Annotated in this window: 58 protein-coding genes (1 of these 58 only partly in view); 4 read left to right on the top strand and 54 right to left on the bottom strand. The window is 70.7% G+C overall.

Annotated elements, in window-relative coordinates; translation table 11 throughout:
- The 9 genes from SGFS_RS00290 to SGFS_RS00250 form a co-directional block, all read right to left on the bottom strand.
- On the bottom strand, positions 1-1,032 hold the 5' portion of the coding sequence (locus tag SGFS_RS00290) for a TfuA-like protein (protein WP_286246660.1). It extends 207 nt beyond the left edge of the window; only the first 1,032 of its 1,239 coding nucleotides appear in the window; it begins with the start codon at positions 1,030-1,032; its stop codon lies beyond the left edge, outside the window.
- A gap of 320 nt (positions 1,033-1,352) precedes the next feature.
- Positions 1,353-1,772: a hypothetical protein gene (locus tag SGFS_RS00285; protein ID WP_286246657.1), complete on the bottom strand. Its 420-nt coding sequence runs from the start codon at positions 1,770-1,772 to the stop codon at positions 1,353-1,355.
- Positions 1,759-2,349, bottom strand: coding sequence for an ATP-binding protein (locus tag SGFS_RS00280; protein WP_286246655.1), 591 nt, complete (start codon positions 2,347-2,349; stop codon positions 1,759-1,761). The genes SGFS_RS00285 and SGFS_RS00280 overlap by 14 nt, the downstream gene beginning before the upstream one ends.
- Positions 2,350-2,366: 17 nt before the next feature.
- Positions 2,367-2,990, bottom strand: a complete 624-nt coding sequence (locus SGFS_RS00275; RefSeq protein WP_286246653.1) for a GntR family transcriptional regulator — start codon at positions 2,988-2,990, stop codon at positions 2,367-2,369.
- A gap of 81 nt (positions 2,991-3,071) precedes the next feature.
- On the bottom strand, positions 3,072-3,260 hold the full coding sequence (locus SGFS_RS00270) for a hypothetical protein (RefSeq protein WP_286246651.1): 189 nt from the start codon (positions 3,258-3,260) through the stop codon (positions 3,072-3,074).
- An 8-nt stretch (positions 3,261-3,268) separates the two neighbouring features.
- Entirely contained in the window at positions 3,269-4,162 is an 894-nt protein-coding gene (locus SGFS_RS00265; protein WP_286246650.1) for a hypothetical protein, read from the bottom strand.
- A gap of 63 nt (positions 4,163-4,225) precedes the next feature.
- Positions 4,226-5,016 (bottom strand): IS5 family transposase gene (locus tag SGFS_RS00260; protein WP_434028170.1). Its coding sequence is split into 2 segments (ribosomal slippage): positions 4,226-4,695 and positions 4,695-5,016, totalling 792 coding nucleotides; the frame shifts between segments, so codons are not numbered across the junction.
- Positions 5,017-5,133: 117 nt separating this feature from the next.
- A complete protein-coding gene (locus tag SGFS_RS00255) occupies positions 5,134-5,805 on the bottom strand; it encodes a hypothetical protein (RefSeq protein WP_286246648.1) in 672 nt (223 codons plus the stop codon).
- 79 nt (positions 5,806-5,884) lie between these two features.
- On the bottom strand, positions 5,885-6,514 hold the full coding sequence (locus SGFS_RS00250; protein WP_286246647.1) for a hypothetical protein: 630 nt from the start codon (positions 6,512-6,514) through the stop codon (positions 5,885-5,887).
- Positions 6,515-6,965: 451 nt separating this feature from the next.
- On the opposite strand from SGFS_RS00250, the gene SGFS_RS00245 reads away from it, so the two are divergent.
- Together SGFS_RS00245 and SGFS_RS00240 are read left to right on the top strand one after the other, a co-directional pair.
- Positions 6,966-7,946 carry a hypothetical protein gene (locus SGFS_RS00245; protein ID WP_286246646.1) on the top strand — a complete coding sequence of 327 codons (981 nt, stop codon included), beginning with the start codon at positions 6,966-6,968 and terminating at the stop codon, positions 7,944-7,946.
- Positions 7,943-8,512 carry an N-acetyltransferase gene (locus tag SGFS_RS00240; protein WP_286246644.1) on the top strand — a complete coding sequence of 190 codons (570 nt, stop codon included), beginning with the start codon at positions 7,943-7,945 and terminating at the stop codon, positions 8,510-8,512. The genes SGFS_RS00245 and SGFS_RS00240 overlap by 4 nt, the downstream gene beginning before the upstream one ends.
- Before the next feature lie 407 nt (positions 8,513-8,919).
- Here SGFS_RS00240 and SGFS_RS00235 read toward each other — a convergent pair whose 3' ends face one another.
- The 25 genes from SGFS_RS00235 to SGFS_RS00115 form a co-directional block, all read right to left on the bottom strand.
- Entirely contained in the window at positions 8,920-9,645 is a 726-nt protein-coding gene (locus SGFS_RS00235; protein WP_286259718.1) for a prepilin peptidase, read from the bottom strand.
- A 77-nt stretch (positions 9,646-9,722) separates the two neighbouring features.
- Entirely contained in the window at positions 9,723-11,339 is a 1,617-nt protein-coding gene (locus SGFS_RS00230) for a DUF2637 domain-containing protein (protein WP_286246642.1), read from the bottom strand.
- A 125-nt stretch (positions 11,340-11,464) separates the two neighbouring features.
- The gene (locus tag SGFS_RS00225) at positions 11,465-14,941 is read right to left on the bottom strand and encodes a LysM peptidoglycan-binding domain-containing protein (protein ID WP_286246640.1); all 3,477 of its coding nucleotides are present in this window, start codon (positions 14,939-14,941) and stop codon (positions 11,465-11,467) included.
- Complete coding sequence (locus SGFS_RS00220; protein ID WP_434025834.1) at positions 14,941-15,378, bottom strand: TadE/TadG family type IV pilus assembly protein; 438 nt, start codon at positions 15,376-15,378, stop codon at positions 14,941-14,943. The genes SGFS_RS00225 and SGFS_RS00220 overlap by 1 nt, the downstream gene beginning before the upstream one ends.
- Before the next feature lie 14 nt (positions 15,379-15,392).
- Positions 15,393-15,836, bottom strand: a complete 444-nt coding sequence (locus SGFS_RS00215; protein WP_286246636.1) for a TadE/TadG family type IV pilus assembly protein — start codon at positions 15,834-15,836, stop codon at positions 15,393-15,395.
- Between the two features lie 5 nt (positions 15,837-15,841).
- Positions 15,842-16,267, bottom strand: coding sequence for a TadE family protein (locus tag SGFS_RS00210; RefSeq protein ID WP_286246635.1), 426 nt, complete (start codon positions 16,265-16,267; stop codon positions 15,842-15,844).
- Entirely contained in the window at positions 16,267-16,482 is a 216-nt protein-coding gene (locus SGFS_RS00205) for a hypothetical protein (RefSeq protein ID WP_286246633.1), read from the bottom strand. Before SGFS_RS00205 ends, SGFS_RS00210 begins: the two co-directional genes overlap by 1 nt.
- 45 nt (positions 16,483-16,527) lie before the next feature.
- On the bottom strand, positions 16,528-17,412 hold the full coding sequence (locus tag SGFS_RS00200; RefSeq protein WP_286246631.1) for a type II secretion system F family protein: 885 nt from the start codon (positions 17,410-17,412) through the stop codon (positions 16,528-16,530).
- Positions 17,409-18,362 carry a type II secretion system F family protein gene (locus SGFS_RS00195; protein WP_286246629.1) on the bottom strand — a complete coding sequence of 318 codons (954 nt, stop codon included), beginning with the start codon at positions 18,360-18,362 and terminating at the stop codon, positions 17,409-17,411. Before SGFS_RS00195 ends, SGFS_RS00200 begins: the two co-directional genes overlap by 4 nt.
- Positions 18,359-19,858, bottom strand: coding sequence for a CpaF family protein (locus SGFS_RS00190; RefSeq protein WP_286246627.1), 1,500 nt, complete (start codon positions 19,856-19,858; stop codon positions 18,359-18,361). The genes SGFS_RS00195 and SGFS_RS00190 overlap by 4 nt, the downstream gene beginning before the upstream one ends.
- On the bottom strand, positions 19,848-20,675 hold the full coding sequence (locus SGFS_RS00185) for a hypothetical protein (protein WP_286246625.1): 828 nt from the start codon (positions 20,673-20,675) through the stop codon (positions 19,848-19,850). Before SGFS_RS00185 ends, SGFS_RS00190 begins: the two co-directional genes overlap by 11 nt.
- Positions 20,675-21,319 carry an SAF domain-containing protein gene (locus SGFS_RS00180; protein WP_286246623.1) on the bottom strand — a complete coding sequence of 215 codons (645 nt, stop codon included), beginning with the start codon at positions 21,317-21,319 and terminating at the stop codon, positions 20,675-20,677. The genes SGFS_RS00185 and SGFS_RS00180 overlap by 1 nt, the downstream gene beginning before the upstream one ends.
- An 81-nt stretch (positions 21,320-21,400) precedes the next feature.
- Positions 21,401-22,300 carry an ATP/GTP-binding protein gene (locus tag SGFS_RS00175; RefSeq protein WP_286246622.1) on the bottom strand — a complete coding sequence of 300 codons (900 nt, stop codon included), beginning with the start codon at positions 22,298-22,300 and terminating at the stop codon, positions 21,401-21,403.
- Positions 22,246-22,860, bottom strand: a complete 615-nt coding sequence (locus SGFS_RS00170) for a hypothetical protein (protein ID WP_286246620.1) — start codon at positions 22,858-22,860, stop codon at positions 22,246-22,248. The genes SGFS_RS00175 and SGFS_RS00170 overlap by 55 nt, the downstream gene beginning before the upstream one ends.
- A 353-nt stretch (positions 22,861-23,213) precedes the next feature.
- Positions 23,214-23,360 carry a hypothetical protein gene (locus tag SGFS_RS00165; RefSeq protein WP_286246619.1) on the bottom strand — a complete coding sequence of 49 codons (147 nt, stop codon included), beginning with the start codon at positions 23,358-23,360 and terminating at the stop codon, positions 23,214-23,216.
- Positions 23,361-23,608: 248 nt separating this feature from the next.
- The gene (locus SGFS_RS00160) at positions 23,609-24,523 is read right to left on the bottom strand and encodes a replication-relaxation family protein (RefSeq protein WP_286246616.1); all 915 of its coding nucleotides are present in this window, start codon (positions 24,521-24,523) and stop codon (positions 23,609-23,611) included.
- The gene (locus SGFS_RS00155; protein WP_286246614.1) at positions 24,520-27,144 is read right to left on the bottom strand and encodes an ATP/GTP-binding protein; all 2,625 of its coding nucleotides are present in this window, start codon (positions 27,142-27,144) and stop codon (positions 24,520-24,522) included. The genes SGFS_RS00160 and SGFS_RS00155 overlap by 4 nt, the downstream gene beginning before the upstream one ends.
- A complete protein-coding gene (locus SGFS_RS00150) occupies positions 27,120-27,767 on the bottom strand; it encodes a hypothetical protein (protein WP_286246612.1) in 648 nt (215 codons plus the stop codon). The genes SGFS_RS00155 and SGFS_RS00150 overlap by 25 nt, the downstream gene beginning before the upstream one ends.
- The gene (locus SGFS_RS00145) at positions 27,764-28,882 is read right to left on the bottom strand and encodes a C40 family peptidase (RefSeq protein WP_286246610.1); all 1,119 of its coding nucleotides are present in this window, start codon (positions 28,880-28,882) and stop codon (positions 27,764-27,766) included. Before SGFS_RS00145 ends, SGFS_RS00150 begins: the two co-directional genes overlap by 4 nt.
- Before the next feature lie 35 nt (positions 28,883-28,917).
- Positions 28,918-31,650, bottom strand: a complete 2,733-nt coding sequence (locus tag SGFS_RS00140) for a hypothetical protein (RefSeq protein WP_286246609.1) — start codon at positions 31,648-31,650, stop codon at positions 28,918-28,920.
- Between the two features lies 1 nt (position 31,651).
- On the bottom strand, positions 31,652-32,005 hold the full coding sequence (locus tag SGFS_RS00135) for a hypothetical protein (protein WP_286246606.1): 354 nt from the start codon (positions 32,003-32,005) through the stop codon (positions 31,652-31,654).
- Entirely contained in the window at positions 32,005-34,674 is a 2,670-nt protein-coding gene (locus tag SGFS_RS00130) for an ATP-binding protein (protein ID WP_286246604.1), read from the bottom strand. Before SGFS_RS00130 ends, SGFS_RS00135 begins: the two co-directional genes overlap by 1 nt.
- A complete protein-coding gene (locus SGFS_RS00125) occupies positions 34,671-35,264 on the bottom strand; it encodes a hypothetical protein (RefSeq protein WP_286246602.1) in 594 nt (197 codons plus the stop codon). The genes SGFS_RS00130 and SGFS_RS00125 overlap by 4 nt, the downstream gene beginning before the upstream one ends.
- Positions 35,261-35,602, bottom strand: a complete 342-nt coding sequence (locus SGFS_RS00120) for a hypothetical protein (protein ID WP_286246601.1) — start codon at positions 35,600-35,602, stop codon at positions 35,261-35,263. Before SGFS_RS00120 ends, SGFS_RS00125 begins: the two co-directional genes overlap by 4 nt.
- On the bottom strand, positions 35,599-36,534 hold the full coding sequence (locus SGFS_RS00115) for a conjugal transfer protein (protein WP_286246600.1): 936 nt from the start codon (positions 36,532-36,534) through the stop codon (positions 35,599-35,601). Before SGFS_RS00115 ends, SGFS_RS00120 begins: the two co-directional genes overlap by 4 nt.
- Before the next feature lie 718 nt (positions 36,535-37,252).
- On the opposite strand from SGFS_RS00115, the gene SGFS_RS00110 reads away from it, so the two are divergent.
- Complete coding sequence (locus SGFS_RS00110; protein ID WP_286246599.1) at positions 37,253-38,716, top strand: helix-turn-helix domain-containing protein; 1,464 nt, start codon at positions 37,253-37,255, stop codon at positions 38,714-38,716.
- Positions 38,713-40,149 (top strand): hypothetical protein, encoded by a 1,437-nt coding sequence (locus SGFS_RS00105; RefSeq protein ID WP_286246597.1) that lies wholly within the window; start codon positions 38,713-38,715, stop codon positions 40,147-40,149. Before SGFS_RS00110 ends, SGFS_RS00105 begins: the two co-directional genes overlap by 4 nt.
- Before the next feature lie 346 nt (positions 40,150-40,495).
- On the opposite strand, the gene SGFS_RS00100 is transcribed toward SGFS_RS00105, so the two are convergent.
- From SGFS_RS00100 to SGFS_RS00005, 20 genes are all read right to left on the bottom strand, one after another.
- Entirely contained in the window at positions 40,496-41,401 is a 906-nt protein-coding gene (locus SGFS_RS00100) for a hypothetical protein (protein ID WP_286246595.1), read from the bottom strand.
- 110 nt (positions 41,402-41,511) lie between these two features.
- The gene (locus tag SGFS_RS00095; protein ID WP_286246594.1) at positions 41,512-41,865 is read right to left on the bottom strand and encodes a hypothetical protein; all 354 of its coding nucleotides are present in this window, start codon (positions 41,863-41,865) and stop codon (positions 41,512-41,514) included.
- 80 nt (positions 41,866-41,945) lie between these two features.
- The gene (locus SGFS_RS00090) at positions 41,946-42,977 is read right to left on the bottom strand and encodes an adenine nucleotide alpha hydrolase family protein (RefSeq protein ID WP_286246593.1); all 1,032 of its coding nucleotides are present in this window, start codon (positions 42,975-42,977) and stop codon (positions 41,946-41,948) included.
- Positions 42,978-43,052: 75 nt separating this feature from the next.
- Complete coding sequence (locus tag SGFS_RS00085; RefSeq protein ID WP_286246592.1) at positions 43,053-43,967, bottom strand: Mom family adenine methylcarbamoylation protein; 915 nt, start codon at positions 43,965-43,967, stop codon at positions 43,053-43,055.
- Positions 43,967-44,485, bottom strand: coding sequence for a DUF6248 family natural product biosynthesis protein (locus tag SGFS_RS00080; protein ID WP_286246591.1), 519 nt, complete (start codon positions 44,483-44,485; stop codon positions 43,967-43,969). Before SGFS_RS00080 ends, SGFS_RS00085 begins: the two co-directional genes overlap by 1 nt.
- Complete coding sequence (locus tag SGFS_RS00075) at positions 44,482-45,114, bottom strand: hypothetical protein (protein WP_286246589.1); 633 nt, start codon at positions 45,112-45,114, stop codon at positions 44,482-44,484. Before SGFS_RS00075 ends, SGFS_RS00080 begins: the two co-directional genes overlap by 4 nt.
- Before the next feature lie 88 nt (positions 45,115-45,202).
- Positions 45,203-46,423 (bottom strand): hypothetical protein, encoded by a 1,221-nt coding sequence (locus tag SGFS_RS00070; protein WP_286246587.1) that lies wholly within the window; start codon positions 46,421-46,423, stop codon positions 45,203-45,205.
- Positions 46,424-46,496: 73 nt separating this feature from the next.
- Positions 46,497-47,339: a DNA-processing protein DprA gene (locus SGFS_RS00065; RefSeq protein WP_286246584.1), complete on the bottom strand. Its 843-nt coding sequence runs from the start codon at positions 47,337-47,339 to the stop codon at positions 46,497-46,499.
- A gap of 76 nt (positions 47,340-47,415) precedes the next feature.
- Positions 47,416-47,964: a single stranded DNA-binding domain-containing protein gene (locus SGFS_RS00060; RefSeq protein ID WP_286246582.1), complete on the bottom strand. Its 549-nt coding sequence runs from the start codon at positions 47,962-47,964 to the stop codon at positions 47,416-47,418.
- Positions 47,965-48,139: 175 nt separating this feature from the next.
- Positions 48,140-49,105: a hypothetical protein gene (locus SGFS_RS00055; RefSeq protein WP_286246580.1), complete on the bottom strand. Its 966-nt coding sequence runs from the start codon at positions 49,103-49,105 to the stop codon at positions 48,140-48,142.
- Positions 49,106-49,195: 90 nt separating this feature from the next.
- Complete coding sequence (locus SGFS_RS00050; protein WP_286246578.1) at positions 49,196-49,486, bottom strand: hypothetical protein; 291 nt, start codon at positions 49,484-49,486, stop codon at positions 49,196-49,198.
- 60 nt (positions 49,487-49,546) lie between these two features.
- Positions 49,547-50,164 (bottom strand): cell envelope biogenesis protein OmpA, encoded by a 618-nt coding sequence (locus tag SGFS_RS00045; protein WP_286246575.1) that lies wholly within the window; start codon positions 50,162-50,164, stop codon positions 49,547-49,549.
- A gap of 73 nt (positions 50,165-50,237) precedes the next feature.
- Positions 50,238-50,603 (bottom strand): hypothetical protein, encoded by a 366-nt coding sequence (locus tag SGFS_RS00040; protein ID WP_286246574.1) that lies wholly within the window; start codon positions 50,601-50,603, stop codon positions 50,238-50,240.
- A gap of 121 nt (positions 50,604-50,724) precedes the next feature.
- Positions 50,725-51,102, bottom strand: coding sequence for a hypothetical protein (locus tag SGFS_RS00035; protein ID WP_286246572.1), 378 nt, complete (start codon positions 51,100-51,102; stop codon positions 50,725-50,727).
- 122 nt (positions 51,103-51,224) lie between these two features.
- Entirely contained in the window at positions 51,225-51,551 is a 327-nt protein-coding gene (locus SGFS_RS00030) for a hypothetical protein (RefSeq protein WP_189784916.1), read from the bottom strand.
- A 93-nt stretch (positions 51,552-51,644) separates the two neighbouring features.
- Positions 51,645-53,201 (bottom strand): ParB/RepB/Spo0J family partition protein, encoded by a 1,557-nt coding sequence (locus tag SGFS_RS00025; RefSeq protein WP_286246566.1) that lies wholly within the window; start codon positions 53,199-53,201, stop codon positions 51,645-51,647.
- Between the two features lie 392 nt (positions 53,202-53,593).
- A complete protein-coding gene (locus SGFS_RS00020) occupies positions 53,594-54,340 on the bottom strand; it encodes a hypothetical protein (RefSeq protein WP_286246564.1) in 747 nt (248 codons plus the stop codon).
- 42 nt (positions 54,341-54,382) lie between these two features.
- Entirely contained in the window at positions 54,383-54,556 is a 174-nt protein-coding gene (locus SGFS_RS00015; RefSeq protein ID WP_286246562.1) for a hypothetical protein, read from the bottom strand.
- Between the two features lie 42 nt (positions 54,557-54,598).
- A complete protein-coding gene (locus tag SGFS_RS00010; RefSeq protein ID WP_286246560.1) occupies positions 54,599-55,519 on the bottom strand; it encodes a hypothetical protein in 921 nt (306 codons plus the stop codon).
- 145 nt (positions 55,520-55,664) lie between these two features.
- Positions 55,665-56,364 (bottom strand): DUF3560 domain-containing protein (locus SGFS_RS00005; protein WP_286246558.1); only part of this gene is annotated, 700 nt, incomplete at its 5' end.

The raw sequence follows: 56,364 nt of genomic DNA, 5'->3' as shown, positions 1-56,364 counted from the left end.
CCGGTTCAGGGCCTCGGCGTACCGGGCGACCGCCTGGCGGTCCTCGGGTGTCTCCTCGGCCAGCAGCAGGGCCACGGTCTCCTCGTCGCGTAGGTCGATGGCCGGGTGGAACACCTGATGCGCGGCGAGAGACCCGCCCTGGCCGGTGACCTGCTGCAGCCGGGCGCCGAGCGGCAGTCCCGGCCCGTGCTGGGGACGCAGCGAGCGGTGTTCGAGGTAGGCCGTCCACGTCCGCGTGAACTCCGGGGCGAACGCCTGTTGATAGATCAGCCGGTCCTCGGTGGCCAGGTCTAGCCCGTCAACCCGTGAGCGGGCGAAGGTGTTTGACCAGCGCTGGAAGTGCACCGTCCGCCATACCGGCGGCTCCTCGGCAGGGGCCCCGCGGTGCGGGCTGCGCAGGGCGGCCCGGACCGCGCTGAGTGCCTCGGCCCGCTTGAGGTCACCGAAGTGCGGGTTGCGCCGGCGGCGTTCGGTCAGCCACCGGTCGAACTGCTCCTCGCCGCAGGTGCGGGACACGGCCCGCACCGCGGCCCGGGTGCGCTGCGGGTAGTAGACCTCCCGCAGGGCCTCCAGGAGCACATCTGCCTGCTCCGGGCCGACGATGCCGCGTGCGGTGGCCGTCTTCAGGATGTACCTGAGGTTGACCAGCGGCCACGTCAGTGACTCCTCCTGGCCGTCCGGGGCCTGCCCCACCGCCACCTCGTCATCCCCGCACAGGGCGCCGACGGCGTACCCGCGGTAGATGGTGCCGATGCCGCGCATCCCGTACGGCGCGAGTTCGGCCGCCCGCAGGGCGCCGATGCTCGCCGCCCCGATCACCCGGACCCCGCGGGCCATCGCCGCGATGATCTCCTTGTGCCGCAGCGCGGGGGCCTGGTGGTACAGCCCGTCGATGATCACCGCCGTGTCGCCGTCGGGGACCGACTCGGGGAACAGGTCGCCGTGCCGCACCGGCGGCCGGGACCGTACCTGGGGCGCTGTCAGTAACGGCTCAGGCCGGGACAGGGTCGGCCCGGCAAATACATGGATCACTGCTGAAACCTCCTCGAAAGGGCGGGCGCCCTTCCCCGGCCACCGTCGGCCGGAGAAGGGCGCCCAGGTGAGAACTAGCGGTGAGGACTACTCCTCGTCGTCGACGTCGACCGCGATGACCACCTCTTCGGTGGCGAGGTTCTCGGGCGTCTGCGTGGTCGAGGTCCTGGCGGCGGCCTGCGACTTGGCTTCCATGGGCTTCTCCTTCTTCCTTGTGGTGGTGCGGGCCGGCTGCCCGCACCGGGTGGCGCTGCGGGGCCCTCGGGCTCTCGCCCGGCGGGTCCCGCCTGCCCGCCCAGGCGGGGGCGGGAAGCTCTGGGTCAGTCGATCCGGGGAATCCGCCGCGCGAGTCGGACGACGGCGAACGCGTCCGTGCCGCCTACATATCCGCATACGCCCCAGGTCGAGGGACGGGGCTGGAGGCTCATCGCAGACTCGGCGCTCGTGAGGCTCTCGGCACTGCGCACGCTGACCATCGCCTGGTGATCGGCCCACCCGACGGCGACCTTCACGTAGGGGCTGCGCCGGAAGCTCCCGGCGAACTCCCACGCGAGATCACCGAGGAGGTCGGCGACAGACGGCGTGAAACCCCAGTGGGTGAACGCCTCTGTGACGGTGCGCACCAGATCTTCCGTCCCGGGGCCCACGGGCCAGGTCCAGCGCAGGTATTCGCCCTGCATGCGGGCCGGTCCCGCCGCATGCACGGCAGAGAGCGCGAGCGTGTCGTCAGCGGCGTGCATCGAAAGTGTCCTCGGGGGTGTGGGGGGCTGTGCGGTGTTCTGGGGGGAGGGCGATGTGGGCCCGCACGGCGGTGCCGCAGGCCGTGGGGAAGCTCTCCCACCGGGTCGCCAGGGCCTCGACCAGCACCAGCCCCCGGCCGCCCTCCGCGTCCGCTCCGGCCTGCCGGGCCGAAAGCGTCCGGTAGGCGCTCTGGTCGGTCACGACCACGCAGACCTGCTCGCCGGTGAGGTAGAGGCTCACCTCGATCTCGGAACTCTTCGTGTGCGTCACCGCGTTGGTCGCGAGTTCGGACACGATCAGCGTGAGGTCGTCGGCAACCAGCATCGGGACACGCCACAGACGGCACCCCTCGGCGACCCGGTGACGGGCCTCGGCGGGCGTGCGCGGGTCCCGGCCGTCGAGCGTCCACGTCACCCCGAGATACGGCACCAGCGGCGCCGTCGACCCTCCCGTTCCCGGCTCGGTCCCGGAGACCGGCTGGGGCTCGCTCCAGTTCCGGGCCACCTCCGCGGCGGCGTCGTCGTACTCGTCCACTGGTTCCTCTTCCAGGTGGCTCACCAGGGGCTTCAGGGCCAACCCCGCCTGGTAGGCGGTCAGCCCGTACTTCTCCCCGAGGCTCTGCCGCGACGGAATCTGTGAGTGCAGGGGATACGTGCCCTCTTCGATCGCGCGGCGGACGTACCGCTCCGGCTCCGCCTTGGCGGCCTCCTCGTGTCCTTAGGCCGGGGTCTGGGGCCCTGCGGGTCCAGGACGATCCGGCCGCGGGAGGTGACTGTGCTGAGGAGCCCGCCATCCACGAGCTTGGCGATCACGTTGAGCAGGACGTACAGGGTCACGCCGAACTCGTCGAGGAGCCTCGCCTGGGCCGGGAACCAGGTACTGACGGGGTACACGCCGTGCTCCAGCCGCGTCCGCAGGATCGTCTCCACCCGCTCGGCTGCAGCCTCAGCAGACTCAAGACGGGGCAGCCGGGCGACGAACATCCCCTGACCGGGCACATCGCACACCGTGCCCTCGTTGGCGAGCGCCCGCAGCGCCGTGGCGATCACCTCCTTGGGCAGGCCGAACTCGGCTGCAAGCCGTGCCGTGTCGGGCAGCGGCCTTGTGATGGCGTAGGCACCGTGGAGGATCCGCCCGCGCAGAGCGTCGGTGATGACCTCGTCGGTCGCCAGGCATCGCGCTGGCTCCGACGTCGGGGCCTGTGGGATGGAGCTCAAGAAAACCCGTCCTTATCGGATGTATTGGTGGGGTCCCGGCTGTCTTTGCCGGAGGGGACAGCGACGAAGACAGCCGGCCGTCTACGCGGCGGCTGGCTGCCGCTTGATGAAGTACTGCTCGGCCTGGGCCCGGAGGCGGCTGAGGCACGGCCCGCACGTCATGAACGGGGAGTGTTGTCCGTCCCACTGCACCGGGCCGAGCCAGGTCACCAGCACGCCGGTGCTCTGGCACCCGAGCCGGCAGTCGCCGAAGACCCACCTCGACTCCATGCGCCGGATCACCTCTCGCCTCCCCTGCGCGGCGTCCGCAACTGAGCGGCTCCGCAGACCGCTGCGACGGCGAGGCCCCCGGCCAGCATGTGTGGAACGGGGGCTTCGGCCAGCCAGTTGGCGAGGACGGTGAGGTCGAACACGAAGTGCCCGATCACCACAGGAACGACACCCCCGTACCGCCGGTACAGCCAGACGCGGCCCGCGGCGTACAAGGCGATCGTGAGGGCGACCGCGCCCATGTAGGAGTGGAGAGCGATCTCAACGAGGCAGACCACGCCGTAGATCTGCCACGCCGGGCGGCGACCAGCGGCGAGCAGGGTGACGACCGCCGCCACGATCACGACGTCCTCGATGACGACCGTCGTGACGAACGCGAGAACGCCGTCCGCGACCGTCACCACACCGATGCTGGAGCGCTGCTCCAGCCCCACGACGAGAGCGTCGTCGACCCCGAGGGCCCACAGGCCAGCCGTGATCTGCGCGGTCAGGAAGCCCGAGACCACGCAGATCAGATACGACAGTGAGGTGACCATCCACGTCCGGCGCCGCTGCTCAGTGTCCGAGACGGGAAAGCCTGGGCGCAGCCGAACCCCTTGCGAGCGGCACACCTCGACGGCCAGCCACGCCAAGGCGCATCCGTACACGGCGTCACCCAGGTGCTGGGCGAGCGCGGTCGAGGCCGGCGTCGTCGTGTAGAGGAAGACCGCACCGCCGACGCCGAACCCGAGCAGCTGCGGCCAGCGGGATCCGTGTGACGTTCTGGTGATGACCACCCCGGTGAGCCAGACCGTCACGATCAATGCCCCGCCGAACCGGACCCACTCGGCCAGCACGTCCGGCGCGGCCTGCACGACCCGTGTCGTTCCGGTCGCCAGCGACGGACCGGAGGCGAGCGCCAAGAGCCCGCCAGCCGGTAACAGCGTGCCCCGCGAGGGGGAGTGTTCAGAAACCTCTAAGAGGTCCTAACAAAGGCGTTGGACGTGTCGGTGGGTGATGAGACAGGTGGCGAGGCCGAGGAAGGCTTCATGGATGTCGTCGCGTCGTTCCCAGCGGATGCGCAGGCGACGGAAGCCGTGGAGCCAGGAGATGGTGCGCTCGACGACCCAGCGGAAGATGCCCAGGCCGGAGCCATGTGGCTGGCCCCGTTCGGCGATCGCGGGCCGGATGCCGCGTTTCCGCAGCAGTCGCCGGTACTTGTCGTGGTCGTAGCCGCGGTCCGCGAAGAGCATGTCCGGCCGTCTCCGCGGCCTCCCGACCGCGCCGGCCACGGGTGGAATCTTGTCCAGCAGCGGGATCAGCTGAGTGACGTCATTGCGATTGCCGCCGGTCAGCGACACCGCGAGCGGGATGCCCTGCCCGTCGACAAGGACGTGGTGCTTGCTGCCCGGCCGTGCGCGGTCGACCGGGCTGGGACCGCTTTTGGGCCCCGTCGGGCCGCCCGCACGTGGGAGGAGTCGATCACCGCCCTCGACCAGTCCAGCTGCTTCGCCGACCGCAGCTTCTTCAGCAGCACCAGGTGCAGCTTCTCCCACACACCGGCCTCGTTCCATGCGGCCAGGCGCCGCCAGCAGGTCATGCCCGAGCCGAAGCCCAGTTCCTGGGGCAGGTACTCCCACTGGATGCCCGTGTGCAGCACGAACAGGATCCCGCACAGGGCTTGTCGGTCCGGCACCCGCGGCCGGCCCGCCACCAGCTTCGGCCCCGGCTCGGGCAGTAACGGCTCGATGAGCGACCACAGTTCGTCCGACACGATCCACGGCCGCGACTGACGTTTCCCCACGACTAGACCAACGACCACCCAAGTCGAAAGTCACTTGATCAACAACTTCTGTTAGGACCTCTAAGACGACGGGCGTACCGCCGGGCGGCATCATGCGCTCGCCGCCTCTCGTGCAGCCGGGCCCATCCCCAGCTCGTCCAGGTCGAAGACCGTGACGTCCATGAGGGTGGCGGCCAGCTGCGCGCCAACCGTCCACTTCCTGCGCCAGTCGTCAGGGAACACGACCTCCTTCCCGACCGGGACGGGGAAAGGCCCACGGCTGCTGGCATAGACCGTGCCGTATACGCCGTCGAGAAAGACGCGGCGGGCCCGGACCGCGACGGCCCTGTCCCGCAGGTGCGGGCACAGCCGCGCGGCCAACGGCACGCACGTGAGACACAACGGCGGATGCACCGTGACCTCCCGCTCGGGCCAGCCGTCCACGCCCCTGTAGTCCTCCAACAGCCACAGCCGGCCCTGCTCGTTCTCGTCCGACGGTCCTCCGCACACCTGACACAGCAGCTTCCGCATCGCGCGCTTCTGCCGGGGCGCATGCGCCACGTCAAAAAGCGCGGCCCCGTCTCCCTGACGCAGCGCCCAGCGCTTCCACAGCACCCCGGCCGTGCCACGGCCCTGAGCGTGTCCGTTGGCGCCCACAGCGTCTTCGAATGCGATGCCGTCGGCGGCCTGGACAACGGCCGGCTCCGGCAGGCGCTCGTTGCTCCATGCGGCGATGTAGGGGACGGGAAGGCCCTTGTAACTGAGGGAAGGGGGTCGGGACATGTCTCTCTCACGATGGCGGGTTGGGGTGGTGGAAGGCGTCGATCGTGCCGTACGAGGGGAGAGCACGGCCGGCGCCGGTCTATACCCGGAAGGCCGTCGGCGTGGCGCCTTCGGAACCGTCGGCTGCCTGCTGCGTCTCCACCTGCCGCAGCCTGCCGATCGAGACGAGCTGGGAGACCATGTCCGGGACAGCGAGGAGGCCGGGCCCCTCCGGCGGCACGCACCAGTAGGAGCGCTCTCCAGGCCCGGTCGCGTCTGGTCGCGGAACACCGATAACGCTGTTGATCCCGAGGAACTCAGCCTTCGGGGCGAGGCGGCCGCTCCTCCACTCCTGGCGCTCCCCGGTGCTCCTCGGCACGAGGACGTAGTACCGGCGAGCGTGCTGGTCCTGGAAGACCGGAGCGCCACGCAACGCCGCCGCGAGGAAGACGTTGACCTCCGCGCTGTCCTTGATGCCGGCCGCCGCGTGGATCAGGTCGGCCTCGATGCGGATCGCACCGAAGACGCCACCGCAACGCAGGAGCGCGATCCCGTTTCGTTTCGTCCACGCTGCCTTGGCCTCAGCCCTGTCCTGAGCCGCAGCCAGAAGCCAGGTGAAGGACGCGAAGGCACGGTCGCTGCCGGAGTGCACGAGCACACCGGCCCCGGCCTCCACGGGCGTGCGCACCTCGACACGAACGGCGGGTTCTAAATCTCTGGGGTGGGGCATGGGGGACTCCCTGGTCCACGGTCGTGCTCGTCCTGGGCATCCAGAAAACAGCCGCACCACCGCCGCTGTCGCTGCCGTCACACCCGAAAGTTGCCTGCAAGCACCCTGCCGTTTTGACTATCCTTTTACCCGTCGCTTCGATGAGCCGCTCTAACGTTGCGTCATGTCGGGGACACGGAACGAGGCGCTCGCATCATGGATGGCGGCGCACGGCTTGGTTGTCAAGGAGCTGACGTCCCAGGTCAACACAGAGATCGAGAAGCTGACGGGCCACCCCGGCACAGTCAACGAAAGACACGTCTGGAAGCTGCTCAAGGGAGAGCACCGATCCCCCAACGCTCTGCTGCGGACTGCGCTGGAGAGGCTGACGGGTCTCCCAGCCACAGAGTTAGGCTTCGCATCCCGGGGGAGAAAGACATCAAACCTCTCCCCAGCATCCGAGGACGACGACTTGTACCGCCGCACCTTCCTAGCCGCGGCCACCGCCGCCGGTGTCTCCACGGCAACGCCATCAGGTCCCCGCCGTCACCGCCTCAACTCCAATGACGTCGAGGTGCTACGGGCTGAACTCGTCGCCTGGACCACCGCAGAGAGCATGCACGGCGGCACCCCAGAGTTGGAGAAGCGCGCCCAGGACATCACCGACAACGTGATCAGCCTCCAGCAGGCGAACACCTCCTCAGCGCGCATCCGCTCCGAGCTGTACACAGTCGCCGCGGCCTTCTCCAACAGCGCCATGTGGGCAGCCATCGACGGCGAACGCTTCGAGTTGGCGGAGTACCACCTCGACAGAACCATCCGCCTCGCCGGCCTGTCCGGAGACCCCGCCACCGAGTTCCGCGTATGGAGTCACGCGAGCGTCCTGTTCCGGAACCTGGACCGCCCTGCCGACGCCCTGGCCGCAGCCGAGAAAGCGCGGGCCTCCTCCATCACACGGCGCGACCCCCTGTTCGCGTCGCTCGCGATGTCCCGCATAGCGCTCACGCAGGCCGAACTCGGCGACGCCAGGAGCGCCATGCGCTACCTGGACCTGGCCCAAAAGGCACTCGACCGCTCAGACCCGAACAAGCACCGCCCGGCCTGGATTCACTACTACGACCAGGCCGAACACGACCACCTCGCCATGGTCACGAGCATGCGCCTCACCCGTTGGCCCGAGGCTGAGAAGCACGCACACCGCAGCCTCGCGTACGTGCGGCCGGACCTCCAGCGGAACAAGGCGCTCCTCCGCGCCAACCTCGCCGTTGCCCAGCTTGGTCAACACGACATCGAACAGGCCGTATCCACTGCGCACTGCATCCCCGCCGGGATGATGCGGCACGCCCGCGTCCGCGGTCTCCTGGACCGCTTCACCGAACAGGTCACCACCCTCGCCCCCCGAAACCCCGAGGCCCGCGGCTGGCGGGCCTACTACCGAACGGCGGTCGCATGACGGACACCGGCTCCCTGCACCTCCTGCGCACCGACGACGTGGACAAGCACCGGCAGCTCATCCTCGACATCCACGTGGAGGTCCGCACACAATTCGGGCTGATGGACGACCCCTTCAACGCCGTGGACCGATTCGACGAGCGCCTAACCAGCTACGCGTCCCGGGACGGCTGGGAGGTCATCATCGCCTACCAGGACGACGAGCCAGCGGGCTACATCTTCGGCTCACCCCTCGTGCGCGGATCGCTGTGGTGGTCCTCAATGCGAGAGCCTCAGCCGGACGACTTCACCCACGAGACAGGCAGCCGCACCTTCGCTGTCCAAGAGGTCCTGGTCCGCGAGGCGTTCCGAGGCACAGCGGGCGCGGGGACCTCCCGCCTCCTGCACGAAACCCTGCTCGCCGAACGCACCGAGGAGCGAGCCACCCTCCTCGTCGACCCCACCCGCTCCAATGGCAGGCTGAAGGCGGTCTACGAATCCTGGGGCTACCGGGACATCGGCGCCCAGCAGCCATTCGCCGACTCACCGGTCTTCGCCACGATGCTGCGGGACCCACTGCACCAGTAGCGTCGGCGAGGGGCGGATTCCGGGGGATGCTCACATCTGGGGCTCATAAGGCGCTCTGCGCGCGAGCGGAGGTGACCTGTGGGCTTGCCCCATGGGGCTCGATGGTCGCGATTCCTTCTCCGTGTGAGCGGAGGTAGACGGGCCCTCGGCGACGGGGGCCTTCGTCGTGCCCGTCCCTGCAGGGTTGTCACAGGAGGGTCAGCAGCTCGTGCAGGACGGCGTTGAGCCGCACGGGCGCTGGCAGATCGCTCATGTCCAAGACCGGTACACGGGTGCCGATCTGCCGGTGCAAGGCCTCGTGCGATGTTCAGGCGGAGCGGCCGTCAGGAACTGCTCAGAGCAAGGGATGGATACATTCCGACGAGCACCATCGGGGCTGTTGAAGGTTCTCGCAGCTCACGCCCGGTTCACTGGGTGTACGAGCCCAGGATCACGCCGGCGAATGCCCCGGCGAGCAGGAACGGGCCGAACGGGATCCTGGTCGCCGGGCCACCGCGGCCTGCGAGCATGAGGGCGATGCCGTACAGGGCGCCGAGCAGGTACCCGGCAAAAGTCCCGATCAGGAGGAGGGGCCAGCCGTACCAGCCCAGGACAGCGCCCAGCACGAGGGCGAGTTTCACATCACCGAACCCGAAGCCCTTGCTGATGAGGAAGAGCACCAAGAAGCAGGCTCCCAGAAGGAGGGAACCGAGCAGCGCGGGCGTCCAGCTCCCTTCGGCATCGGGGAGCAACGAGGCACCACCGAGCAGCACAAGCGCCGCCGCGGCGAGCGGCAACGTGAGCACGTCGGGCAGCCGGTGTGCCGCAAAGTCGACGGCGGCGAGTAGCACGCTAACGGGGGTGAGCAGCAGCCAGACCACCAGCTCGGGGCGGGCTCCCACGGCGGCCGCCAACGCCGCGCAGACCATGGCGACGACGACGGCGATGGTGAGGGTGCGCGGACCGTACGCATTCCCGTCGGTGCAGCGGGCCCGCCCGAGCCATCCGTTGCCGGCACCGACGAAGGGGTGTCCGGCAGGACACGCTGTCCGCCACGGCTCGTCGGGGGGCACGGAAAGCCGGTACGCGGCGCGCGGTATGAGCACGCCTGTGCCGGCGCCCCACAGGGCCGCTGCCGTGATGATCCAGAACATCTCCACCGGACGGAGCTTAAGCCTCGGAAAACCGGCAGTCCCGGCTGCACCCTCTTCTGCGATGAGCCCGAATCTCATCAGGCATGGTGGAGGCCGGATTGCCGTTGGAGCGTGCTGTAGCGGCGTTGGAAGTGCGGGAGATATTTGTGGATGTGGGTGGGGTGGAGGGGCTTGTTGTACTGGGCGGTGATGCCTTTGCGGGTGAGTTGCTCGGTGAGGGTGTTGAGGTCGGGGTTTTCTGTCGTGGTGCGGTAGCGGGCCCATGCGGTGTAGATGCGGAATTGAAGGTAGTAGCGGGCGAGGGTCTTGGGCTTGACGGGTTGGCGGGTGGTGTCGAGGACGTTGTCGGCGGCGAGGGCTGTGGAGAGTTCCTGGGGTGTGGGTTCGCGTCCGTGGTGTTGCAGGAAGGCGTGCCAGGCGAGGTAGTAGCGGTCGGCTGAGGTGAGTTGGCTGTCTTTGCCCTGCGTCCGGTCGGCTCGGCGGTGCTGAGGGTGTTCATCCTGTGTGTGACCAGGCGGCTGGAGGTCCGGCCGGGAGGAAGCTGGTGTTGCTTCCCTCTTATCCGGCAGGGGCGTTTTTGTTTTCTCATGCTGATGAGTCTCGTCTTCACCGGCTGGGCTTTTGCGTACTTCTCCGCGTTGATGGCGCGGTTTCGGGTTGGTGGCAAAGGATTGACCTGCCGACATACCTGACCGGTATTTCTCGCGGGTCTCCTCGCGGGCTTCGGGCGGGCGGGGGCGGGGGCGGGACAGAGCGGCGGAAGCGGGGGCCTGGTTGTGGGGTGAGGTGGTGTCGTTGGAGCGGGGCGTGTGGTCTGCCGGATCCGTGCTGGCAGGGGTGTCCGTACGGGGAGGGGGTGTGGTTGGTGCTGTGCGGGCGGGAGCCGTGTGGCCGACGGTGTGGGGGTGGGGGCGGGTTGTCGCCCGCTCGTTCGTGACTGCCGCAGGGACGGGAGCCGGTTGCGGTGCAGGAGCAGGCGAAGCCGGCGGGGACTGGGGATGTGCCGGGTGTGGTGGGATGGGCTGGATGCCTGCCGCCGCCAGGCCTGCCGGGGCGGTTTCCGCCAGGGGGATGCCGTAGCGCGCGAGGCGGAGCGGCATCAGGGACTCCACCGGGGCCTTGCGGCGCCAGGCCCGGCCGAAGCGGGAGCGCAGGCGGGCCTGGTAGACGAGACGTTCCTGCTCCAGCTTGATCACCTGCTCGTAGGAGCGCAGCTCCCAGAGCTTCATCCGGCGCCAGAGGAGGAAGGTCGGCACGGGGGAGAGGATCCAGCGGGTGAGGCGGACGCCCTCCATGTGCTTGTCGGCGGTGATGTCGGCGATCCGGCCGACCGCGTGCCGGGCCGCCTCGACCGAGACGACGAAGAGGATCGGGATCACCGAGTGCATGCCCACGCCCAGCGGGTCCGGCCAGGCCGCCGCGCCGTTGAACGCGATCGTCGCCGCCGTCAGCAGCCAGGCCGTCTGGCGCAGCAGGGGGAAGGGGATGCGGATCCAGGTCAGCAGGAGGTCCAGGGCCAGCAGGACGCAGATGCCCGCGTCGATGCCGATCGGGAAGACGTGAGCGAAGTTGCCGAAGCCCTTCTGGAGGGCCAGTTCCCGTACCGCCGCGTAGGAACCCGCGAAGCCGATTCCGGCGATGATGACGGTGCCGATGCCGGTGAGGGCGATCAGCACGGCGTGTGTGCGGCGCATTGTGCAGGGCGGGTCCTGCCGGGCTGGCTGAGGGCTGGCTGCGGGCGCGGCACGGGACGTGGCGGGTGGTGTGGGAGTCTTCCTGCCGGCTGGTTTGGCGGGCTGCCGGGCTGTCGTCATGGTGTTCACCGGTTCCGCCGTGGTCCTTGGCCGGTGGTGTTGAGGAGTTCGTTGATGAGCTGTTCGGTCTCGGTCTCCAGCGAGCAGTCCAGCGCCTGGTTGACCTGCTGGACGCGGGTGATGGCGGTGTGCAGTCCCTGCCGGTTTCCGGCCGCGTATTCGAGGCGGCACCAGTCCCGGTACAAGAGTTCAGCGGTGTCGTCGACGTCGAGGCCGGTCGCGACGGCCTGGCGGGCGGCGCTGAGATCGTGGTGCGGGCCTGCGGGGGTCCGGTAGGTGGCCACGGTGTGCGCCACGTCGATGATCCGCGTGATCATCTCCTGCTGGTAGGGCTCGGCCCAGGGCAGTGGCGTGCCCCCGAACGGCTTGCCGCGGACCAGGGTGAGCGCGTTTTCCAGATCGGGCAGGCCGGCCGGGCCCAGCGGCAGCGCGCGTTCGACGAGCTGAAGGAAGCGGCTCCAGTCGCACCGCACGCCGGGGGAGAGCCGGTAGGGGTCCTCGCCGGACTTGCGCCGTGGAACGTAGGGGTTGCCGGCGGGATCGCTGCCCAGGGAACGGCGCAGGCCCTGCATCCGGGCGTTGAGGGTGCTCAGTCCCCACGGACTGATGGGATCCATGTCGGAGCACACGGCGTCCGCGCTCCGCCCGGCCCGGAAATACAACAGCGCGGCGAGCTGGGCCATGCGCGGGCCGTGGCCGGTGCTGTCCACTCCCGTCACCTCGACCGGGCCCAGAACCCGGATCTCCGGCGCGTGCAGGTCTTGAGCCGCGCTCTCCACCGCCCCCGTCTCCGCCCCCGTGCCCGCCGCAGGGGCATCCGCGGCGTCCGATTCCTTTTCCTGGGGCTCCGATTCCTGTGCGCCCTGGGGCGCCGGAGTGCCGGTGCCCGGAGCTTGGTCCTCCTCGGCCTGAGGCACCGGTGAGGTTGCCGGCAGCCGCAGGAGGCGCAGTCCGGTCGGGTCGATGGTGGCGGCGAGCAGGGCTGGGAAGACCTCGACGCTCACATCTGCTGCCGGCGTCACCGAGGGGCTCGTGCCCGGGCGGGGCGCAGGCACGGCAGTCTCCTGCGGCCCGGTCTGCTCGGCCTGGGCCACGTGGTCGGGCTCTTCTGGGACGTCCTTCCACGGACCCTCAGCCGGATGGGCCGACTGCGCGGACACCCTCAGCGCGGTGGTGATCTGCAGATACGAGGCGTGCTCCAGGCGCTGCACCGTGATCTCTGAGCCGACGGAGTCGAGTTGCTGCGGTGTGCTGAGCGAGGCGTTGAGGATCTCCGCCTCGGGGAAGTGTGCGGCCGCCGTGCTCGCCGGGGCGATGAGGGTCACGGGAACCGTCCCCGCCTTGTCGATGACGTCGGCGAACTCCCAGGCCGCGTCGGGGTCCAGCGACGATGCGCACAGCACCAGGTAGGGCTGGTGACTGGTCTCGGGCATCTGGTGGGCCTCGAGCAGTCGCTCGCTCAGATCGCGCAGCGCGTGCGTGGCGTGGCGCATGTGGGCGATCCGCGCGGTGGGCAGCAGCTGCGGCAGGTCCTCGCCGAACCCGACCGTCACGACCTCGACTTCGCTCGCCCACGGGCTCATCCCGAGCTCCAGGGCGAGCGAGGTGCACACTTCGGTGATGTGCACCGGATTGCCGTCCAGCAAAACGGCGGACACCCGGGCGAGATTGAGCAGCAGAAGGTCGCCCGCTTCGGTGCTGCCGACCGTGACCAGTCCCGGATACGGTGCCGGCACTTCGCGGGCGGCCTCCTCGCTCAGGACGACCGCATCGGAGTCAAGGACCCACCAGCCGCCCTTCCCGGAGACGAAGGGTGCCTGCGGCGTCTGGGCAAGGTCCTCGGGCAGCACCTCCACTGTGCGGGCGCCGATCCGTGCGGCCCGCAGCTGCGGCAGGACCGCAGGACCCTCCTGCTGTGCCACCTGGTGGGCCATGGTCCTCAGTACCGTGTCCAGGCGAGCGGCGCCGCCCGGTTCGGCGGCCGCAGCCAACTTCGCCTCCGCCGGGGACGTCTCCGACGCGATGGCGATCTTCTCGCCCGGCTTGCGGCGGCGGCGCTGCAGCGCCCTTCTCAGAGCGAGAGCACCGGTGATGGCGGCGGCCAGCAGCGCACCGGCGCCCAGCACCGTGCGCAGCACCAGCGGACCGTCGGCCGGAGCCGACGCCGGCGTCTTTGACGCCGCGGCGGTGGGGGAGGAGCCAGCGGCACCAGGCTGCTCACCCGACGCCGACGGCAAGGAGGAAGAGGACGAGGCGCCGCTGCTGGGCTGCGGCTTCGCTGAAGCCGTTGCGGAAGGAGAGTGCTCCTGGCCGGGCTGCTCGGCGGGCCGGCTGCTCGGGGTACGGGGAGCCGACGACTCCGGTGTGGGCGCGGTGCTCTGGCCTGGCGCGGGTGCCTGCCCATCGCCCGTATCATCGCCCGGCGTCTGCTCGCTGTCCGGCGCCTGAGTAGCCGGGGGAGTGCTCTCCTGGTTGTCCCCCGCATCCCTGTTACTGCTCTCGCGCGGCGGCGTCTGCTGGTCGGCCTGCGCGCCGGGCACGGTGATCTGCTGTCCTGGGTAGATGACATCCGGATCGGTGATCTCGGGCAGGCCGTGCGGCTGCGGCTTGCCCTCGCTGGCCTCGAATAATTCGGGCCACTTGGTGCCGTCGCCGAGCTCCTCCTGTGCGATCTTCGACAGGTAGTCGCCCGAGTGGACCGTGACGGCGTGCTCGCTCTGGCCAGCAGAAGTGGCAGGACCGTCCCCCAACTGCGTGCGGACACCTCCCGCCGCAGCGGCGTCGGGCATCTGAAGCTGCCAGCCGGGCTGCAGAAAGCTGTTCGCTCGGAAGACCTGCCCGTCGGGCATGACACGGCCCTCGTTCAGAGAAGCGATCTCCCGCCACCGCTCGCCGTCGCCCAACTCCCGCTCGGCGATGCCCCACAGGCTCTCGGCCGGCCGCGCCTCGCGCACCGTGTACGACGTACCGGACGCGGGTGTGCGCGCCGTGGAGGACGGCGAGGGTTGATCGGTCTCGCCTCCTTGCGAGGCCTGGACCGTCTGGCCGGGGATGACGGGCGCCGCAGTAGCCGGTGCGGCCTGAGCATCAAAGGCCAGGGCCGAACTCGTGGGCAACAGCACCAGGATGCTGCCGATCAGTAGCGCCGCAGCGCGCTGCGAGGCGCCCATCCCTCGCGGTGCGTGCCAGCTCCGGCCCCGCACCTGCGCGATCAGCTCGCGTACCGCACAGAAACTGAACTGCAGCCACCCGATCCAGCCCACGCAGGCGAGCAACAGCAAAAACGCCGCGCCCGTGTCCTGTCGGTCCAGCAGGTGCGTGAGGTCGTCGTGGGTGGAAGCCCAGATGACCGGAGTGACCCAGGCCAGCAGCAACGGCAGCCCTACGACCGCGGCGACCAGAACGAGCAGGCTCAAGCCGGCCTTGAGAAGACGGGCCAGGGTGCGGGCAGCCGCTGCGGTGGGGGAGTGGGTGGTGCGCATCAGTTTCCTTCGGGAGCGGTGATGCCATGCAGGAGGGTGGCCTTGCCCTGGCCGGTCACCGACAGCGAGCCGATCCCGACCACCGACAGGAACTTCGTGTCGTAGGTGCTGGTGATGTTCACGGTGAGGGTCTTGCCGTCGCCGGACACGCTGACCGTGCCGGTGGCGCCGACGGAGCGCAGGTACGCCTGAGCGGCGGCCTGCGCGTTCTGCGGATCCACGACGATCGCATTGCCGCTGATGGCCTCAGCGGGGTCGATGGCCTGTCCGCCGGCCCGGGCTGCCTCGCCGGCGATGTAGTCGGCTCGTTCGACCGCGCGCATTTTGCTGCCGCCGTCGACGGCGACGCCGATGATGCCGATCAGTGCCATGACGCATACGGCGACGAACACGGTGACGCCTCCGCGGTCATCCCACTGTGGATGGCTCTGCCTCATGTGCCGGAAGATCATCAGTCGCTCCGCTGCCGGTACTGGTCCACCACCGAGGTCGCCGTTGACGTGAGCGTCCGCGCCCCGGGAGCGCCCGGCAGCAAGAGGTCGGAGAGGTTGACGGTGCAGGTCACGGTTGCGGTGACCGTGCCGACCTGGCCCACCGGCACGCTCAGGCCACCGGTGTCGATCCTGACGGAAGCCGACGCGCACGTGATGCCCTGGTCGTTCAGGGCGTTGGCGGCCGCCGCCTGCGCGGCGCCCTGGGCGGAGGCGGCGGTGCGGTGAATGGAGGCTTCCCTGGCCGCGTCCTCAGCCGCAGAGTCGATCTTCGCTCCGGAGGTGACGAGGCGTCCGCCAGCGATCGCCAGACACAAGAACATGATCAAAGACGGGAGGATGATGGCGGCCTCAATCGCGGCACTGCCGTCATCGCTGCGAAGCCTGCGAGCCCATCGGGCCATGTTGTTCACCTTCCCGGGACCGTCCAGCGTTCCACGGCCCCGGACGCCGACTGGGTGACCTGCAGGCCGGAGATGCCCGGGATCATCGACATTGCCGTTCCGGTGACCTCTACCCGCACACGCTGCCCGTTGCTGCTGGCCACGACGCTGTAGCCGCGCAGGCTGTCACCCGCGGTGCGCTCCAGCACGCTCCGCGCCTGGGCCGCGCCATCGGCCGGGCTCGACTGGTAGGCGCGGGCTGCGGTGGCTCCTTCGCGGGCAGCGGTCAGGGCGATCTGCCTCGCGTAGTACCACATGGAGGCCTGGATGACGGCGACCGTGGCGAGCAGCACGAAGGGGAAGACGATCGCCATCTGTATGGACGTGTCACCGCGGTCGTCGCGCCATCGTCGCCCGCGCCACCAGTCCTTCAGCCGCTCCGGACGGGACATCACAGCCCGTTGAGCTTGCCGTTGTACTTGGCTATCACGACGGCGATCGTCCCGGCGATCATCACGGCGCCGGTGACAGCGGCCACCCAGATGATGACGGTGGTGGTGCTGACGTCTCCGCGGTCCGGACGGCGCCTGGCTTCCTGAAGGCTCTCCTGCAGACGCGTGGTCAGCCAGTGCACCGCACGGTAGGTACGGGCTGCGGTGTGGTTCATGATCGGGACTCCTTGCTCCTACAGCGGTTCCGAGTTGAGACGGGGCTAGATGGTGAGCATGCGGATGACCGCAGGGAAGGCCATCAGAAGCATGACCAGGACGGCGAGCAGGGCTCCCGGGGCGGTCATCTTCTCGCTGGCGGCGTTGGCCTCCGTGGCCTGGTCGGCCAGCAGTTCGGCGTTGAGAGCGGCGGTACGGGCGCGCAGGGCCTTGTAGACGGCGGCGCCGTCGGTGGCCGAGCCCCGCATGATGTCGGCGACGTCGTCCAGGACGGGCAGGTCGTACTCGGCGGCCAGCTCAGTGAGTGCCTGATACGGCGGGATCTTCTCCAGCCGGGCCCGGCGCAGCGCGCCCTGCAGGTACAGGAAGGGCCAGCCGGCGCCGACTTCGGCGGCCTTCTCCAGGGCCTCGGTGGGACCGGCGTCGGCGGCTCGCTTGAGCGCGACCAGGTCCAGGTAGGCGGACAGGGCGTGCGCGAATTCCTCCCGCGCCCGCTTGGCCTGATCGCGTACTGCGAGATCGGGCGTGATGAACAGCAGCCCCGCGATGAGGAGTCCGACCGCTCCGGGCACGTAGAACGGCAGGGAGACGCCCGCGACGATCCACGGGATCGTCGCGATCACCGGGCAGAGCAGGCCGAGACCAGCGAGCGCCACCTTCTTCAGCATGAACTGGCCCGGCCCCTGGCCCAGAAGAGCCAAGTTGGTGGCAGGGATCCGCACGCCGGGCAGCCGCTCGAGACGGGCCAGCAGCCAACGGCCCCACACCTCCTCGCGGTCCAGCTCCGGCTCCGGCATCGTCAAGGCGGCCGGGGCGCTGCGCGCGAGGGCAGGCCCCAACGCGGGCTGGGGGCGCAGGAGTTCCCGCACCAGCAGCGCGAGGCCTGCACCGACCGTGCCGCCGGCCAGGAGGACGGGGAACAGGTTCACGAGCCGGCTCCTTCCGGCTCACGGCCGGCGACCGGTACGACGTCGGGCTCCGTCGATGGAGCAGGCAGCCGGACCGTGCTGGACGGATCGGTGATCAAGAATCGGGGGATGCGGCGGAAGGAGCCCAGCTGCCGCATCAGGGCGAGCACCCCGATGAACCCCGCCGTCAGGAAGGCGAGCACCAATTGTCCCAGCAGCGTCGAGTACGGCTTGGTGTAGCTGGGCACGAAGAACCCGGCCACCACCACGCCCACGGTGATGATGGTCATCCACCGCACCGTGGTCCGCGGTTTCGCCCGGTCGGCCTCGATGGCGCGCTTACGGGCGACCTCGTCGCGCACCGTTCCGGCCAGGTCCTCCAACGCCTGCGCCAGGCCCGGGCCGCGGTCGCCCGCCGACAAGATGAGCGCGGCGAGCACCTTGTCCGCGGTGACATCGTCCAGTTCATCGGCGAATGCGCGGAGCGCTCCCTCTGGCCGCCACCCCAGGCGCAGCCGGTCGGACAGGTTGATGATCTGCGGGGCAAGCTCGTCGGGCGCGCCCTTACGGCTGGTCATCATCGCCTGTTCCAGGCCCATGCCCAGTCGCAGCAGGCCGGCCAGCCGCTGGGTCCACTCGCTCAAGGCCTCCAGCTGGCCGATGCGCTCCTGTGCAGTCTGTGCTGGGGTGATCAGCCAGGGTACGCCGATGACGGCCGCACCCAGCAGGGCGCCGCCCACGAAGTTCCCCGAAACCAGCCACACGCCCGCGAAGACGGCGACCGCCACGACCGCGAGGGTCCGCCGGCGGAGCCGGACGTCCTCACTCTGGTCCTTCCCGGCGCCCAGTGAGCGCCACCGCTGCCACAACGGAGCTCGGCGCGGCGCCGTCGTTCCCACGAACCCGGCCACGACACCGATCAGCCCGCCGACGACGGCCATGCCGCTGAGCAGTCCCCATAACAGGGTCATCGGCGCGCCCCCACCTTCAGCGGCAGCGGGGCCTGCCAGGCCCCGTAGGGCTGTTGCAGCAGGGCGGAGTCGAACCCGACCCGGCGCAGGTCGTCGGCGCAGCCCGGATCCATCCGCGGGACCGCCCGCAGCTCGCCGAACTCCGCCCCGGGGGAGAAGACTTCGTTGGTGGCGGGGCGGCCGGACTCGCCGATCCCGGTCAGCTCCAGGATGTGAGAGACGTAGCGGTGGCGGCGGCCGCCGATCTGCGTCTCGTCCGTCATGTCGACGTACACGATGAAGTCCAGGCCGTTCGCGGTCTGCCGGTAGGCGAGCTGCTCGGACAGGTTGTCCTGGGCGAGCGCGTACAGTTCGGCGATCCTGTCGAAGATGATGTCCGGGCGGCGGGCGTGGATGGTGCACAGGTTGCCGCCCGAGCCGTTCGTCAGCGCCTGCATCATGGCGACGACTTCGGGCCCGCGGACCTCACCGACCACGATCCGCTCCAGCGACATGCGCAGCGCCGGGTGCATCAGGTCCAAGAGCGTGACCTCGCCGGCGCTGCGGCCGGTGACGTCCCTCTCCCCGTTCGACTCGCGCCCGACCAGGGAGACGACCTGGCGGTGGTAGCCGTTGGCGTGGGCGAAAAGCTCGTCCTCGGTCTGGATGGTGGCAAACCGTGTCTCGGGGTCGAACTCCTTGAGCATCGCCCGAAGCAGCGTTGTCTTCCCCGCCTTCTGCTTCCCCGCGATCATGATGTTCTTCTCCGCGCGGACACACGCGCCGAGGAACTCCCGCAGGATCGGGTCGATCGTGCCCAGCCGTACGAGGTCGTCCAGGTCGGCGTGGGAGACCCGGTGCCGGCGGATGACCGCGTAGGTCATCGGCCCGAGCCCGGTGATGGCCTGAAGGCGGGAACCGTCCTGCAGGGACAGGGCGAGGGTGGGGTTCGCGGTGGAGATGGTGCGCTCGTTGTGCCCGGAGCCCCGGGCCAACTCCCGCAGCAGATCCAGGAGTTCTTCTTCCGAGTCGGCGATCGGTCCGACCATGCGGCGTTCGCCGTCGCCGTAGTCGAGCCACACCTCGTTCGGGCCCTGAATGATGATGTCCTCGACCCGGTCATCGTCCAGGTACGGCTGGAGCCTTCCGGCACGGAACAGCAGGTCGTAGACGCCTCGCCGCAGTGCTTCGTCCTCCTGCGGCGCCATCGCCTGGGCGTCCGACCACAGGGCGACCGCCTCGTTGATCCAGTCCAGGCAGCGCTGCTCTTCGCTCGCCCGGTCCATATCCGGCGTGCTCTTCAGCAACTCCTCGCGCTGCTTGGCGACCTGGGCCGCGATATGCCGGGCGACCTTGTAGTCGACGGTGACCTGAGGAGCCGCGGCGCCGAGTACGCGCGTACTTGAGGCAACACCGGCCGGTGCCTGTGTGCCGTTCGCCTGGCGCGGCCACACCTGCTGGGGGCGGCCGGGCGGCGAAGCCACCGTGGGATCGGTGTGCAGAGGCCTACCGCGCACGGGTCACCTCGCCTCCTGCGGCACGCACGCCGCCCGGATCGAGGCGGGCCCGCCGCATTGCGGCCCGCTGCACCAGCAGCGTGGTGGCCGTCCGGGCGGCCTTCATCAGCGGCGACTTGGTGAAGTGACGCGGCTGTTCCACGCCGTCGGACAGAACCTTGGCGTCCTTCGGGGCGTACGGCAGGGTGGCCACCACGGGCACCTGGAGCACGCGCTGCACCTCGCCCGCGGGATACGGACCCTCATTGATCATCAGCACGCTGACGCCGCCGACCCGCTCCTGCAGAGCGCGCACCCGGCCCTCGGCTGCCTGCAAGCAGCGCAGGGTGTTGCGCACGACCATGAACACGGCGTCGGCCTGCTCGGCCAGGACGCCGGACGGCCCGAAAGCACCCCGGCGGCCGAGGTCAATCAGGACGTCGTGGCCGTGTTCGGCCTCGATGCCGCGGAAGATGACCCCCAGGGCTTTCCATACCGAGCCCAGGCTCGCCGCCTGCGCAGGATCGGTGATGCCCGGCAGCAGCAGCCGGTCGCGCGGCGATTCCTTCTTGCCGTCCTCGCTGCTCAGGTCGATCAGCTGACGAAAGAACGCGTCGCCGAGTTCGCCCTGCCGGGCGGCGACCGAAAGGTTACGCAGCCCGTAGCGGTCACCGAGCGTGCCCTGCAGCAGTCCGTGCAGTACGGCGCTGCCATCTGGGTCGCACTCGGCCAGGATCATCCGCCGGCCCGGCTCCAGAGGCCAGGACAGCAGCAAGGCGAGCGCGCTCGTCGTCACACCGGGTGCACCACTGCACCCGACCAGCGCGATGACAGCCATCAGCTGCCGTCCGGGGCAGCGAGGACCAGGCGCAGCGTGCCGGACGCCACCCACACGGCCGCTGTGGGGCCGTCCGTAGCGGATGTGGCAACGTCGACAACCACGACGCCGGTGCCGGGAGCAGCGGTGGACGCCTTCACGACCCGTCCGTCGATGGTCTGCGCGACGGCGTCCGATGTCTTGCCGGTGTCCGTCGCACCCTGGGCCGGAACATGGACCAGCTGCACCTTCTGGCCCGGCACCAGCGCGGTGGCCGGAATCTGCTTGGGCTCGAGCCCGATCGGCACCAACTGCTCGCCGGCTTTCACCAGCGAGTCCTTCGTCACCTGCGACAGGGCGAGAAGGGAACCGGGCTTGAGCTCCACCGCGGCCCGCTTGCCCACCACCGAGTCCAGGTCATCGCTGCGCACCGCCTTGACGGCCGGGTCCAAGGCGAGGGAGGCCTTGCCCAGGTCGTCCTCCGTGAGGACCTGGCCGACCTGGACGTCCCGGACGACGGTCACCACCTCGGTGCGGTTGCCAACCTGCAGCAGCAGGACGGCAACACCAGCCCCTCCGGCGGCGATCAGCGCCAGGGACAGGGCAATGACACCGGGACGCCGCCTGCGAGCCGACACCCGAGGCGGAGCCACCGGTCCGGCCATGCGCCCCTGCTGAGGAACTCCGTTCGGGGCTGTGCCTACACGTTCTTGGGTCTTGCTCAACGTTCAGTCCTTCCGGCGGCGTTACCTGACGACTTGCAGCTCGCCGATCGCCACCTGCCCGTTGGTTTGCCGGATCTCGGTGAGCTGGCCAGCCTGCCCGCCGCCCTGCCAGTCGATCGTCCACGTCGACGTCGCGGTGACCGGGAACTTGCCGTTCTTGGCACCGGCTGAGGTCTTGGAATACACGTGTCCGCAGGTCGGCGACTGCGCCATGCCCTCGGAGGCCTGGTAGGGCGTACCAGGGCCGTTGCACGTCACGCTGGCGCCGTCACCCATCTGCCAAACAATCTTCGACACCTTCGCCGTTGCGGTGACCGTTATCCCGCCCGCCGACGCCGTTGCGGTGTTCGGTCCGTAGGTCGTGGCGCTCTGGTTGACCCACATCCACATGGGGACACCGACGGTGTACTTCCCGGCCGCCTTGGGGCTGGCGATGTCCGGGCCGAGCAGCGTCATCGAGTCGACCGCGCTCTGTGCCAACTCCTGGGGGTCCACCTGCGGAACGGGAGGCTGGCCCTCTGGCACGACGATGAAGCCGTCCGGGTTGTCCAGACCGCCATCTGAGCAACCTCTGAAGTACATGTCGTACTTGGCCGGGTCCTGGCCCTTCCAAGCCGGGTGCTCGGCTGGCGGCTTCGGGTCAATCTTCGTGTACTTGCACTTCAGCTTGCTCTCGCTGGTTTCACTGCTGCCCTGCGGGCCGCCCGCCTGCCCGCCGCTGCCGCCGGTCTCGTCGTCGACGCCGACGCCGACACAGAACTTGACGACCTGGCACTTGCCGGCATCGACGTCGGGATCGTCACCTGCGTGCGCGATGCCGGCCGAGGCCAGGACGAGGGCACCGGTGAGTACGGTGAGACGCCGGGCTAACAGGTCTGCTCTTGAGCGGTCAACTTCGTGACCATCCACTTCGTCCCCCACTTTTCAAGCGTTGCGGTGCTGACGTATTTGGTGAGTCGCTCCGTTGGCAGCGGGACCGGCTTCTTCGAGGCCTTGTCGATCAGCGTCCAGTTCGTCGTGTCGACGCAGTCCGCGACCGTGGCCGTGGGGATCTCGGCGTCGGTGACCTTGACGACCTTCGGATGGATCACCGGTTTCCCGGTCGTGATCTGTCCGGCCTTACGCATGGCCGACAAGTCGTTCTCAATGTCGGCCAGGGCTTTGAAGGTGGTGTTCTTCTTCAGGTCGGTGCCCGTGGAGGAGGCATTCTTGTATGCCTCGGTCTGCGCGTCCCATGAGCTGGTGTACGCCGCGATGACGGCGGCGTCCTCGGCGTCGGCCGTGGGACTGGGGGACGACGAGCCAGCCGTCTGAGTGGGGCTGGGAGTGGACGGCGACGCGTCCGTGTCGCTGTCGCTGTCGCTGTCGCTGCAGCCGGCCAGTGCCAGCAGACTGCTCGCGAGAAGCAGGGCGGTTGCGTGCTTCCGGGTGCGAACAGCGGCGCTTACGATCCGTGTAGGGCGTGGTTGTGTTGCAGTCACGTTGTCTCCCCGTACGACGCGGTGCGGTTCGACCGCTTCCCCGGCATTCGGCGGCCAAGAACTGCGGTCTGGTCCAGCTGCGGTAATGCGTTTGCGTGACCGCCAGATTACGCATATGCCAGTCAACTTCCCACCTTGATACTTGACTTCACTCACACAACTTGGGACGTATCCGGTCACTTTCGGAACCGGATGTCGATTTGTGGTTCCGTGTCTTCGCTCAATGCGACCGCATGTGGTCTGTGTCGCTCCTTGGGTCGTTCGGACTGCGCGATTCCCCGCGCCCGAGAATGAGATGCGGGCCGCCGGGTTCTTCCGGCCTAGGCGCGGCCTGGGTTGATGTCGCCCAGGAATCACGGAGCGGGAGTCCCCGCCTGGTCGGGCGAGGAGATCGGCCATACGGTGATCACGTCTCCGTCAAGCGTCACGCGCCGGCCCGGGAGCCGGTGGCGTACCAGGTTCAGGTCGTCCAGGTCGAAGTCGTCGGCCCTTTCGGCCACGCAAGCGCTCCCGACGTAGGAGACGGCCTTCGTGTGGACGGGCCACGCGTCAGTGGGTTGCGTTTCAGGGATGCGAATCTCGCCAGTAGCTTGCAGCATCTGGATCTCCCAAGTTCAGAGCACACGGGGGACGGTTGAAGGGCTGGCCCCGTTATGCATAAGTAAACTAGTCATTCGCGCAAGCAAACATCAAGTGGATTCCGGAGCAGTTGCAAGGCTGCGACATTCGTTCGGACCGTGCCGCCGCGTCACAGGTCGGTCCACGGCCGCGGCTCGCCGCCGGCCAGAGGGACCCAGACATCGCCGGTAGGCCCCTGGAGTTCGAGGTCGTCCAGGACCGCCGCGCCCAGAGGCACCTGCCGGGCCAGCGTGCCCACGAGCGGGTGCTGCGCGACCATGGCCTGCAGGTCGTTGATCCTGTTGCCCAGGACGTACCGGGAGGCGCCGGTGAGCACGAACAGGACCCGGGGGAACACGGGATACCAGCGCAGCCAGACGGCACCGGGAACAACCGACTGACGCGCTCGGGACCGGCCGACAGGCTGTGGCTCGTACGACCACAGCCGCGCGTACTCGATCAACTTCAGTGCGAGGCGCTCGCTGCTCATGGTCGTCCGGTCGACCTCTACGAACGCCCTGAGCTTCGTCCGCTGATCCTCACCGATGAGCGTGTAGTACATCACCGCATCCGTGATGATCTTCTCGCCGTCGCTGAGGGGGTGGGAGATCTCAGGCGTCCAGTCCAGGTGGCCGTGCTCGTCGCCACGCCTGCGGGCATCGGCGACGAACGCCAGGTGGGTGCGGACCACGGTCAGGGTGTGAGGCGTCTTCAACGAGGCAGCGGCGGCCGAGGCGATCGAATACGGCGGCCGGCCCCTCAGCGCGGGGAAGCCCCTCACCAGCCGTGCCCCCTCACCCGTCAGATACCAGGCACGGGACCGGTTGGAAGCGGGCAGCACCGTGTAGTCCACCAGGCCCTCACGGCGCAGCTTGTTCAACGGTGTGGAGACGGTCTGCCGCGCCATGCCGGGCCGCAGCAGGTCGTGGAGCTGACCGGTAGTCGCCATCCGGTGCTGACCCAGCACGGCCAGGAGCTGATGCGGCAGCGGCTCGATGGGACTCGGAGTGCGGCCGGACGACACGGCCTCGAAGGTGGTGGTCACTCGTAACCCTTCTTCTGCAGCCGTCCGGCTGCCGGGGTGGTGGGGGCGAGTTGGGCAAGGAAGGCGCCCACCCGGCCCAGCTGATCGGTGGCGCGAATCGTGAGCTGGTCCAGGGGCGCGGCGCCGGCCGTGGCCCGGGCTGCGCGCTCCAATGCCGCCGCCTGGCGGGGACTGGCGTACTCCGCGAAGACCTCGTCGAGGTGCGGGCCGGTGATCCGGACGGGACCGACACGACGGCCCCTGACCGTCAGCGACATGTAGTGCTCGAACCGGTCCAGGGCGGCGACGACGTCAGGTCCGGGACTGTCGCCCCATTCCGAGGTGATCGGAGCGATAGCGGACTGCGAGCCGGCGGTGGACGCCAGAGTGGAGGCGTTCTGGACCAGGGACAGACGCACCGGGATGGGCAGGCGGGCCAGCAACTGGGTCATGCCGTGGACGTGGACTTTGTACTTGCGGAAGTCCTCAAACATGCTGGCGATCGTCTCTGCGGCCGCTCCGGTCAGGGTGATCAGCTCGTCGAAGTACGGGCGGAACGGCACCCGCCTGGCCTCGGGGGTATCCCGGCGGGAGCGCACCGCGCGCAGCAGGTCCCGGGCGAGCAGTGCGGTGATCAGCCGGTCGGTGGGCCCGTTTCCGCCCGGGCACACCCACACGATCATCTTCGAGTCCATCGCGGCGCGGATGTTGTAGCGGCCGGCCGGCTGCCCGAGGAATGCGCGAGTGACGGGGTTGGCGGCGAGGCGGGCGATTGGGTTGAGGACCACGGCGAAGGAGTCCGGCGGCAGCGTCGGGAGCACCGTCTGCCACCAGGCGCGGGTCTCCTCGTCCAGGCGCCCCTTAACCCCAGCGAGCGCCGCAGCGCGGAAAACCGAGTCGGTGAGCAGTGCCCGCACGTGGAAGACCGTGGCCTGGTCGTCGGGGCGCCCGGCCTGGCAGGCGGCTTCGTTGACGGCCACCAGCACCGCCAGGGAAGCGGTGAGGATGGTCAGCGCGCGGGGTGCGCTGGCGTCGTCCCAGCCGAGCGCGGACGCGAAGGCGTCCGTCGCTGCCTCGACGACCTCGTGTGCCACCTGGCCCTGGTGCATGCCGAGCGGGTTCCACGAACTCACCTGAGGCGCAGGCCCGTGGGCGTTGAGGTCGATGAGCGCGATCCGGTCCATCAGCGCGTCGTGGGCGAGGAACGGCACAGCGCGGGGCCAGGAGTCGCGGTGCGGGTCGACGAACATCAGCCCGCCTCCTGCATGAGCCCAGCCGATGGCCTGCGCGAGGGCGCGTTCGGTCTTGCCGCCGCCCGCCTTGCCCACGCCGACCTCGAACAGCGTCTCCTTCGCATAGCTGGCGACCAGACGCCTGCGGCCGTCGGGGCCGCGGTAGACGCCCTGCAGCAGCAACGTGGGGTTGTTGAACTCGAAGGTCGGCAGATCACCGGCGAGCAGCGGCAGCCGGCAGTGCACCGTGGGCGGCTTGAGCATGCCAGTCAGTTCCTCCAGGCGTACCCAGTTCGGACGGGGCGGCTGGCAGTGACCCAACGTCCAGCGGCGCTCGAAACCGCGACGGCTGGGCCAGCGGTCCGCCCCGAACCGCCACGGGCCGACCCGCCATCCGCGCATCGCCCACCGCGAGCCGCCACCGAACACGTCGAAGGCGGCCTGGAGCTGGGCGAGCCGGGCCTGGGAGCGGCCTTCGGTGTTCGACGCGCACATCACCAGCAGCTGCACGCGGACAAGGTGGTCGTCGTCGGCGAGTTTGCCCAGCGCCTCAGCCGGCTCGACCCGGCGGGGGACGGGCGGCATGACCAGACGGCGCCCGCCCCCGGCCTGCTTGCCGCTGACCAGCTGCTGCAGCTGCCAGGCCAGTGAGTCCTCGATGCCGCCTGCGTCTTGGCGCACCCACCGGGCGGCGCGCTGGGCCTCGCGCCGCTCCCTGCGCCGGGCGTCCGACATCAGCTGCAGACGCCGGGCCCGCAGCGCCCATTTGGGGGCCCGCTGGATGTCGAGCCGTATCTCGGCCAGGTCCCCCAGTTCCGCCCGCAGATCGGAGACGGCGTCGATCAGCGGCTGCAGCGGGTCGGGGTCCAGCGGGACGTCCCGCAGCGGGGCGATGGGCTTGCCGCGCAGGACGAACTCCGCCCGCACCACATGCTCACGCGGCTTGTCGACGAGCGGGCGGGCCCGGTTCACCGTGACGGCGGGACCGAACGGGGTGATCGACAGCAGACGTTCACCGCCGGCAGGGCCTTCGATCCGGTAGCGCAACGGGCTCGAGCCGTCGGCGCGCAGCCGGATCTGCACCGCCTTCGACCGCCTGGGCGCCCACCACGGCATGCTCGTTGAAGCTCGGGCGAGCTGAACCCCGCGGCGGAAGATCTCCTCCAGGCCGGGGTCGAAGTGCTGCGATGGCACGAGTTCCAGCGCCATCCGCTCGGCCGAGGCCTTCCTCGCCAGACGGCGCACCACCATCTCGCTCACGGCCCAGCAGGCGGCCGCGGCCGCCACGGGCACGTACCAATAGGTGATCACCCAGCCAGCGGCGTTGACCAGGCCGGCCAACAGACCGAGGACCTGACTGGCCGCCGTGTCATCCGCCTGCTCGGTCAGGTACGGGGATGAGGTGTCCACGTGGACCCTCCTTTCGTTGAAGTGCGGGTGAAGTACCAGTCGGTGATGCGCCGGTCGGTGTAGGTGCCGCTGCGGTCGGCAGCCGCCCACACCAGGTGCACTACCGCCTTGTCCCGGCTGCCGTCCCTGCGGGCAATGGCGGCCTGGATGCGGAAGCGGGCGGTGGAGAACGCCGGTGCGATCGCCTGGTCCTGGTTACCGAAGATCGCGGGCCACTTGGCGCGGCCGATCCCGGTGGCGTCCGCCCGCAGCAGGCCACGGCCGGCCGCGAGGAGCCTTTGCTCCTCGTCGGCGGCAAGGTCGGCGGGCCAGGCGTCTTCCAAGGACTTCTGGATGACGGCATCGCCGGCCACGCCCTCGCCGTGCGGCGGCAGCGCGGACGCACCGGCTGACTGCGTCGACCTCGGGGATGCCGTGGCCTGGGCAGAGCCGCTGGCCGGCGCAGTACGGCCGCGTGCGGCGGTCGCCGAGGGATACGGCGTGGGAGCGGTCGTGCGCGGTGGCGCCGAGGTTGCTGGTGCGCTTGGTGTGTGCGGCACCGTCAGCAGGATCACCCCGGCCACGGCCAGGACCACGGTGGCGATCAGCAGCAGGCGCGGCGAGCGCGCCGGGGGGTTGGTCATAGCAGCCGGGCCCCTCCCGCGTATCCCGGCATCGCGTTGACCGCGTCCAGGCGGACGACGGTTCCGGGACGGGGGGCGTTGACCATCTGTCCGCTGCCCAGGTAAATCCCGACGTGATAGATCGTGGCGTCGCGGCCGGGAGCGTCGGCGTAGAAGACGAGGTCGCCGGCCTTGAGCGCACCGGTGCCGAGACTGGCGGGGATGCGCTGGCCGACACCGGCCTGGGCGGCCGCGGTGCGCGGCAGTTGGATGCCGGCCTTGGCGTAGGCGTACACGGTCAGCCCCGAGCAGTCGAACCCCTTGATGCTTTCGCCGCTCTTCCCACTGGGGGAGCAGCAGATCCCGGTTGACTTGCCCTTGGCGTTGCCGCCGCCCCACGAGTAGGGCACACCGCGCTGGGAGAGCGCCGCTTCGATCACGGTGCGGACCTTCCCGGTCACGTTCTTCAGGTCCGGGTCCTTCGCGGCCGCCGTGTACTGGTCGATCCAGCCCAGCACGTTCGAGACGTACTCATTGGAGTGGTTGTACTGGAGGATCGCGGCCTTGAGCTGAGCCCGCTTGGTCAAGTCCCGGCCGTTGCCGCACAAGTAGACGGCGGCGCCGAGGGCTGCGTCGTCGGCGTTGTGCGGGTCGGCTGTCTTGTCCCCGCTGGCGTCCTTGCCGACGCCCTCCCAGGTGGACGGCAGGAATTGGAAGGGCCCGACTGCGCGCTCCCCGCTGGCTGTGCCGTCCCACTTGCCGCCGTCGGTGTCCGGGAAGACGGTGGTGTTCCCGCCGGCTCCGGAGCCGTTGAGGAGCACCCCGTAGATCTTCGGACGGATGTCGCCGCCTGCAGCGATGTTGCGGCCGACGGCATGGTTCGACTCGACCCTGGCGATTCCGGCAAGGATCGGCCAGCGCATGCCCTGGCACTTGGGCACGTACTTCCCGACTTGCTGTATGGCTTTGTTATAAGCAGCCAGCATCCGGGCGGGGATGTCCGCCGTGCTGCCGCCGTCGGCGATCCCACCATCGGCATCGTCCTGGAGCCCGGTCTGCAGCGCGACGTACGCGCTGATCGCGTTCGAGACAGGAGCCGCGCAGCACACGGCGGTGAACAGCAGCAGCACACTCACGCATCCCCACCGACCCAGGCGGCGCCGTGCCCGCTTCACTCGGCATCACCGTCCTCGGCCGGCGGCTGCTGGCCCCGCTCACGGCGCAGACGCTCCGCTTCGGGAGCGGTCCGACGCATCAGCTCCTGCATCCGCCGACGCGCCTCGTCGCGCGTGGTGTTGCCAGTGCTTCCTGCGCCGGGAAGGGCCGAACCCGTCCTGTTCGGCGCAGGACTCGCCGGACGCGGGGCGTTACCGCCCGCGAGCCGGTTCGGGGACGTCGGCGTGGCGCTGCCTCCCGCCGTAGACGCCGGCGCGCTCGGCCCAGATGGGGCTGGCCCCGGACGGCCCGCAGGGCTGCCGGTAGTCGCCGTCGGCGGCTGCACCGGGTTCGGCCGCGGGGAGGACACTGTCGTCGCTGTCGGCAGGCGGCGGCTGCGGAAGGGGCCGGACCGGGCTACCTGCCGTCCCGCCTCAGCCCAGGCACGGCCGTCCTCGCGGACGGTGTTGCTCCACACCCGCACCTGCTGGCGGGCGTCCTGCGCGTACTGCGATCCGCCCGATCGGGCCCGGCGGACGCCTGCCGGGAGACCTGCTGTCGCCCCGTACGCGGTGCGGCCGCCCCGGTTGAGGATGCGGTATCCGCGGAAACGGACCAGGCGGTTGTGTGCGCGCGTCGACAGCAAGGTGCGGTCGGTGTTCTGGTCGTGCAGCACCTCCCCCGAGCGGCGGTCGACGACCCGGCCGTCCTCGTCGCGGTAGCGGTCGGGCGGACCGCCGGGACGACGGGGCCCTCCGCCGCCCGACCCGCCGCCTGGTCCGCCGGACGGGCCGCCCGCGTCCGGGTCGCCGTCGGCGGTGGGCTTGCGCCACTTGGCCAGCTGCTCCTTGTCCGGCCGACGGCCGATCAGCAGCCAGTGACCGCCCTTCGCACCGAGCCGAGCACCGACCCCGCCCACAGCGGCCGCCGCGGTGAGTGGGGCGAGCCCGCGCCCTGCTTCGGCTGTGGCATCGGCCAGCACCCGTCCGGTGTCCACGGGCATGCCCGCGCCGTCGGCCAGCGACGTCAGCGCGCCCATCAGGCGCTGCCGGGTGCCGAGCAGCCCGAACCGGCCGCCCCCGCCACCGGTGAAGGCACGCAGGCCCCCGCCGTAACCGCCCAGCGCGGCGGGCGAGTTCATGGCGAGCGCCGCGCCGAGCTCAGAGGTGTCGCCGGGCATGTGGGTGCCGCCGACCTTGGCGTAGCGCATCCGCATGGCCATACGCCGCCCGAAGGAGGCGATCCCGGTCAGGAGCCTGCGGTGCCCGGCCGCGCCCGCGACGGCCAGGACGTCGATCAGCAGGATCCGCTCCACCATCAAGTCGGGCCCGTCGGTGATGGTGGCGTCCACGGCGATGCCAAAGAACGGGATGAACGCACAGATCCCGACCACGGTCAGGACCGAGATGCCCCAGATCGACAGCCATTTCCACACGGACTGGCGTGCGGGCCCGGGCAGCATGCCGGCGATGAAGGTGACACCGCCCGCAGCTGCGGCAGCCACGCAGATGCCCTGGGTGCCCAGCAGCACGATGGCGCTGGAGAGCAGCATGCCGCAGATGAACAGCGCGGCGATGAGCAGCAGGGCGGCGCCGCCGACGCGCCACCAGGTGGGCTTCTGCGCATAGTCGGCACACGCTTTGCCGACATCGCCGGCCTTCTTCATGTCCTGCATGAAGGCGTAGAACTCGCGGTCCTCGTCCGTGACGATCGCGTTGGAGGCGTCGAGCAGTTCCCCACCTGGGGTGAGCTCCGGCAGGGTGCCGTTTCCGTCGTTCCCAGGGGCGTCGTCGGTGTCGCGCTCGCAGTACTTCCTCGCCTCGCCCTTGATCAGACTGCAGGCGTCTTCCTTGTCCTCGTTGTCCTTCTTGGCGTCGGCCTTGTACCCACCGGTGATCCATTTCAGGTGGACCGCGTAGGCCTTGCGGTCGGCAGTCTTGGCCGGGTCGAGGATGCGCCCGTACTGCAGCAGCATGTACGGCTTCACGATCAGGGCGTTGGTGATCGAGTCCTGGATCGGGCGGGCCACCTCTTCGGCGGAGACAGGCTTGTCGCCTTCAAGTTCCAGGCACTTGACCTCCTGCATGCCGGCCATGCCAGCGCACGGGCCACGGCTAGCGAGCTTGCCGCCCCAGTCGTAGGAGTTGACGCTCTGCTGGGCGACCTCGGAGGCCACCTGCTGGGACTGTCCCAGGGGTCCGTCCTGGGCGAGCAGCGTGTCAGGGCGGATGAGAGCCGAAGCGGCGATCGCCCCGATGAGCAGGGTCAGGAAGATCTCGCCCAGACCGCGGCCGACACGACCGCGCACGATCATGAACCCTGCGAAAACAAACGCCCAGGCCAGCAGCAGACCCTTCAGCCCGAGCGTGTCGACGACCACGTTGTCGTAGGTGTCGGCGACCTTCTGAGCCGGACGGGTCAGGATCTTCAGCAGCGGGAACCGGAAGGCCAGCTCGATCGCCCACCCCGCCAGGCCGACCAGCAGCCGGATCAGCGTGAAAAGCCCGGACAGGGCGAAGGCCAAGGCCTGCATCTTGAAGGCGACGATCGAGCCGCCGTCGGCGTTCAGCTCGTAGCCGTTGATCGGTACCCCCTCGGAGGAGGTGATGTTCAGCGGCGCGAGCAGGTCTCCGGTCTCGCTGTTGCTGCTGGCCGCGTACACGACCTGGCTGTTCACCATGACGAACACGCCGGTGAGCAGCGCCACGAAGCCGGCCGAGCGCAGAGTTGCGCGGTCTGGACGGAACATCTCAAGCCCGCCCTCGCCCTGCCGGAGCGCGGCGCCAGATCACGAGCGCCCCCAGCACCGCCGCGGCGGGGACCAGCTTCCAGGCGGCGGCGCTGCTGCCCTGGGCGGGAGCGGCGCTCGTGGCGTGGCGGCCGCGCTCGCAGTACGCCTTGGCCGGACCGGCTATCAGATCGCACGCGCCTGCGGGCGTCCCGGCGGTGTCGGCGGCGAAGGCGTGTCCAGTGCGTGGCCACCAGGTCTCCGGCAGGCTCGCCCCGAGCACCAGGACGAGCACGCCGACGGCGACGGCGATGGCCGTGAGGGCGCTCGCGGCTGCGGCGAGACGCCTCGAGCGACGGGGAGCGAAAGAGGTCATCAAAGTTCCTTCTGACGGTCGCCCGCAGCGGCGCCGGCGAGCGGCGCGGGCGCGGTGGTGCGGCGTCCCGGCGTGGTGGTGATGGAGGAGGAGATCCGCTTGATGCGCGGGATGCTGACCTTGATCCGGCCGATGTTCTGCCGCGGGCACGCGATGAGGAACTCGCCTTCGCGGCCGCGCTGTCCGACGGGGGACAGGCCGGTGGTTACCAGCCGCAGCAGCTCAGGGTCGTTCGGATCGAGACCGAGGAACTCCAGCCCCCGGCGGGCGCGTTCGCGGTCGGTGGTGCGGGCGAGCGCGCGGTAGGCCATCAGCCCGCGGTCGGGGCCGAGTTCTTCCGCGTCGTGGGATCCGGCGATCAGCCCGGCGCCGTGCTTGCGGCCGTCGTGGAGGATCTCGTGGACCAGGGCGGTGCCTTCGGCGGACGAGGTGAGCCAGTACAGCTCGTCTGTCACCACCGCGGTGAACCGTTCGGGGTCCTCGAACGCGGTCTGCCGGGCGATCGCCGCGATCAGGTAGAGGACCGCGCGGCCGATCAGGGCTTCCAGGGGTTGCTGGTGGAGCACTTCGGGCTTGTCGAACGCGGCCTTGGGCGGCAGCTTCAGTCCGGTCGTCGTGATCACGATCATGTCGGAGGCACTGGAGGCGTCCAGCCGCACGGGCGGCAGGGCTGGGTCGAACACCATCGCGGCGAGAGGATTGCTGGCCACCACGCGGATGAGTCCGGCGAGCGTGGCGGCCGCGTCCTGCCGCTTGCCCGCCTCCGCCCCGCCCATCTCCTCGAGGACCTCCAGGACCCGGTGCATGGAGGGGGCTTCGCCGACTGCGGCCCGCTCCACGGCGTGGTGCAGGACTTCCCCGCTGGTGCTCATGGGGCCGATGCCGAGCTGGAGGGTGAGGTAGGACAGGGCGTAGTGGCGGCCTTCGGGGCCAGCGAAGATGCGCAGGGGGTCGATGGACACCTCGGCCTGGGCGGCGTCGATGATCTGGCAGCGGCCCGCGGCCGCGGTGCGGGCGAAGCCCGCCCACTCCCGCACAGGGGTGCGGTCGATGCAGATCGCGACCCCGCCGCGCGCCCACACTGCCTCGGAGATCAGCTTCTCCAGGACGCTTTTGCCTGCGCCGAGATCTCCGACGACGCCCATAGAGGCGGAGGCGTCCTGTTTCGGCGCGTCCGCCACGTTGATCATGACGGGGCGGGTGGTGCCGCAGTCCAGGTCGATACCGAGGAACATGCCGTTGGGGTCGCCGACCTCGGAGGCGGTGAAGGCTCCGCCCAGCGCCCAGTCTTCACTGACCTGGTGCTGGGTGAACTCCCTGACTACACCGGGCCGTGCGGTGCCGGGCAGACCGAGGGTGAACAGGGCCTCTTGAAGGCCAGCCGGGCGGACCGCACGGTAGTCGGCGCCGCCGAGCAGCGCGGCCAGGGCCCGGGCGCGGGCGTCGCAGACGGCGGCGGTCGGACCCCACACGGTCAGGACCGTCACGGACTGGACCTCGACCTCCACGCTGGTGCGGGACAGGCGGGCGTCGAGCTCGCCCAGGTCGCGGGCGGCCTCGGTGAGCGAGGCGGGCATGCCGGTGGGGCGGGCGTCGTACTGGTCGGCCTGGTCGATGATTTCGTTCTTCTTGCGCCGCACCTGGTCGCGGGCCTTCTCGGCCGGCACCAGCGTGAGGTCGACGGTGTAGTCGACGGGGAAATCCAGGGTCTCCAACTGGGCGAACAGGTCAGCAGCGTCCTGGCTCACCGCGGGGGGGCACTCGGCCAGCGCCAGCTGAGCCTGGTAGCCCACCCCGGCGTCGGACTCCACCTGCAGCCACCGCCGCTTGAGCGGCGACGACGTCCTCAGCCGCCACCACGCCTTGCTGCCCGACCGGCCGATCCGGTCCCCGCCGGTCAGGTCGTCGGCGTCGTCGAGAGCCGGGTCGACACCGCCCTCCTGCAGGCGGGCCTGGCCGAGGTCGGCGTAGCTGGGGGAGTGCAGCATCCCCGTCCTCAGCTGTCCGCCGTACAGGTCGCTGGTCTCGGCCTCGGTGAGCAGCGGCTCGTCCAGGCCGCGGTGGAGAGCGTGCTGGATCATCCACACGATCTCTGCCGGGCGGGCCGGGCGCAGGGCGACGCCGCCGGCGAGTGCGGCCTCCACCCGCAAGGCCTGCTCGCGGTAGGCGGTCACCTCGCGGCGTGCCACGGGTGCCGCTCGCATGCCCAGCATCGGTGCGACGTCCGCCCACATCGCGCCGAGCGATGCGGTCATCTGCCCGCCCGCGGCGTCGTTCTGCAGCGGCACCGCCAGCCAGAGGGTGCGCCGGTGCATCTCCTGGTCGTTCAGCAGGTCCAGGGTGGCTTCAACGTTCTCCACCCACGGATGCGCGTCGCCGGGAGGTTGGGCGCCGGGCTCGATGCCCTCGATCATGCGCAGGGCGATCTCGCCTGGGTCGACCTGTGCGCACAGCCCGAACAGGCGCGGCGCCCCCGTCAACGAACGGATCAAGTGCGTGATCTTCGCGAGCTGCTCGTCGCGGACCGCGGCCGGCACGTAGGTGCCCTGGACGGTCTCCTCCCGGCGGCCGCGGGCGTCCGGACCGGGGTGCAGCCGGTAGAGGGCCCACACACTGCCGTGCGTCGACCACACCAGATGCCCGGCGATGTGACGGATCGGCACCCTCACCGCGCACCCCCCGCCTGCTGGGCCAGGGCGAGCAACTGCTGCACACCCGACACCGGCACACCCGACACCGGCCCCGTCGGCGCCGGGCGAGCCTGCGGCTCTGAGCGCGGCCCTGCGGACGGACGGGCAGCCCGGCCCCGGGGCGCGCTCCGGCCGACTGCTGGCTGGTCGGCGCGCGGCGGCGCCGCCACCGCCGAGACAGCGGGATCAGCCTCTTCGACGGTGAAGCCGCCGAGCAGAGGACGGGAGAGGCGGTCCCGGGCGGCCCTCCCGCCCATCCGGCCGCCCTGCGGCTGCCAGGCGAGCAGCACCCAGCCCAGCGCCGCCTGCAACGGGGCGCGCCCCTTGATCTTCGGCCGGCGTACCGCCCAGACCGTCAACACCCAGGCCACGATGGGCACCGGGCCCATCCACGACCACCAGCCGATCGTCTTGACCAGCAGGAAGCCGCCGCCCACCGCGACCGCGATCTGGGCGGGCGTGTACGGGCCGAGCGGGATCTTCCAGTCGGCGACTTTGCCCAGCACCCACGGGTGGCGGCGGGCGGAGGTGTAGAAGCGGCCCACCCGCCCCGCGGCCGCCGCGCTCACAGCCGGCCTCCCGCGCCGTCCGAGTGCACCCGGGCGAGCGGCTCGGGACCCTGCACGACGCCGGGCACGGCGGGCGCGCCCTTGGCCGGGTTCTTCACCTCGTCGGTGAACATGTCCGCCAGGTCCTCGCGGGAGTCGTACAGCCCCAGCGCGATGATCATCAGCAGCAGGGCGCCGATCCCGGCCTTCAGGCTGAACTTCTGGATCATGATGACGACGACCAGCACGATCAGACCGGCCTGCAGGCCCTTGGTTGCCCAGTCCTCGAACATGTTGATCCAGCTGTCGCCGAGGTCGTCCAGCTGCCCGGCGAGCATCATGCTCTGCACCGTGTTCACCGGGCACCCCCGTCCCGGACGGTCCCGGACTCCAGCGCTGCGACTTCCCACCGGCCGGAGCGGGACTTGAGGGCGACGTCGTACGCCAGCGGCCAGCGCCCGGCGTCATCCCGGGCCTCGACCTGGACGCGGACGCGGACCTCGGTACCGTCGGCCGGCACCTGCTCGGCGGCCGCGGCCTCCTCAGCGCCCCACACCTCCTGGACCGCGACCGCCTGGTACGGGGCGGGCGAAACCGGCGACAGCTTCACCCCGGGCGCGAGGTAGCGATCCACCTCCCCGGCCCCGGTCAGGTACGCGCCGAAGAACTCCCCGACCGCGGACGCCAGATCGCTGCCGGACGGCACGCTCACGCCGTACGGCGACCGGGCCACCACGGCGCGCGCCGGGCCCGCCACCACCCCCGGGGCACCGGTCACGGCGAACGAACTCCCGCTCGCGTCGGCGGCCACGGGGACAACGAAGTAGCGCACCCGTCCGTCGGCGTACTGCGCAGCCACCGTCACCGCCCACTCGCCGGCGTCGCGCTGCGCACTGCGCACCGGGGTCACCGACCCCAGCTCCGGCTGCGCACCGGCGACCGGGTCCGGCAGATCGACGTCCGGCGCGAGCAACTGCGCAAGCCGCGCCTGCGCACTGCCCTCGTCGTCGGAACTGCTGCGCAACCACGCGCCGACGAACACCTGCGCATAGCCCACCGGGTCGGCCGCGGCGGCCGCGGTGCGCACAGCGGCCGGCTTGTCCGAGGGGGCGGCCTTGGCCGTGGTCGGGCCGGACATCACCGCCACGCCCAGGGCGACGGGACCGGCCGCGATCGCGGTGAACAGGGCCAGGCGCGACAGGCGGACGCGGCGCCTCATCTTCTCCAGCTCGATGCCTGCGGCCATCGGAGGAGCAGCGTCGCTCTCCGACGCCTGCTTGCCAGGGGACATGGTCAAACTCCCAGGTCAGAACGTGTACTTGCTGACCTTGAGAAAACCCGTCGACCCCGACCCGACCACCGACCATGAGCCCCCGACCACGGTCACGATGGGGACACAAAGCCCGTGGTCGGGCCCATGGTCGGCCCGACCACAGCCCCGACCACGGGGCACCGACAACGACCGGGCACGCCTGAACCGACCACCGGCGTAAAGGGCGGCGCGGACGGTTGAACTGGTGCAGCGAGCTCAGGGGGTAGAGAGGGAGAGGCCGCCGGTCGATCGGGCGCGCGCAGCCTTCAGGGGCAGGCCGTAGCAGCCCGGTTGCGCACGACTTGGCCTCCTGCGCAGAGCCAAGGCCGGCGGTGCCTGTCCGCTGTGCGCAGTCGGCTGCACATGCCGACTGCGCACGACCCGGACCCGTTGCGCAGCCGACTGCGCAACGAGTTCCGCTGTCACTGCGCAGCCGCGATTGCGCATCGTTCCCGAGCACGGGGAAGACCCGTGGTCGGCCCGACCACAAGCCCGACCACGGCAGCCCAGTGCGCATGTTGCCGGATCGTGACCGGTGGTCGGGGGCTGTGGCCGTCAGCCTGGTCGGGGGCGCCGGGTGAGCTGACGGCATGGATCTCGCCTACGTCTTCTCACCCAGCGGCCCCGGCCACCTCGCGCCCGCACGCCTGCTCCAAGGCGTCAGCGGCCGCGCGCACATGGCGTGCGAGGAAGCACGATGAGCCGCTTCGGGGCGGGGATCCGCCGTGGGGTGATGGCGGCGGACCAGTTCACCCAGATCGCCAACGGCCTGTTCCGCGACAGCCGGCTCTCCTTCAAGGCGAAGGGAATCTTCGGCTACATCAGCACCCACCGCGCCGGCTGGCACGTGACGGTCGCCGACCTCGTGCGCGCCGGACCCGACGGGCGGGACGCCGTACGCGGCGGCCTGAGCGAACTGCAGAGGCACGGCTACCTCGTCCGCGAACAGCTCAGGCACGACAACGGGACGCTCGGCGAGATCGTGTACTCGATCACGGACCGCCCGGCCTCCGGCGGTGCCGACCTCGCGCCGGCAGTCGGCACGGCGCTCGCCTTCGTGCCAGCGGGTGAGGCCGGGCCCGGCTTCGGGGCGGGGATCCGCCGTGGGGTGATGGCCGGGGACCAGTTCACCCAGATCGCCAACGGCCTGTTCCGCGACCCCCGGCTGTCGTTCAAAGCCCAGGGCCTGTTCGGGCTCATCAGCACGCACCGGGACGGCTGGCGGATGAGCGTCACCGACCTGGCGCGCCGCGGCCGCGACGGCGAGGCAGCCGTCAAGAGCGGGCTCAAGGAGCTGGAGAAGCACGGCTTCCTGCTCCGGGAACGCGAGCGCCACCCCGACGGCACCCTCGGCGCGGCCGCGTACTTCATCACCGACCTGCCCAGCCTGCAAAACAGCAGGTCCGGGCCGATGTCGGGTTTTCCACCGGTGGATAACCCGACGTCGGTTAATCGCCCCACTAAGAACACCAACAGAAAGAAGACCAACAAGCAGAAGACCAGATCCCTCCGTCCGTGCGACCGCGCCGACGTCGCGACACCTGCAGGGACGGACCAGCCGGACGCACCAGCGTCCCCGCCGGCCGCGCCTCCGGCGGACGAGATGCATCCGGGAATCCAGCTACTGCTCGAGATCGGCAGCAGCCGCCCCGAACTCCTGCTGACCGGGAAGGTGCTGACCGACCAGGGCCGCATGCTCACCGTGATGATGGAGTCCGGCTGGAGCAGCGAGCAGCTGCGCCACGTCATCACCGACCGGCCGTTGCCGAACCCAGTGCGCACCACGGTTGGTGCGATCATCGCCGCCCGTCTGCGGGCCGCTCAGGCCTATCCGCCGCCCGCCACTCTGGACAGCCGTCACCACCACGGCGACGTCCTGGACGACGAACCGTACGGGCGGCTGCCGGCCGAGCGGTCGTCCACGGCGTCCGCCGCCCGCACGGTGACCGAGGCCCTGACCTACCGAGCGCTCGTCGAGTGCGCCGGCTGCGGCGTTCCCACAACCGCCCCCGGCGAAGACCTCTGCCCCGCATGCCTGGGCTGGCCACCGTGCCGCACCTGCCCCGGCCCAACTCCCCGGCGCGCCCACCCCGACGGTGACGGCCGCTGCACCACCTGTGTCACCGCATCGACCAACCTGCTGGAAGGAAGCACACCATGACCACCCAGACACCGCCGACCAGCGAAATCGCTCAGCGGCTGCGCCCGTTCCAGCAACAGCAGCAGCGGTGGGAGAGGAAGCGGTCCCGCGCGGTGCACGGCGGCCACGTCTGCTGCGGCTCCGGTTGCGCGGATGGCTGCGAACCGGTCCTGATCCGTGAACGGGCCGGATGGGGGTGGATTGACTGGAGTGTCCCGGCCGACGGCAGCCTGCCCGAACAGCCCCACCGGATCGCCGTGTTCACCCCGATCGCGACTCGCTCCCAGCGCCTTGTCCTGCGCTGGCTGGCCAGGCGACCGGCACACCTCATCCGCCTCGGCCCCATGACCGTACGGCCGGCCACCGCCGTCGTCACGGCCCTCACTCTGATCGCGGCCATCTTCGCGATCACGCATGGCGTCCCCTTCAGCATCGTGGTGCCCGCGGCCGCCTTAGCCCCCCTGCTCGTGGAGCACCTGCCCGAGCGGTTCGATGCCCGCGCCGGCGAGAACGTCCGGATCGTCGAGGCCGAAGCCGCCTGCCGTTACCTGCAGCGCCTCGCCGCTCTTCACACCGGCCTCGTCGAAGCGGCTCTTCGCAGCGACCGCTACGAGGTGCGGCGCGCCGTCAAGGTCGGCCACCACCAGCTGTTCGACACGGCAGACCTGCTCCAGCGCCGCGACACCCGCTCGGCCTCCAGCGAGCTCATCGCCCGCGAGCGGCTGATGCTGCAACTCGCCGTCCAGACCAGCCGGATCGTCACGCCCACGAAGGGCGGCGCATCGCCCGACCGCCAAGACCGGTCTGGCCGACAGCAGCCGCTGGGTCCCTATCCGCCCCAACCCCGCCACCAGCCCGAGCCCTCAGCCGACCACACAACCCCCGTCACGACGAAGGAGGCAACGCACATGCCCCAAGACCGTCCCGAGCAGCCGACCGGTGAGGTGTACCTGCTCTTCGCCCACGAGGCCTACTACCCGGCCGCATCCCAGGAGATCAACACCTCGCTCGTGGCCGCAGCCTCGCTGCTGCACCCGCACGTCCGGCAGCCTGACGGCGCACGCATCTACGAACGCCTCACCCGCGGCCGCCGGCAGGGTGAGATCGTGCCGCTGTCCACGCTCACCCACGAGCTGGACGGCGGAGCGCGCTGGGGGGAGGTCGGCGACTGGGCTGCGGTCACCGCGGACCTGCTTCAGCTCATCCAGGACCGTGAATGCGACGGGCTCAGCTTGGGCCTGCCGGATATCGCCCGTGCCCTGGTGTGCTCCGGCCCGCGGAGCGAGGTCCGGGTCTACGATCCGGCGGCCGAGCGCTATCAGACGTACGGGCCCGCCGACCGTATCGAGGTCCTGGTCGAGGTCGGCAGGCAACTGGCCTGGGCGGAAGCCGGGTGCGCCCTGTGGCCGGGCGACGGCCTGCTGGTTTCCGTCAATCCCGGGGAAGCCACGTGATGTTCGGCTACGAGGCGTACGAAGTCTGGGCGGACTTCCGCAGACTGCTGTCCCGGTGTACACGCCCCAAGCGCCCTGGCAGCCGGCGGGCCGGGCCGAAGGAGACGGCGCCGCGTCCGGGAACGACGGCGGCAAAGACTTGCAGCCCGGCAGCTGAGGCGAGGCACAGGCCGTAACGGCGATGGCCGGTGCCGCGAAGCCGTGCGGCTTCGCGGCGGAGAGGTGGCTGGCCTCTCCATACCGGCCATCGTGCGGCGTCTGGCCCGCCGGGAGTTCGTCGATCCCTTAAACCAGAGGCCGCGGTCTTACGGTATCCCGCGTGTGACGCGGGGTTGGTGCGCTGTAGTCAGGGCGTCGAGGACCGGCGAGCGGCCAGCTCCTCGAGGCGGGAGCGTCTCCAGCGCTGCTGGCGCGGTCGGCCGGCACTGCCGCGGCGGTACTCGAACCCGTCGGGCTGCTCGAGATCGGGCAGGAGCCCGTGTCCGAGCGCGCTGATGAAGCTGTCGGCATCCTTGTATCCGAGGATCTGGGCCGCTTCGGCGGCGCCGACCAGGTCCTGGTTCTCGTCCTGGTCGGCGGCCGGCAGCACACCGCGCGTGCGGGCGGCGGCGACGACGGTGGCCCGCCGCCACTTCTTGCGGGCCCTGCCGCGGCTGCCCTCTTCCCTCTCCAGGGTCTCCGGCTCCGGCAGCTCGGGGATGCGCCCCTGGTAGAGGGCGCTGGAGAAGGAAGCGACACTGCCGTAGCCGAGCAGGCTCGCGACTTCGGCCGTACCGAGCAGCTCGTCGGGGTCCCCGTCGACCGACACCGGGGGCAGCGCGGCGGCCGGGGCGGAGCTGCGCCGGCCCTTGCCGGGCCGGTTGCTGGCCCAGGCGACGATCGTGCCGCGGCGCCACATCGGTCCGTCGACGTCCTCGTCGGGCTCGGGAAAGTACCCGGGCCGGTCGCGGAAGTAGGCGTCGATGGTGGAGGTACGGGTGTAGCCCAGGAGCTTGGCCACCTCCCGCTTGGTCAGCAGCTCGTCCTGGTCGGCCTCGAGTACCGCGGCCGGCAGCGTGCGCTTCTTCGGGGCGCGCTGCGCGAAGAACTCCGCGACCTCAGTGTGGTGCCAGAACCGCTTGCGGCCCTCGGTGTGCGCGACCGCGGGGAATCCGCTGTCCGGGTCGTTGCTCCACTCGCTGATCCGGGGCTTGCTCGTGCCGAACTCGGACACGATCTGCGCGGTGTCCACGAGCCGCTCGGCGGGAGACATCTGGGCCCCTTTGGAAGGATCGGCAAGACGGTGCCGGCGCCCGGTCGAGCGCGACAGGTTCGATAATGCCAAAGCTGGGGGGTTCGTGTCCAGCCCAGCGCGAGAGGCGGCTACAGAAGTTCCTCGCCAAGAAGGCAGACACCGAAGAGCGCAGCGCGCTCTTCCAGCTCCGCGTAGGCCATGGCAGCCGGCGCGGCATCCCAGGTGGCAAACGCGAGCGCGGAGACCGCCTCGCCGCGCGTCATCCCCTCCTCCCACGGAGCGCCGACAGCAGAGCACCGCTCGGCGAGCTGGGCGTCGGACAGGCTCGCGACTTCCCGGCGGATGCCGGACTGGACGTCGGCGACGCCCTCGCACCAGGCGTGGTGGCCCGTGGCGAGAAGGTTCTGCAGCGCCTCCCGGTCACTCAGGTCCTGGGCGCTGGCGGCGAGGTCGAGAAGCAGGGCGGTGGGGTTGGTGTCCATGGTCATCTCCTTGAATCCACTGTAAAGGGAGACGTGTGCCGGGCCGGGTCCGTCCAGACCCGGCCCGGCACACGCGGGTATCAGTTGTGGTCGGTGCAGCCGTCGCACAGGGCTCGCCCGCTGTGCCGGGCCATCTCGGGTTCCTTGCGGGGGTCCTTCTTCAGCGTTTCCCGGACCTGCTCCTGCAGGGCGGTGAACTCGGGCCCGTCGTCCGGGCAGACGACGCCGGGGTCGGGTGCCCCGCAGGTGTTGGCGTGGCGGATCAGGTCGGTGATGCGCCAGTCCGCGCGGAAGCTGTCGCCCCGCACCTGCTCGACCTCGGCGTACAGGTCAGCCAGCCGCGGCCGCCGGCCGACAGAGAGCAGCACGTCGGCGCGGGAGGCGAAGACACACAGCGAGCACGAGCAGCGGGAGGTTCCGGCCCAGTCGCCCGCGCCGGGCACCGAGTCGTACGTCCAGCAGTACGGCACGGGTGCGTCGGCGTGCCACTCCTTGACCGCGTCCGTCGACCAGTCCTTGACGGGCAGCCACTCGTCCACGACCCGCGCACTGTTGGCCAGCACCGTACGGAAGGCAGGGCGCTTCTTACGGTCGGCTCCTTCGTCGCTGCGCAGGCCCATGACCTTCAGGATCCGCACCGGGCGGCCGAGCTCGCGCTTGAGGCGGCTGACCATCGGCGTCCAGGCGCTGGAGACCACGCTCTCCTTCGCGGCCTTTCGGCAGTAGGGGCTGCCCATGCGGGGGAAGCGACCGTACGCCGCGATCTCGGTCAGCAGACTGTGCGGCATCCGGGTGCCGTCCGGGCCCGGCATCGTGCGGGTGACCTCGACGTGCCGGTCGGGCGGAACGCCGAAGGCGTTGCTCTGCAGCGCAGCGAGTTCGGACACCCCCGGGTAGCGGATGCCGTCGAAGACCACGGGCGGCCACTCCAGCACACCGAGGCTGGAGTGGTAGGAGATGACGCGGTCGGCTACGCCGGCGGTCCGGGCTTCTTCCATGAACACGGCCATCATGACCGCGCTGTCCTTGCCGCCGGACAGCTGGGGTGCGAGGAGATCGTAGGAGGTCAAAACGGGGGTGCGGGGCGGGCGGTTGGCGGTTCGCGAAGGCATGTCAGCTCCAGTTGCGTCGAGGAGTGGGCGGTGGGACTGGGTGCGCAGGACGGCGTGCAGTCCGCGGTCGGACGGCTATGCCGGGGACTCCGCCCAGGTGGCCGCGGGCTCGGCGTCGGCTTGCTTGGGGTAGGGCCACAGAGCGGGGAGGCCGAGCTCGATCTCCTCCCGCTCGCGGCGGGTTCGGCCGAGCCGGAACACGTAGCGGTGCGCACCGCGGTGGCGGAGGTTGCGGGCGCCGACCGCGGTCAGGGCCTCGCGCAGCCACAGGGCCGGGTCGCTGCCGGGCCGCAGCCGCGGAGCGCCGAGCGCGGTGAGCTGGGCGGCGGCGTACTCACAGCCCTGCTCCTGGCGGCGGATCTTCTGGGCCGCGCGGTCGTGGAATACGGTGCCGTCGGGCAGCAGCTTGACCGTGCGGGCGGTTGCCCGGCCGGCGTACACCGCGTTCGTCGCCGCGTAGATCGTCCCGACGTGCCCGGGCATGACCAGAGCGCCTGAGGCGGTCCGGCGCGGCACAGGGTCGGCGAACGAGACCACGCCGCGCACCCCGGCAGCGAGCAAGGCGTCGAAGCAGCGGGCGAGGAACCACGATTCGGAATTGCCGGGGCACTCATTGAGGAGAACGAACCGCAGGCACACCAAGGACTCGGTGTAGGGCCGGAGTTGTGGCAGGGGCTTCGTCAGCACGGCCTCGCTGACGGGGACTCCGAACACGGCGACACCACTCAGCTGTCGCTCACCCGTGCTCGTTTCGTACAGGGCAAGTCGCTGGGTGGCCGCCGGGTAGGACCCGGAGTAGTGGTGGGTGATGACGAACTTCTCGGCCTGCGCCTCGTTGAGCGGTGCGACTTCGTAGTGGCGGGCGTCGAAGCCTCCGTCCCGGACGTGCCGCCAGGAGTGCGTGCGTTCGCGCCACCGCTGGCACCAGGGCGACGCGGTCGGTATCTCCCGCAGGTCCTCGAACGGCAGGGTCTCCTGGACCGGGAACATCACGGTGCCTCCCCGTCCCCGCGTTCCTGAGGGCCGCTCGCGAAGAGGGTGAGCTGTCCCTCCGGGGCGGCTGCAGGCCGGTGCGCGGGGACGGCGTGCTGGGCGGCAGGGGGTTTCTCGGGTTGGCCCGTGTCAGCGGTTTCTTCGACGTCTGCCGGGTGAGGGCAGGGGCAGAGCCACCGGCAGGGTCGTTGGCCTGGTCCGTACCGGATCACGGCGACGACGAATCCCTGGGCGTCGGTGATGGTGTCGGCGTGCTTGTCGACGCGGGGGCCGCGGGCGCTGACGCACCGGTCGTGGTGCCCGGAGGCGCAGCCGGGGCAGATGCCGCGCTCGCAGGAGCACCAGCGGTGGAAGCCGTGGGGGTAGGCGTCGTCGATCTTGCGTAGTCCCTTGGTCCAGGCGTGTGCGCGGACCCAGGCGCCTTCCTCTTCGCTCATCGGGGAGGGGACGGTGGAGGGAATGGGGTCGAGGATGCCCATGATCGCGGCGCCGATGTGGCGCAGGCGGGTCGTCATGCTTCGTCTCCGAACAGCGTTGGGGTGGTGTGGAGTTCGTTCATCCAGGCCAGGAGGCGGGGGAGGTTGGTGTCGGGCCCGAAGGCGAGGTAGGTGCCGTCGCAGCTGGTGCAGCCGAAGGCCTGTGCGATGCGCAGTCGCCGGCGGGAGTTGACTCGGCCCATGTGGACGGCCAGGCCGCGCTCGCTGGCCTCAAGGGCCAGGCGGTGGGCGGCGGGTGAGGTCTTCCACTGGGTGGAGCCTGCGAGGAACAGCACGTCGATCAAGTCCCAGGGGATGAGGCCGTGCTCGCTGCTGTCCTGGGCGGCGAAGGCGACCGGGACGCCCAGGGAGCGGATCCGCTCCAGCCACGGCAGCGACTCGGCCAGGGTCGCCGCGGCGTCCAGCGGAACGTCGGGGGCTACGGCCCACAGGCAGAGCTCGCGTCCGTAGCGGTCGACGGTCGCCTTCAGCCAGGCGAACCAGGCATCGGCCCCGGGCCAGCCCTTGCCGAACTTGCCGTTGTCGCAGGCGTACAGCGCGCCGGGCGGGATCACGTTGCCCTGGGCCGGAGTCGTCATGCAGGCCAGCAGCCCGGCCTGCATGGCGGCCCGTACGTCAGCTCCCGACGGCGTGGCCAGGTACAGCACGGCGAAGGAGCAGCGAAGGAGGAGCAGCGGCTGGGGCCATGGATGCGCGCACGGGGACGTCCTTCCGAAGGAGGGGTGAGGGGGCGGTTCAGGCGAGCGGGAGCTGGGCGGCGGGGCCTGAGATCAGGGCGTCCCACTCCCGCTCGAAGTACTTGTCCTGCTTGTCGATCACGCGGGCGGGGGCGGTGGCGAAGAGTTCCTCCGCCATCGGCCGGCCCTGTGTGCGGGGGCGGATCCAGGCCCGGGCGCGCCCGTACACCGGGTCGTGCTCGGCCTCGACGCGGTGCCTCTCGGAGATGGAGAGCAGCCGCCGGGCCAGCTGCTGCGGGCGGCCGAGGTCGACGCGCTCGGTGGAGCGCATCACCGGGCGCTGCTCGCCGTCGGCGGACAGCAGGAACAGCCGGCGCACGTGGTAGAGCGCCCACGGCATGTCGAGCTCGCGCTCGAACGCCTCCAGACACGCCCGGTCCCTGGGCAGGGCGGGGTCGAAGAACTCCAGGAGAGTGCGCTTGCCGTACAGCTTCGCGTTCGGGTTGAGGCTCATCGCCGTGTACTCCAGGCGCAGCACCTCACCGGCGATCTCCGGGTGGGACCGCATGCGCTCCAGGTGGGCGGGCAGAGCGCCCATCGAGACGGGGAAGCAGCAGAAGGTGCAGTAACTCTTGGGCCAGTGCACGCCGAACCGCTTCAGGAGGTAGTCCTCGACCTGCTGCCGGCCCCACCCCCAGGACACAAGCGGGAACACCCCGGTGCGTCCGGGGACCTTCGAGTTGGCCGTGTCCTTGGTGGGGCGGCCGGGCTCGTCGGCGTTGAAGCCCACGATCTGCCTGAACGGGCGGCCGCCGAAGACCTGGGTGAGCCACCAGTCACCGACATCGCCCTTGGCCCACAGGCTGCATTTGCGGGTGCCGGCCTGCTGGGGGACCGTGCCGACGGACTCCAGGTCGTCCCAGAGCGTCCACGGCCCCCGGGCGAAGAGCCGCTCGGGGTGGCGGGAGTCGTCCAGGACCGTGAATCCATCGGACTTCAGGTGCCCGTTGCGTGCCAGCTGGACGAAGCGCACGCCGTGCTCGCGCAGCAGCGGGAGCATGAACTCCTCGCACAGCAGCCGTGTTTCGGGCCACTCGCTGCCGGTGGCCATGTAGAGGACGGCGGTGCGCTCCAGGTCGATCCCGTGCGCGGCGGGATCGGTGAGTATCCGTGCGAGATAGGCGGTGGAGTCGGCGCCGAGACCCCAGTTGATGACGGTGTCCAGGTCGTCGGTGGTGCTGAGGCCGGGCAGCGATGGCGTGTACGTGGTACGGGGCATGGCGGTCCGTCACTCCTTCTGGGGCACGCCCGTGCCCGGAGGTGAATGGCCGGGCACGGGGCGGCTGGGGACGTCAGAGCAGGGCGAGCGCCGCTGCGGGGTCCGGGACCAGGACGGCGCGCTGCTCGGCGAGCAGGCGGGTGCTGCCGTCGGCGCGGATGTCCTCGGTGGCGGGCGGTGCGAGCAGGTGCCGGTTGAGGGCGGCGGCTACCTCGGCGGTGTGCATCGCCGCCTCGGCGTGGTCCATGGCCTCGATGAGGATCACCGCGCGTGCGAGCGCGGCGAGCAGGGTGGCGCTGGCCCTGAGGGTCGCGCCGCTGGCTGCGGTGCCCGGCTGGTAGAGGCTGACCACCGCGCCGCCGGTCGCGGGGACGGAGCTCAGTAGCTGGGCGTGGTCGTGTGGGTGGGCGCGGTCCAGGCCGCGTGGCAGGACGGCGAGCGTTGCCCGTCCGGCCAGGGCGGCGGCCCGGTGGGCGGCTGCGTCGACGCCGTACGCGAGTGTCGCGGTGACCGTGTGACCGGCCTCGGCGACGGCGGTGGCGAAGGCCTGCGCCCGGGTGATGGCCTGCTCGGTCGCGTTGCGGTTGCCGGTCACCGTGACGGCGTTGGCGGTGAGGTGCGGCAGCTGGTCGCCGCCGCGGGCCCACAGGCCGAGCGGGCAGTCGGGACCGAGGTCGGCCAGGGCGGTGGGCCAGCTCTCATCCGAGGGGATGATGAACTGGCAGGACAGCTGCGCGTTGGCGAGTTCGTCCGTCGGCTTGTACTGCGCCAGGCGTCCGCTGTTGTCGTGGCGGACGCGCTGCTCCCAGACCTCCTGGGCGGAGGACTGGGCGAGCTCGGCGGCGAGTGCGGCCGGGGTGAAGTGGGCGGCGAGCGCGGCGCGGGCGGCGCGTTCGGGCAGGGCGGGGCTGGGCACGGCGAACCTCCGTGACAGGGCTGCGGCTGGCGGGCATGCCGGTGCAGCGATGGGCGGTGGTGGATCGAGGGCGCGGTCAGCGCCCGGTGCGGCTGGGCGCGGTGGCGGCGTCCCAGGACGTGCGCGGTGCGGACCGCCACCAGTCGGTCTCCGGCGCTGCTGCCGGAACCTGGGCGGGGCGGCCTGCCGGGGCCGGGCGGGCCGTTCCGGCGCGGTGAGCGGGCGGGGGCTCGGGCGTGGCCGCAGCGGTCGGGGCCGGAGCGGGGGCGCGTCCGGCGAGGACGGCGGGCAGGGTGTCGTCGATGTAGGCGACGTGGTGGGCGAGGTCCACGCCGACCTGGGCGGAGTCGAGATGGAGCACGTTGTCGCGCAGGGCCACGTTGCCGGTGGCGATCACGTGCACGGCGTCGGTGAGGCACTCGGCGACGTGCCGGGCAAGAGGGCCGGTGACGGTGCAGATGACCGGGACCGGTTCCCCGTCGCGCCACTGGCCGCGTGCCCGGTCGTACTCGCGTGGGACCTGTACCACGGTGAACCGGGCGGCGGGCGTGCCGCGTTCGGTGTGGCGCAGCCGCACGGTTCCGTACACGCGTCCACGGACGACGGCGGCGGTCTCTCCGCTCATGGAGGTACTCCTCGATGTGACGAACGTGCGGGCAGTGCCCGGGAGCCACCCGGACATGTTCCATAATACTGATACCGAGGGTGGGTGTCATCCCCTTTTCCTTCGGGATGGGAGCACCCGCCCCCGGCGAGGCCGGCCGCAGTCCTACGCCTGCGCGGCCCGCCTTCCCCCTCGCCTACGCGGCGGTCTGCTCTGCGGCGGGCTTGGGCTTCCGGCAGGGCCCGGGGCCCTCGCAGCAGACTGCCGCACCCGGGTTGTCCCAATGGCAGGTCCGGCAGTGCCACAGGATCCCGGCGGCCAGGGCTGCCGCGCGGATCGCCTCCCGCTGGCCGGCCTCGGCCGCGTTCAGCAACTCGTCCAGCAAGGGCGGTCGCGGCGCGCCTTCCGCACCACTGTCGTCGAGCACGACGGTGTCCTCCACCTTGACGCGCAGCGGCACCGTTCCGTCGGGCCGCACGAGCCGTTCGGCGGCGCTGTCGAGGTGGATCGACACCCCTACGGCGCCGAGCTCGTGGTCGAGGTAGACGAACACCAGGACGCCGTCGACCTCGGTGCACGGGAGGTCGTTCGCGTCGGTCTGCGGGTGGAAGGTGGCGTCACGATTGGCCTGCTCGCAGGCGTCGGCCTCGGGGAATCGGAAGTCCAGGGGCACGACGCGGGCACGGCCGGATCCGCTGATGGTGGCGCAGTAGAGGGAGTAACCCTCGTCCGGGAGGTTGCTGCGCTCGGGCCCGTAGTAGAGGTCCACGGCCGTGCGGTCGTCGGTGGGCGGCTGGTCGGGGAAGTCTTCTTCGCCCAGGAGGTTCGCCCAGGAACTGCGCACGTGCCGCGCGAGTTCGGCCAGGGCGGTGTCTTCGTCGGTGAACAGCAGCACGTCGTTCTCGTGCCGGTCCCAGCGGCGCAGCAGCCAGACCTGGCCCGGCGGGCGCGGTGCGATGAAGGCGACAGCCGGCGCCGAGGCCGTGGCGAAGTCGAACCGCTCCAGCCAGGGTTCGAGGATGCTGACGACATCCGCCCCGGGCCATTCGCCTGCCCTCTCTTCCAGTTCGGTGAGCTGCTGGTGCAGTTCGATGACGGCCGCGCCTGCGGGCGTGGTCGGGTCGGCGATGATCACTGTGGGCCTCTCTGCTCGTGGGGTCATGGGACGGCCTGCGGCGGCGCGTCCCGGCCGGGCGTCCGGCCGATGGTTGATTCAGGGGGTCGGCCGAGTGAGCCCGGCCTGACGGGTGTGTCAGAACTCGCCGAGGATCCGGAGACTGACGTGCCAGCGGTCGGGACCTGCCGGGCCCTCTGCGGTTGCCGTCGCCTGGCGAAGGTCGTCCTCGTCGCTGTGGTGGATCCACGCCAGCACGCGCAGCTCGGCCTCGGCCGCGCTGGAGGCGTCGATCGCGAAGGTGGTGGTGGCGGAGGGCCAGCCCTCGTCCGGACGCTCGAAGACCGTGTCGCCCACGCGCTGGGCTCGCCAGGCGGTCTCGGGCTCGTCGGGAACGGGCGGGAGGGTCACGGGGTAGTCGGTGGGCATGCAGTCCTCATTCCTGGTGGGCTTGGTCGGTGTGCCGACCCGCGCAAGGCCGGGCGGGGGTTAGAGCTCCAAGTCCAGGGCGATGCGCAACAGGGCGGGCGCGGCAGCGTGTTCGGCGGGCAGAGTGGCCTCGCGCAGCGTGCGCTTGCGCAGGACGGGCACGTTAAGGCTGATGCCGACCGGGACGTCGGGCGCCTCCTGGTGGGGGACGAGCTGGTAGTGCCGGGCGGCGATCATCCATGCCTCGTACCGGTCGGCGGGCCGTCCGCTGCGGGCGGCGTGCCCCTCGTCGGGGGCCTGTGCAGGGCAGGGGCACGACGGGTCGGCGCAGGGCCGGCCCGCGGGGTGTGAGGCGAGCACCGGGCGGGTGCGGTAGTGCGTGACAGCGCCGTTCAGCATGGGGCAGTTGGCGGCGGTGTACGGCAGGCACTCCGGGTGTAGCCCGGGCTCGGGGGAGTAGCCCTGCTGCTGGTCGATGGGGCGGACGATGACGAACAACCGCTCCTGGAGCGGATGGCGGCAGATCTGGCACAGACGCTGGAGGAAGGCGCGGCGGGCGCGGTCGGCGTCGAGGCTGCCGAACACGGCGTGCCCGTTGTGGATCAGGGAGACCCACGGCACGACCAGTCCGCCGGCCAGCGGACGGCCGAGGCAGCGCACAGGTATGGCTGGGCTCATGGGAGTCGCGGTCCCTTCGGGTGGTTGGTCATGCGGGCGGTCTGGGCGCGGGGAGCGGAAGCTGTGGGCCGGATCAGACCGGGGGCGGCGTGAGCCAGTTGGCGATGGCTTCGATGCAGGCAGCCAACTGGGGGATGGGCCGGGCGATCAGCGGGCGCTGCACGCCCTTGTTGTCGACGGACACGGCGCACCAGTGGTCCGAGGGGCCGGTGGGCGCGCGGTCCACCATCACCTCGTCCTGGTCGCCGAAGGGGTCGACGACGTAGAGCACCACGTGCCGGACACCCTTGGAGGGGGAGGTGTCTGCGCTCTGGGGCAGGCCAACGACCAGCCATGAGTTTCCGGCGTCGTCGTCCGTGTACGAGGGGATCCCTCGTTCGGCAAGTGCCTGGGTGGCGATCTGCGCGGCGGTGTCGAGTGGTGCGGTGCTGCTGTTCACTGGGTGGCTCCGATGCTGGTCAGGCGAAACGCGTGTGTGGGCCGGTAGGCGACTTGGGCGGGGCCTTGGTCGGCGCGGGCCTGGGGGCAGCTCGCTGCGCTGCCCCCAGGCCCGGTGCCGTCTAGGATTCGGCCGGGGCGTCGGTGAGTTCGATGCACGCGGCCGGGATCTTCGGGATCCGGTACCGCTTCTCGTCTTCGGCGATGCGGAATCGGGTGTTGCTCGGGTCCCGGCGCAGCCGCTCGGTGGAGGCCTCGTCGAGCAGGAAGTCGAAGCGGCTTCCGGTGCGGTTGCGCTGCTGGACGGTGCCGGTCAGCAGCCGCAGGCAGGCCGGGGTGATCGTGGTGGTGATCCGCCCGATGCGGCCCGGGGCGATGACCGGGCGCTTGGCGGCGTCCATCTGGATCAGGCGCTCGGCAGCTGCCTCCTGAACGGCGGCCAGCTGCCCGACCTCCGACAGTTGGCCGACGAAGGCGCGGATCTCGGCAAGGGTGGGCATGAGTGTGTCCCTTCTTCTGTTGCGGGGGATGGGCCGGGCGCTGGTACGCCCGGCCGGGAACCGGCGCCGGAAGGCCGGAGGGGCGGGCACCGGCTGTGCGGTGCCCGCCGGGCCCACGGCAGTCAGCCGAGCGGGTAGAGCACCAGCGCGGCGCGGGCGCTGTCGGGGACCTTGGGGAGCAGGTCACGCACGTCGGCGTACTCCGCGAGTTCGCTTTCCAGCGGGTAGACCTCGCCGGTCAGCTCGTGGGTGGGGGAGTAGCGTGCGTGCGCGTACGTCCTGAACGGCGAGTAGCCGTTGCCGTCGGCGTCCCGGGAGAGCACGACCAGGGTTTCGCCCGGAAGGCTGGCCCACTCGTTGCCGACGAGTTGCCGCAGCACGTCGAGGGTGAGCGGCTGGTATCCGTGGTCTTCCTGCGGTTCGGGCTCAGCAGAGCCGGACTTGGGCATGACGGACTCCTTGAGGTCCTCAAGTCAGGGCGGTTGGGGGCCGGGCACCGTCGGTGCCCGGCCGCTCGTGCGTGCGAGGCCTGGCCGGAGGGGTCAGGCGGCGGATTCGTCGCCGTCCTCGGTGTCGGCGTCTCGGTGCGGGGCGACGGCCTGGTCCTCGACCTCGGACAGGCGGTAGCTGCCCTTGTCGTCGTGGCCCAGCTTCTCCAGGAGCAGCAGGTAGGCGGCCTGCTGGGGGGTGAGGTCCTCCCACAGGAAGCGGACCTGCATGCTGGCGTCGTTCCAGCCCTTCGGGTCGCGCATGTCGCGCTCGAAGGCGGCGGCGACGTGCGCGAAGATGATGTGCGCCATCCGGGCCTTGGGCTGGGCGACCAGATCCGACAGCCGCACGCGCTCGAACGGGCTCTCCGGCAGCTTCACCCCCAGGAAGCTGGCCACGTCCTCGGCTTCCTGCCGCCCGGCCCACTTGCCGTAGAAGCGGGGCAGGTCCAGCAGCACCCCGAGGGCGAACCTCCAGGCCTCTTCCGGCAGGGCCTTGCTGCCGCGCACCAGCCGGGTGACGAATTCCTTCCGGGGACCGGCGGCGGCCTTCCAGGCCCGGTTGCACGCGGTGGTGCGGGCCCGCTCGGCGGCCTTCTCCTCATCCTCGGCCGTCTTCTCCGGCTTCGGCTTCGGGCGCGCCTTGTGGCCGTATTCGGATGGGTCGGCGCAGTACCAGACCGGCTGATGCTCGTCGTCGAGCCGGGCGCTGTGGCCGGGGCAGCCCTTGTGGTTGCCCTCGTACAGCGGCCTGCCCAGCGGCGTGGTCAGTTCCGACAGCGGCCGGGCGGTGTCCTTCTCCCCGTACGGCACCTGCGTGGGCAGCAGGGGGATTTCGGCCTTCTCCAGTGCCGCGACGGCCTCTTTGCGGGCGGTGCGGTCGTCCTGTTCGGCCTTGAGCAGCGCGAGTTCCTGGTCCCAGTGCCCGCGCCCGCCGCCCTCCTCGGCCTCGTCGCGGGCCAGCGCCCGCAGCAGTCGGTCTTGCGCGCGGGGCACGTCCTCGACCTCGGCGAGTTGAGCGATCTGTTCCAGGTCCATGCCCCCGGCAGAGGCGCGGCGCAGGGTGGCGTCGTCGAGCTGCTGGGCGCGGCCAAGCCGTTTGCCGGTGCCGCGCTTGAGGCCCAGGGCCCGTGCGGCCTGCTTCTGCTCGACTTCGTCCATCCCGATCAGCGAGAGTTCGGCGGCCTTCAGGGTGTCCTTGGGGGACATGCCCTGCCGCTGGTGATTCTCGATCAGAGACAGGAACCGCGTCCAGGCGTCCCGGCCGACCATGTCGGCGCGCACGTATGCCTTGATCTGCCGCTTCTCGTGGCCTTCCGCCTCGGCGGTGGCGTTGGCGATCTGTGCGGCCTGGGTGCGCCGCCAGCCTTTGAACGCGCCGTACGTGCCGTCCGGGCGGGGGCGGACGCTGACCGGGTCCTGGACACCGACGGCCTTGACGGAGTTGATCAGGTCGGCGTCGGGCTCGGTGTCGTGTTCGCGGGCGTTGCATTCGTCGCGCGCGATCGTGTCCGGGTCGAGCAGGACGGCGGTCAGGTTCGCCTCGTCGGCGTCGACCGGGGCGGACTCGGCGGTCTGGTCGGCGGAGTCGGGCTTGGTGGCTGTGGCCATGTCTGGCCTCCTCATGCTGGGTTGACGGACTTTCAGCGGGGCCGGGAGGGAGCCGCCCTCTCGACATGTTCCATAATACTGCATTGATGGGGTGGGGCAACTGAATTTCTCAGCGCTGCCCCACCGCCAAAAGTGCAGTTCACATGGCCTTGCGGCGCTGTGCCGCGTGCACGGAGCAGGCGTACACAGCACGTGTTCCGCCCCCGATGCGGGGGAAAGAGGTCACCTGCTCGGTGCAGGGCAGGCCGCAGTCGACGCACCTGCGGTCGTCATCAGTCGCGGGGGCCGGCGCGGGCGGCGGGGACAGTGCGGATCGGGGCATGGCGGAGCCTCTCTCGTCTTTCGGGACTGTGGGAGTGCCGTACGCGCTCTGTGCGGGCGGGTGTCGGCGGTTACGCGGGTTCGCCGCTGGTGGCTTCGCGGCGGTGCTGCTCGGCGAGCGCGCGAGCACCCAGCTGCGATTCGACCGTCACCCTCCAGCCGCAGGAGCAGGTCGCGACGGTGGAGCCGTCGTACATCTGGCTGCCCTTGCGCTCGCGCCCCAGCCCGGCGGAATCGCTTCGGTCGAACGGCCGGTGCCATCCGGACGGCTGGCCGGTACGGGTCAGGTGACGGGCCTCGGGGGCGCACAGCAGACGCAGGCCTGCGTCTGCCACGGCGGCCACCTTCCAGGAGTCCCACTCGGAGCCCTCCAGTTGACCGGACAGCTCCGCGCCCGTGGTGCTGCGCAGCTCGATCCGGCCGTCCGGCCACACGCGCACGGACGCGCCAGGCATGCTCCAGCCGACCGAGCCGTCCAACTGCCGGGGGATGCCGTTGCGGTGGTCCGGCGTCATCCTCGCGAGCAGCCGGACCGAGGACATGGCGGCGGACGGGTGCCGGTGGTCGGCCGTTTCCGGTGCGGCCTGGGCGATGGTGGCCAGCCAGGCCGGGGCGAGCGGGTACGCCTCGGGGCGCAGGGTCAGCAGCGCGGCGCGGTCCTGTCCGTTGCGGGAGTGCACGGCGGCCCGTACGAAGTCCGAGGAGCGGGCGTACCTGCGCACGGACACCGGGCTGTGCCCGGTGGTGAACCGGGCCTGCTGGCGGTCGGCGAGCGTGGACAGGTCTGCGGTGTCCAGCGGGGTGTCAGCCTGGGGCACGGCGGCGGTCCTTTCGTGTGCGGGATCTCCCGGAACGTCGGGTCAGCGGTGGGGGCACCGGTCGGCGAAGTGCCACGTGAAGGTACGTTGCGAGGTCATCCCGTGGCTGGGGCAGCCGGGGGACAGGACGGAGCCGCCGCAGCGCAGGAGTGTGCAGGTGCAGCGCGGGTCGGCGTCCAGGTGGGCGTGTACGTCGGGTTCGGGGTCGGGGAACACCGGGGCCTCCTTCGTCTCGGGCGGGGCGGGGAAGGGCGGTGCTCAGTCCTGGACAGGGCCTTTCGCCTGGTTCTCGGCGCGCCACTGCGTCAGCTGGCGGGCGCACGCCGCGCTGTCGGCGAGGCAGTCATCAGCCGTGTCGGGGGAGGGGTGGCGCACCACGTCGATCGCTTCGCCGTCCGGGTCGTACAGGCGGGCCGTCCATCCCCCGCTGCCCCTGCCGCTGGTGTGGTCCTCCGGCGCGTGCTCGGCAGATCCCTCGTCGTCGATCTGGATCCTCCAGCCTTCGACCAGGGGGACGAGGACGGCGGTGTTGCCGGGGCCGGGGGCGGTGGTGAGGCTGCACCCCTGGAACGCGGCGAGTTCCAGCGCGCGGATGAGGATCTTGCCCGCGCAGGCCGGGATGTCTCGGGCGGCCACCGGTGCGGCGCCAAGTCGCTCGCGCAGGGCGGTGACCAGCTCCAGCGTGGCCGTGGTTCCGGCCGACAGCCGTACGCCGCTGGAGCCGTCGGTGAGTCGGGCGCGCAGCTCGGCGAGGACGGCGGGGGCCGTGGAGGCGCCGGGCAGGTTATCGACGATGTTGGTGTGGAGCAGGAAGAGCCGTGCTGCCCAGTGCCGGGCGGGGCTCTCCGGGGCGCTGTCGGGGAACTGCTCGCAGGTCAGGTCGTACGCCCGCGTGATGCCGTCGCGGGTGAGGGTCCGCAGGGTGCGGGCGGCGGCGACGATACGCGCGGGGTCGGCGAGCGGGAAAAGGTCGCGCTGGCCGGTGGCGTGGGCCTCGTAGAGGACTCCGTCCCACAACACGGCCAGTTCTACGGCGCGTTCGGCCCGGTGGGCGAGCCGGGCCAGCCGCCGGGGGTCGCTCTGGGTGCCCAGGGTGAGGGCGGCGCCGGCCTCGCGCTGGAGCGTGTAGGCGTGCTGGGCGTGGGTGGTGAGCAGTGCGGCCGCGTCGCGCAGGTTCACGGGGAGTCTCCTCGCTCGCTTCGTGGACATGTTCCATAATACTTTATGTGGGGGGTGGGGCAACTGGATTTCTCAGCGCTGCCCCACCGTGGGTGGCGCAGGTCAGGGCGGCGGATGCCAGGCCGTGTGCAGGGAACCGGCGCGCTCAGGCGTCGCGCTGGTCCTGCCCGCTCTCGGCGGCGGTTCCGCCCGGCTTCGCCTTCCCCTCCGCCAGCAGCGCCCGCATCTCCTCGGCGCTCACGCGGCCGGTGACCTTGTCGTACGGGAGCTTTCCGTTGAACGAGTACCGCCGGTTGGCCTGCGAGACGATCGGCCCTGCCTCGGGCCCGCCGGGCACGGTGACCGTCTTCTTGTTGACCCGCAGTACTTCCAGCAGGCGGCTGCCGGAGCGCACGAAGTCACCGGCCTTGAAGTCGTCCGGCCCCCACAGCTTCACGCCCTCGGCCTCGGCCTCCTTGACGATCCGCTCCCAGTGGCCGATCTCGTCGCACAGGTCGGCATGGTCGGCGTCGAGCCGGACGAGGGCCTCCACCAGAGCCTCAAGGGTGATCTCACCCGCCCTCGCGTCGTCGACCGTCCGGGCCTGCTGGCGCTCGACGCGGCGCCGGTCTGCCTGCAGGCGCTCCAGGCGGCGCAGCGTCACCCCCGGGTTCGTTCTGTGCTGCTCGTAGTGCTCGGCTGTGTCGGCGCGGCCCGCGCAGCGGTCGGCCTCCCCCTGCTCCTCGGCGCTTTGGCCGAAGAGGCGGTGCGCGCGCTCCAGGTCGCGCATGTGCCGTTTGGCCGAGTAGTGGTCGACCTTGACCGGCTCTCCCGCGTACCCGCGCGTGATCTCGCGCCCGCGCTCC

The sequence above is a fragment of the Streptomyces graminofaciens genome, assembly GCF_030294945.1.
Lineage (GTDB): Bacteria > Actinomycetota > Actinomycetes > Streptomycetales > Streptomycetaceae > Streptomyces > Streptomyces graminofaciens.
Note: the sequence above shows the minus strand (reverse complement) of the source record. Positions and strands in the feature narration are given on the sequence as shown.

Excerpts from the sequence above, each read along its gene's own strand:
- SGFS_RS00095 (WP_286246594.1), bottom strand. The coding sequence starts at position 41,865 with ATGGACACCAACCCCACCGCCCTGCTTCTCGACCTCGCCGCCAGCGCC.
- SGFS_RS00180 (WP_286246623.1), bottom strand. The coding sequence starts at position 21,319 with ATGGCCGGACCGGTGGCTCCGCCTCGGGTGTCGGCTCGCAGGCGGCGT.
- SGFS_RS00110 (WP_286246599.1), top strand. The coding sequence starts at position 37,253 with ATGAGCCGCTTCGGGGCGGGGATCCGCCGTGGGGTGATGGCGGCGGAC.
- SGFS_RS00080 (WP_286246591.1), bottom strand. The coding sequence starts at position 44,485 with ATGACGACCCGCCTGCGCCACATCGGCGCCGCGATCATGGGCATCCTC.
- SGFS_RS00060 (WP_286246582.1), bottom strand. The coding sequence starts at position 47,964 with ATGAGCGGAGAGACCGCCGCCGTCGTCCGTGGACGCGTGTACGGAACC.
- SGFS_RS00050 (WP_286246578.1), bottom strand. The coding sequence starts at position 49,486 with ATGCCCACCGACTACCCCGTGACCCTCCCGCCCGTTCCCGACGAGCCC.
- SGFS_RS00135 (WP_286246606.1), bottom strand. The coding sequence starts at position 32,005 with ATGACCTCTTTCGCTCCCCGTCGCTCGAGGCGTCTCGCCGCAGCCGCG.
- SGFS_RS00090 (WP_286246593.1), bottom strand. The coding sequence starts at position 42,977 with ATGCCTTCGCGAACCGCCAACCGCCCGCCCCGCACCCCCGTTTTGACC.
- SGFS_RS00045 (WP_286246575.1), bottom strand. The coding sequence starts at position 50,164 with ATGAGCCCAGCCATACCTGTGCGCTGCCTCGGCCGTCCGCTGGCCGGC.
- SGFS_RS00085 (WP_286246592.1), bottom strand. The coding sequence starts at position 43,967 with ATGTTCCCGGTCCAGGAGACCCTGCCGTTCGAGGACCTGCGGGAGATA.
- SGFS_RS00215 (WP_286246636.1), bottom strand. The coding sequence starts at position 15,836 with ATGGCCCGATGGGCTCGCAGGCTTCGCAGCGATGACGGCAGTGCCGCG.
- SGFS_RS00270 (WP_286246651.1), bottom strand. The coding sequence starts at position 3,260 with ATGGAGTCGAGGTGGGTCTTCGGCGACTGCCGGCTCGGGTGCCAGAGC.
- SGFS_RS00100 (WP_286246595.1), bottom strand. The coding sequence starts at position 41,401 with ATGTCTCCCGCCGAGCGGCTCGTGGACACCGCGCAGATCGTGTCCGAG.
- SGFS_RS00205 (WP_286246633.1), bottom strand. The coding sequence starts at position 16,482 with ATGAACCACACCGCAGCCCGTACCTACCGTGCGGTGCACTGGCTGACC.
- SGFS_RS00140 (WP_286246609.1), bottom strand. The coding sequence starts at position 31,650 with ATGTTCCGTCCAGACCGCGCAACTCTGCGCTCGGCCGGCTTCGTGGCG.
- SGFS_RS00150 (WP_286246612.1), bottom strand. The coding sequence starts at position 27,767 with ATGACCAACCCCCCGGCGCGCTCGCCGCGCCTGCTGCTGATCGCCACC.
- SGFS_RS00105 (WP_286246597.1), top strand. The coding sequence starts at position 38,713 with ATGACCACCCAGACACCGCCGACCAGCGAAATCGCTCAGCGGCTGCGC.
- SGFS_RS00225 (WP_286246640.1), bottom strand. The coding sequence starts at position 14,941 with ATGCGCACCACCCACTCCCCCACCGCAGCGGCTGCCCGCACCCTGGCC.
- SGFS_RS00250 (WP_286246647.1), bottom strand. The coding sequence starts at position 6,514 with ATGCCCCACCCCAGAGATTTAGAACCCGCCGTTCGTGTCGAGGTGCGC.
- SGFS_RS00230 (WP_286246642.1), bottom strand. The coding sequence starts at position 11,339 with ATGCGCCGCACACACGCCGTGCTGATCGCCCTCACCGGCATCGGCACC.
- SGFS_RS00185 (WP_286246625.1), bottom strand. The coding sequence starts at position 20,675 with ATGGCTGTCATCGCGCTGGTCGGGTGCAGTGGTGCACCCGGTGTGACG.
- SGFS_RS00195 (WP_286246629.1), bottom strand. The coding sequence starts at position 18,362 with ATGACCCTGTTATGGGGACTGCTCAGCGGCATGGCCGTCGTCGGCGGG.
- SGFS_RS00030 (WP_189784916.1), bottom strand. The coding sequence starts at position 51,551 with ATGCCCAAGTCCGGCTCTGCTGAGCCCGAACCGCAGGAAGACCACGGA.
- SGFS_RS00025 (WP_286246566.1), bottom strand. The coding sequence starts at position 53,201 with ATGGCCACAGCCACCAAGCCCGACTCCGCCGACCAGACCGCCGAGTCC.
- SGFS_RS00285 (WP_286246657.1), bottom strand. The coding sequence starts at position 1,772 with ATGCACGCCGCTGACGACACGCTCGCGCTCTCTGCCGTGCATGCGGCG.
- SGFS_RS00220 (WP_434025834.1), bottom strand. The coding sequence starts at position 15,378 with ATGAGGCAGAGCCATCCACAGTGGGATGACCGCGGAGGCGTCACCGTG.
- SGFS_RS00240 (WP_286246644.1), top strand. The coding sequence starts at position 7,943 with ATGACGGACACCGGCTCCCTGCACCTCCTGCGCACCGACGACGTGGAC.
- SGFS_RS00070 (WP_286246587.1), bottom strand. The coding sequence starts at position 46,423 with ATGCCCCGTACCACGTACACGCCATCGCTGCCCGGCCTCAGCACCACC.
- SGFS_RS00115 (WP_286246600.1), bottom strand. The coding sequence starts at position 36,534 with ATGTCCCCTGGCAAGCAGGCGTCGGAGAGCGACGCTGCTCCTCCGATG.
- SGFS_RS00055 (WP_286246580.1), bottom strand. The coding sequence starts at position 49,105 with ATGACCCCACGAGCAGAGAGGCCCACAGTGATCATCGCCGACCCGACC.
- SGFS_RS00035 (WP_286246572.1), bottom strand. The coding sequence starts at position 51,102 with ATGCCCACCCTTGCCGAGATCCGCGCCTTCGTCGGCCAACTGTCGGAG.
- SGFS_RS00255 (WP_286246648.1), bottom strand. The coding sequence starts at position 5,805 with ATGTCCCGACCCCCTTCCCTCAGTTACAAGGGCCTTCCCGTCCCCTAC.
- SGFS_RS00210 (WP_286246635.1), bottom strand. The coding sequence starts at position 16,267 with ATGTCCCGTCCGGAGCGGCTGAAGGACTGGTGGCGCGGGCGACGATGG.
- SGFS_RS00235 (WP_286259718.1), bottom strand. The coding sequence starts at position 9,645 with ATGTTCTGGATCATCACGGCAGCGGCCCTGTGGGGCGCCGGCACAGGC.